The sequence below is a fragment of the Nonomuraea sp. NPDC047897 genome, assembly GCF_043204415.1.
Taxonomy (GTDB): domain Bacteria; phylum Actinomycetota; class Actinomycetes; order Streptosporangiales; family Streptosporangiaceae; genus Nonomuraea.
The window spans coordinates 1-55131 of sequence record NZ_JBIDCC010000014.1; the positions used below are offsets into that span (position 1 = coordinate 1).

Consider the following 55131-nt stretch of genomic DNA (forward strand, 5'->3'; position numbering starts at 1 on the left):
CCGAAATGACGGGGTTGTGCATCATGCACTGGCTTTTAACACACTGTTGAGTTCTCAAGAAACGGACGCGTACTCCCCAGAACCTCAGGAAGGCGTTCATTTCGTTTTCCGTGCTCTTATTCTTTCAGCCCCTCCGGTTCGTGTCAAATTGACTCGATCCGGTCCGGAAGAAAGAAATCGGAGACGTCTTTCAAGTTACCAGCCTCCAGACGGTCCTGCGAACCGATCTTGGAGGTGCCGCCGAGCACAGCACAGCCACCTCAGTTGAGGAGAGATGGATTGTGCCGCACCGCGTCGGCTCCACAAGATTAGCAGCGCTCCCGACCACTCGGGACCCGTTCGCTCATCGCGAGGCCACGGTCGGATCACGGCCGCCCCCGAATCCCCCGCCATAGACTCCACACGTGAGCAGCATCAAGCCGCCAGTGGCGAAGAAGGTCCCGGCCGAGCGCACACACCACGGCGACACCGTGGTCGACGAATACGCCTGGCTCGCCGACAAGGAAGATCCCGACACGATCGCCTACCTGGAGGCGGAGAACGCGTTTCTCAAGGAGCACACCGCTCATCTCGCCGACCTGCGGGAGCAGGTGTTCCAGGAGATCAAGGGCCGCACCCAGGAGACCGACCTGTCGGTGCCGAGCCGCAAGGGGGCGTGGTGGTACTTCACCCGCACCGAGGAGGGCAAGCAGTACGCCGTCTCCTGCCGCGTGCCGGCCGACGGCGCCACCCCTCCGGAGATCACGCCCGGGGCCCGCCTCGACGGCGAGCAGGTCATCCTCGACGGCAACGAGCTGGCCGGCGACAGCCCGTTCTTCTCCGTCGGCGCCAGCTCGATCTCGCCCGACGGCCGGATGCTCGCCTACTCCACCGACTACTCGGGCGACGAGCGCTTCACCCTGCGCTTCAAGAACCTGGAGACCGGCGAGCCCCTCGACGACGAGATCGAGGGCATCTTCTACGGCGGCGCCTGGTCCGCCGACGGCTCGGCGTTCTTCTACACGCGCGTGGACGACGCGTGGCGCCCCTACCAGGTCTACCGGCACATCCTGGGCACCCGGGACGACGTGCTGGTGTACGAGGAGAGCGACGAGCGCTACTGGGTGGGCATCGGGCTCACCCGCAGCGAGCGCTACCTGGTGCTCGGCGCGGGCAGCAAGATCACCAGTGAGGTCCGCATCCTCGACGCGGGCGACCCGACCGGCGAGTTCAGGGTCGTGCGCCCGAGGAAGGTCGGGGTCGAGTACGGCGTCGAGGACGCGGGTGGCTTCCTCTACGTGCTGCACAACGAGAACGCCGAGAACTTCGAGCTGGCCACCGCCCCGCTCGACGACCCGGGCACGTGGACGCCGCTGATCGCCCACCGCGACGACACCAGGCTGCTGGAGATCGACGCGTTCGCCGGCCACGCCGTCGTCCACTTCCGGCGCGAGGGGCTGACCGGCATCCGCATCCTGCCGTACGCGCGGGCGGGCTCGGACGCGCCGGTCGAGACCGGTGACCGGCGGGAGCGGGTCGAGGCCGCCTGCGCCGGCGACTCCTACGAGATCGAGTTCCCCGAGCCGCTCTACGACGTCAGCCCGGCGGGCAACCCCGAGTTCGCCACCGAGCGGCTCCGGCTCAGCTACACCAGCATGATCACCCCGCCCAGCGTCTACGACTACGACCTGGCCACCCGCGAGCTGATCCTGCTCAAGCAGCGCCCGGTGCTCGGCGGCTACGACTCCGGCGACTACGAGCAGTTCCGCGAGTGGGCCACCGCCGAGGACGGCACACGGGTGCCGATCTCCCTGGTCAAGCGGAAGGACACCGCCACGCCCGCGCCGACCGTCCTGTACGGCTACGGCAGCTACGAGACCTCGATCGACCCGGGCTTCTCCGTGCCGCGGCTGTCGCTGCTCGACCGCGGTTTCGTCTTCGCCGTGGCGCACGTCAGGGGCGGCGGCGAGATGGGCCGGCACTGGTACGAGGCGGGCAAGCTCACCCGCAAGCGCAACACGTTCACCGACTTCGTCGCCGCGGCCGGGCACCTGAAGCGGGCCGGCTGGAGCGAGCGGGTCGTCGCCCGCGGCGGCTCGGCGGGCGGGCTGCTGATGGGCGCGGTCGCCAACCTCGCGCCGCAGGAGTTCGCGGGCGTGGTGGCCGAGGTGCCGTTCGTCGACGCGCTCAACACGATCCTCGACCCGTCGCTGCCGCTGACGGTGATCGAGTGGGACGAGTGGGGCGACCCGCTGCACGACGCCGCCGTCTACGCGTACATGAAGGGCTACTCGCCGTACGAGAACGTGGACGGCCGGCCGTACCCGCCGATCCTGGCGATCACCAGCCTGAACGACACGCGTGTGCTCTACCACGAGCCGGCCAAGTGGATCGCCCGGCTGCGGGCCACGGCAAAGGGCGGCCCGTTCCTGCTCAAGACCGAGATGGGGGCGGGGCACGGCGGGCGCAGCGGGCGCTACGACGCCTGGCGCGAGGAGGCGTTCGCGCTGTCGTGGATCATCGAGAAGGGACGCGGGGCATGACCTACCAGCCTGACGGCGGCCGCTACGAGCGTCAGCCGTACAACCGGAGCGGGCGCAGCGGCCTTCGGCTGCCGGCCGTGTCGCTGGGGCTGTGGCACAACTTCGGCGACAACCGGCCGGTGGGCAACTCCCGCGCCATCCTGCGCCGGGCGTTCGACCTGGGTGTCACGCACTTCGACCTGGCCAACAACTACGGCGTGCCGTACGGTTCGGCCGAGTGCACCTTCGGCCGGATCTTCCGCGAGGACTTCGCCCCCTACCGGGACGAGCTGGTCGTCTCCACCAAGGCCGGCTACGACATGTGGCCCGGCCCGTACGGTGAGTGGGGGTCGCGCAAGTACCTCCTGGCCAGCCTCGACCAGTCGCTGGAGCGGATGGGGCTGGAGTACGTCGACGTGTTCTACAGCCACCGGTTCGACCCGGACACGCCGCTGGAGGAGACGATGGGCGCGCTGGACCGGGCGGTGCGCTCGGGCAAGGCGCTGTACGCGGGCGTCTCCAACTACACGCCCGAGCAGACGGCCCAGGCGGCACGGATCATGCGGGAGCTCGGCACGCCGCTGCTCATCCACCAGCCGTCCTACTCGATGATCAACCGGTGGATCGAGGGCGGCCTGCTCGACACCCTGGAGGAGGCGGGCATGGGGTGCATCGTCTACTCCCCGCTCGCCCAGGGGCTGTTGACCGACCGCTACCTCGACGGGGTGCCGGCCGACTCGCGGGCGGCGACGAGCAGGTTCCTGAGCTCCGAGCAGATCGACGTCGAGCTGGCCCGCGACCTCTCCGAGGTGGCGCGGGGCCGGGGCCAGACGCTGGCGCAGATGGCGCTGCTGTGGACGCTGCGCGATCCGCGGGTCACCAGCGTGCTGATCGGCGCGAGCAGCGTCAGGCAGTTGGAGGACAACGTGGCCTGCGTGGACGGCCCGGCGTTCACCGAGGACGAGCTGGAGGCGATCGACAAGATCACCGCGCGCCACGCCTCGTGACGGCTACAGGGCCTCGTGCCGCTGCAGATAGGCGAACGAGGCCCAGCCGGGCAGCACCGGCAGCCAGAACGTGAGCAGCCGGTAGAGCAGCACGGCGGACGCGGCCACCTCGGGCGTCAGCCCGGCGACGGTGAGCCCCAGCGTCAGCGACGCCTCGACCGCGCCCAGCCCGCCGGGCGTGGGCGCGGCCGAGCCGATGGCGTTGGCCGTCAGGTAGACGACGGCGACGGTGGTGAAGCCCATCGTCCCGCCGAAGGCGCCCACGCAGGCGTCGAGGCAGACGATGAACGTCAGGGTGATCATCAGGGTCCCGACGCACGACTCGAACATCTTGGCCGGCGACTGGAGCACGTCGAGCAGCCGCGGCAGCACGTTCGAGAACAGCCTCCGCATCCGCTCGGTGACCAGCCGGCGCAGCGGCGGCACGCCCAGCAGGATGACGACCAGCACGGCGACGGCCAGCAGGGCCACGCCGAGCCCGCGCGACGGCGTGAACGAGTTGGCCGTGTTGGTGCCGGTGATGTAGGCGAACAGCAGCAGCAGCGCGATGTGGAAGACCAGCATGACGAGCTGCGAGGCGCCCACGCTGGCCATCGCCGACGCCGGAGAGATGCCGCGTTTTTGCAGGTAGCGGGTGTTGATGGCGACTCCGCCGACCGCCGCGGGCGCCACGAGCTTGACGAACGAGGCCGCGAACTGCACGAGCACGGTGCGCCACAGCGGCAGCGGCTCAGGCACGAAGCCGCGCAGCATCAGCGCGGCCGCCACGAAGCTGACGAACGAGGCGAGCAGTGCCAGCCCGGACCAGGCCCAGTTGGCCGTGGTCACCACCTGCACGATGTTGACCCGGCTGAGCTGCGACAGCAGGAAGTAGGCGGCCAGCGCGCTGGCGATGATCGTGACGAGGGTGCGCGGCCGGAACCGCTCCAGCCGGATCTCCTCGGCCTTGCTCTGCGGCGTGAGCGCGACGATCTGCTCGCGCAGCGCGCCGAGCAGGCCCTTGTCCTTGGCGAGCGCGGCGCGGGTCTCGCGGGTGAGCGCGATGCGTTGCAGCAGGGGCAGCGCGGCGGCCAGCGCGTCGGGGCCCATGACGGCGGTCGCGGTGCGCACGGACCGTTCGGCGCCGACCCGCAGGGCGAGGTAGGTGAGGAGCTGGGCGACGTCCAGCCGGAGCAGCAGGTCGCCGGCGGCGATCTCGCCGCTGCGGGCGTCGGTCAGCACCACGCGGCCGGCCGGGTCGAGGTGGATGCCCTCGCCGGTGAGCCGCCGGTGCGCGAGCCGCTGGATCTGCAGCAGCGAGATCTGCTCCCAGATCTGGGCGAGCGTGTCGTCGGTGATCTCCTCGTCGGGCACGTCGTCGAGCGGGCGGGTGTCGAGGTGCTCGTAGGCGAGCAGGGCGGCCTCGGTGCCGATCTCGCTGGTGCCGAGCAGCCGCGGGGTGCTCGCGCCGGCCGCCTGGGCGGCGTACGCCATGAGGGCCTCGCGTTCCAGCTCGGCCCGCAGCGACCTGATGGCCTTGCGCCGGGTCTCGGAGTTGAGGCGGAAGCGGCGCCACAGCCGGTACGGCAGTCCGGCCACCTGGCGGTCGCGGTCGAGGACGGTGACGTCGAGGCGGGTGCCGTCCTTGAGCCCGACGGCGTAGCGGCGGCTGCCCTGGTGGTCGTCTTCGATGCGGCGGGCCGAGACGGGCGAGAACGACAGCTTGCGCAGGGCGGCGAGGACCGCGTGGCCGGGGGGCCGGGTGTTGGGGCTGCCGACGCCGTACAGGGTGCCGTAGCCGATGGCCATGCCGATGAGCACGGTGACCATGCCGCCGACGAGGGTGATCTGGTAGCCGGTGAAGAAGGCCAGGACGTAGAGCCCGATCACGCCCCACATCAGGGCGCGCCAGGTGGGGCGCCGGGAGATGCGGACGGCGGTGGAGTAGGCGATGACGGAGGTCAGCAGCGTGTTGAGCGGCTCGATGTCGCGGTTGCCGGTCAGCAGCAGGCGCAGGTCCTCGGGGGCGGCCGTGACGGTCCACTGCCCGATGAGGAAGGCCACGACCATGCCGAGGATGGCGGCGACCAGGCCCTCGGCGACGCGCAGCCCGTCGCGGTGGAAGACGCGCTCCACTGCGAAGGCGGCGGGCACGACGAGCAGCGCGGCGCCGCCGAGGAACGTCGCGACGCGGCTCAGCAGCTCGGGCAGCCGGGTCGCGCCCTCGGTGACGTCCTTCTCCAGGCCGTTGAGCGTCTGCTTGGCGACCAGGGCCAGCACGAGCACCCCGGCGATCGCGAGCAGGGTCGCGAGGAAGCGCAGCAGGTCGGAGGGGCGGCGCAACCGCTGGGGAAGCAGCGGCTCGACGACGTAGACATCGCGTTCGGCGCGTGCTTCCGCCTCGGGCGGATCCCGCTCCACGAGATCGTCCGCGTCGTCACGTTCGCTGATTTCGGCCACCGACAGTGATTCTGCACCTTTCCGGCCGGTCCGTACGATCTTTGGCCTCCCTTGCCCCTGCCGGGGCCGCCACGTCGCGACGCAGGCTACACGGTGGGCCTCCTGCCCTTCACCTTCGATTTCTACCGTGTGCCGGGCCCGCACGCGCCGCAGCGGCGTGGACGAGTTTCCGGGGCGTCGATGGCCGCGGGGACGCTGAACATAGGCTGTGCCCCATGTCGGGTGAACTGAGGGTTTTGGGAGCCTGTCCGCTGGACTGCCCGGACGGCTGCTCGTGGGTCGTGACGGTCGAGGACGGCAAGGCCGTGAAGCTGCGCGGCAACCCGGACCATCCCTACACCAGAGGCGCGCTCTGCGTGAAGGTCAACCGCTACCTGGAGCACACCCGGGCGCCGGACCGCATCCTGCATCCGCTGCGCCGTACCGGCCCGAAGGGGTCGGGGCGGTTCGAGCGGATCGGCTGGGAGGAGGCGCTCGACGAGATCTCGGCACGGTTGCGCGGCATCGTCGAGGAGCACGGCGGGGAGGCGATCTGGCCGTACCAGGGCACCGGCTCGCTGGGCTACCTGCAGGGCTGCGAGGGGGTGGCGGGCCGGCGGTTCTGGAACGTGCTGGGGGCGTCCAAGCACTGGCTGAACATCTGCTCGGCGGCGGGCAACACGGGGCTGAGCCTGACGAACGGCACCCCGGGCGGCATGGACACGGAGAACTTCGCGCTGTCCCGGCTGATCCTGTTGTGGGGCACGAACCCGCTGACCAGCGGCCACCACCTGTGGAAGTTCGTGCAGGAGGCGCGGGCCGGCGGCGCCCACGTGGTGGCCATCGACCCGATCCGGACGAGGACCGCCGACCAGGCCGACGAGCACCTGGCGATCAGGCCGGGCACGGACGCGGCGCTCGCGCTGGGGCTGCTCAACGTGGTGCTGGCGGAGGGGGCGCAGGACGAGGAGTTCCTGGCGGAGCACACGCAGGGCTGGGAGAGGTTCCGCGAGGAGATCCTGCGCTACCCGGTCGAGCGGGTCGCCGAGATCACCGGCATCCCGGCGGCCGACGTCCACAGGCTGGGGATGCGGCTGGCGCACACCCGCCCGACGGCGATCCGGGCGACGATGGGCATCCAGCGGCACGAGGGCGGCGGCACCGCGATGCGGACGATCGCCGCGATCCCCGGCGTGACGGGCGACTGGCGCCACCCGGGCGGCGGCGTGGCCTACTCCACCAGCGGCCACGTGCATGTGAACATCGACACCCGCGACGACCTGCTGGCCGAGCCGGTGCGGACGCTGACGATGACGCGCCTCGCCTCGGAGCTGGACTCGGTGAAGTGCCTGTGGGTGTACGGGGCCAACCCGGTCGGCTCGACCTCCGACACGGGCACGATCCGGCGCAAGCTGGCCCGCGAGGACCTGTTCACGGTGGTCATGGAGCACTTCCCGACCGACACGGTGGACTACGCCGACATCGTGCTGCCGGCGACCATGCAGACGGAGCACGCCGACCTGCACGCCGGGTACGGGCACCTGTACCTGCACTGGAACGAGCCCGCCGTGGAGCCGCCCGGCGAGTGCCTGTCCACGACGGAGACGTTCCGCCGCCTGGCCCGGCACATGGGGCTCACCGAGCCGTCGCTGTACGACTCGGACCTGGAGCTGGCCGAGCAACTGCTGACGAGCGGGCACCCGTCGCTGGAGGGCGTCACGCTGGACCGGCTGCGCAAGGAGGGCTGGGTGCGGCTGAACTACCCGCGGCCGTTCGCCCCGTTCGCCGAGGGCTTCCCGACGCCGTCGGGGCGGCTGCGCTTCCCGCCGCCTGGCAGGGCGTACGTGCCGCCCCGGTCCGTGAGGGAGGCCGGCCGGTCCCCGTACCCGTTGACGCTGATCACGCCGGCGTCGCACGTGTTCCTCAACACCACGTTCGGCAACAACCCGGAGCTGCGGCGCCGGGCGAAGGAGCCGGTGGTGCTGGTGCATCCGGCGGACGCCGCCGAGCGGGGGCTGGAGAGCGGGCAGCGGGTGCGGGTGCACAACGCCGGCGGGGAGTTCCTGGCCGACGTCGAGGTGAGCGACCGGGTGGCGCGCGGGGTGGTGGCCTCGCCGAAGGGGCGCTGGCCCAAGCTGAGCCCCGGCGGCGCGAACCCGAACGCGGTCGTCGAGGAGCGTGACGCCGACCTCGGGCGGGGTGCGGTCTATCACGACAACCTGGTCGAGCTCAGCCCGTGTGCCGGTCCATGAACGGGTGCGGGTGGCTGATCGGTCAGCTCAGCGAGAGCTTGTACCCCTCGTGGGAGGCGGCGAAGCCGAGCGAGTCGTAGAAGCGGTGCGCGTCGGTGCGCGACTTGTCGGAGGTGAGCTGCACCATCGCGCAGCCGCGGGCGCGGGCCCGGTCGACGGCCCACTGGATCATGCGGCGGCCGAGGCCCCGGCCCCGGGCGGAGGCGGCGACCCGGACGGCCTCGATCTGGCAGCGCTCGGCGCCGAGCCTGGACAGGCCGGCCAGGTAGGTGAGCTGCATGGTGCCGACGACCTCGCCGTCGTGATCGGCGACGATCAGCTCGTCGTGCGGGTCGGCGTCGATGCGGGCGAACGCAGCGAGGTAGCGCGCATCGCCCGGGTCTCCCTCACGCCGGGCGCCGAGCGGGTCGTCGGCCAGCAGGGTGACGATCGCGGGCACGTCCGCGGCCGTGGCCTGCCGGAAGGTGATGATGTCTGACATGGGCGGCATCATGCCAGAAACCGGCTTGACGCCTTCGCCGGTGTCGCGGTTGGCTGGCGGCCATGATTGAGATCCATGCGGTGACGATCGACGCCGCCGACCCGTACGCGCTGGCGAGCTGGTGGAGCCGGGCCACCGGCCTGCCGTTGGGTGACGACGACCAGCCGGGCGACGAGGAGGTGATGCTGCGCACCAAGCAGGATCCGTACGTGCTGTTCATCCGTGTCCCGGAGGGCAAGACGGTCAAGAACCGCGTCCACCTCGACGTCAACGGCACCGAGGGGCGCACGCGCGACCAGGAGGTGGAGCGGCTCGTCGAGCTCGGGGCGACCGTGTTCGACGACCGGCGCCAGGCCGACGGCACCGGATGGGTGGTCATGCGCGACCCGGAGGGCAACGAGTTCTGCGTCTGCCGCAGCCGGGCCGAGCGGGAGGGCACGGCCTGACGCCTAGGAACGGGCTCGGCCCTTCATCGTGAGGGTCAGGATGCCGGCGATGAGATAGACCAGCGCGCCGTGCCAGAGCGAGTGGAAGGCCGAGCCGAACACGCCCTCCTGGTCGAGGACGAGCTGCACGGGGTAGTCGAGCACGGCGGCGATGCCGGCCGGGAGCAGCGCGAACTTCCACGGGTGGCGCAGCGCCCACTGGCGTGCCTGGCGGGTGACCCGGTCGCCGTCGTTGGGCTTGGCCACCGCGCCGATGGCGGCGATCAGCGCGAAGAGGCTGATGCCGAGCCCGAGCGCCCACACCAGGTCGGCGTCGCCCGGCAGGATCACACCCATGCCGTAGCTGGCCGCCGTGACCACGCCACCACCGACGGCGGCGGCCTTCCACGGGGCGCCGCGCAGCGCGGCGCCGGACAGCGAGACTTCGTCGCGTCGGCTGATTTCGTTCATGGGTCCAGGCTGCCTCGCGGAGCACCCTGGCCACATCGGGGATTACCCCTGAATAGTCCCTTACGGGGGTCACTCCCACCAGAGGGTGACCCAGCGGTCCCTGGGCAGCGGCCACATCCCGAGTTCGAGGGCGGTCTCGCCGACCTCCTCGGCCCGGGCGGGGTCGAGGCAGAGGCGGCGGCACGCGCTGGCCGCCAGCTCCTCCAGGGAGGCGAACCTGTCCAGCGGCGCCTCCCGCTCCTCCACGCGCACGTCGTAGCCGAGGGCCGCGGCCAGGGCGACGCAGTCCTCGGCGACGGGCCGCGCGGGGCGGTCCACGCCGTGGAAGTGCTGCCACAGCGGGGTCATCCAGCTCATGGGGTGGCGGTGGGTCAGCTCGATGACCACCCGGCCGTCGGTGCGCTCGTCGAGGGCGCCGAGGAAGGCGGCCAGGTCGGGCACGTTGTAGACGACGTGGCCGGCGACGGCGGCGTCGGCCCGCGGCACCTGCGCGGCCACGTCCGGCCAGCGGCCCTCGACCGCCGTGCAGGCGACGCCCAGTTTGTCGGCGCGCAGGCCCAGCTCGGCCAGCATGCCGGGTGAGGTGTCGACGGCGTACAGCTCGCCGATGCGCTCGTGCAGGGGCAGCGACGAGGCTCCGGTGCCCGAGCCGACGTCGAGCAGCCTGCCGCCGCCGGGCAGCGCCTCGGCCAGCCGGGTCATCGTGGGCCCGTCGTCCGGTTCGGCGAGTGCCCTGTCGGTGCGCGTGGCGAAGCGGACCGGCGAGTGACCCCAGGGGTCGGCCGGCGCGGCGGCCATGATCTTTTCCGGGATGGCCCAGGACTCGAGGCGCTCTCGCCAGCGGCGGGCGAGTTCTTCGGCATCCATGGAGATGAGCATGCCACGCATATCGGTGGTTACCCGCGGGTAGCATTCCTAGTAAGGTTACTAGCGAGTAGATAACGACCTCGGGTCAAGGAGATCAGCACCCATGGGCCACTACAAGAGCAACCTGCGTGACCTGGAGTTCAACCTCTTCGAGGTGTTCGGACGGCGAGAGATCCTCGGCACCGGGCCGTACGCGGACGTGGACGAGGACGTCGCCCGCGGACTGCTTGAAGAGGTCAACAGGCTGGCCACCGGAGTCCTTGCCGAGTCGTTCGAGGAAGGCGACCGCAACCCGCCCGTCTTCGACCCGGAGACGAACACGGTGACCATGCCCGCCGGGTTCAAGAAGTCGTACCAGGCGGTCGTCGACGGCGGCTGGACGCACCTCGACCTGCCCACCGAGCTGGGCGGCCCCGGCATCCCGCGCAGCCTGGCCTGGGCCACGGCCGAGATGATCCTGGGCGCCAACCCGGCCGCCTACATGTACGGGGCCGGACCGAACTTCGCCTACACCCTGTGGCTGCTCGGGACCCCCGAGCAGAAGCGCTTCGCCGAGCTCGCCATGGAACGCAACTGGGGCGCCACCATGGTGCTCACCGAACCCGACGCCGGCTCCGACGTCGGCGCCGGCCGCGCCAAGGCGGTCAGGCAGCCCGACGGCACCTGGCACATCGAAGGCGTCAAGCGCTTCATCACCAGCGCCGAGCACGACATGACCGAGAACATCTTCCACCTCGTGCTCGCCCGCCCAGAGGGCCACGGCCCCGGCACCAAGGGCCTGTCGATGTTCCTGGTGCCCAAGTACCAGGTGGACCTGGAGACCGGCGCGCTCGGCGAGCGCAACGGCGTCTACGTCACCAACGTCGAGAAGAAGATGGGCCTCAAGGTCTCCACCACCTGCGAGCTCACCTTCGGCGACCGGCATCCGGCCGTCGGCACCCTGGTCGGCGAGGTGCACGAGGGCATCAAGCAGATGTTCATGGTCATCGAGCACGCCCGGATGATGGTCGGCACCAAGGCCATCGCCACGCTCTCCACCGGCTACCTGAACGCCCTGGAGTACGCCAGGTCCCGCAAGCAGGGCGCCGACCTGACCCGGATGGCCGACAAGTCCGCCCCCCGCGTCACCATCACCCACCACCCCGACGTGCGGCGCGAGCTCATGCTGCAGAAGGCGTACGCCGAGGGCATGCGGGCGCTCGTCCTGTACACCGCGACGTTCCAGGACGCCGTCCAGATGAACCCGGACGACGCCCACGCGCACGCGATGAACGACCTGCTGCTGCCCGTGGTCAAGGGCGTCGGCTCCGAGCGGTCGTACGAGCTGCTGGCCCGCTCGCTGCAGACGCTGGGCGGCTCGGGCTACCTGCAGGAGTACCCGATCGAGCAGTACATCCGCGACGCGAAGATCGACTCCCTGTACGAGGGCACCACCGCGATCCAGGGCCTGGACCTGTTCTTCCGCAAGATCCTGCGCAACCAGGGCGCCGCGATCGGCTCGCTGCTGGCCGAGGTGAACGCCTTCGCCGCCTCCGAGGCCGGCAACGGCCGGCTCAAGGAGGAGCGCAAGCTGCTCGCCGAGGCCGCCGCCGACATCAAGGCCATGGGCGACACCATGGCCGGGTGGGCGCTCGGCTCGCTGGAGAAGCCGGAGGAGGTCTACAAGGTCGGCCTGAACACCACCAGGTTCCTGCTGGCCCTCGGCGACCTGGTGATCGGCTGGCTGCTGCTGCGCCAGGCCGAGATCGCCCTGGCGCGGCTGGCCGAGCGCGAGGACCCGTTCTACCGTGGCAAGATCGCCGCCGCCTCGTTCTTCGCGACGACCGTGCTGCCCCGCCTGGCCGCCGAGCGCCGCGTGCTCACCGGCACCGGCCTCGACCTGATGGAGCTGCCGGAGGAGGCGTTCTGACCCTCCCGCCACGCCGGTGAACGCCCGCTCCACGAGCCCGGAGCGGGCGTTCGCCTCCCCCTCTGGGCGGCGCTCCGGAGGCGTGCGGGTGTGATCGCCGTTACCCGGGTATGACCGTGGGCGTACCTGGTCTTTTCCCCACGGAGGTCGGCATGGGTGTCGGGGTCAGCATCTTCTTCCTCACGCTCGGCGCCATCCTGAGGTTCGCGATCGAGCCCGACGTGTTCGGCGACGCCGTCCACATGGACGTGATCGGCCTGATCTTCATGATCGTCGGAGGGGCGGGGATCGTGCTCAGCCTCGTGCTGGCCCCGCGACGCGGTCACACCTCCGAGGACCGGCTGATGCGCCGCGAGAACCGGCCGCCGCAGATCTGACGGAAGAGTCGCCCGGCTGGACGGACGAGCGTCTACAGGCTGAGCTGGGCGGCGGCGCGGGAGGCCAGGATCGGCTTGATGCGCTCGGCGATCACCGCCTGGTGCAGGGGGTGGTCGCGGTAGGTGACGAAGTCGTCCAGGCTGTCGAAGTCGGCCACCACCGCGAAGTCGTGGCTGCCCGGGGTGATGCCCGCGTCGGGGCCGACCGTGTAGGAGCGGAGCTGCGGGATGGCGTCGGGCAGCTTGCGCAGCTCGGTCACCACCGCCTCCTTCTGCTCGTCGGTGGCGTCCTCGGTCCAGGTGAACAGCACGACATGGCGAATCATGCGGCCACCCTACCGGCGCGCCGCTCCCCGTACGGGGGTCCGGGGAGCGGCGGCGTGGTCAGCTCCAGGCGAGCATGCGCAGCGGGTCCTCCAGCATGTCGCCCACGTCGCGCAGGAAGAGCGAGCCCAGCTCGCCGTCCACGATCCGGTGGTCGAACGAGAGCGCCAGCGTCGTCACCTTGCGGACGGCCAGCTCGCCGCCCACCACCCACGGCATGTCCCTGATCTGGCCGAAGGCGAGGATGGCCGCCTCGCCCGGGTTGAGGATGGGAGTGCCGGTGTCGACGCCGAACACACCCACGTTGGTGATCGTGAACGTGCCGCCCGCCATCTCGGCCGGCTGCGTGCGTCCGGCTCTGGCGGTCTCGGCGAGCTGTCCGAGCCGCCTGGCCAGCTCGGGCAGCGGCAGCTCGTGGGCGCCCTTGATGTTGGGCACCACGAGGCCGCGCGGGGTCGCGGCGGCGATGCCCAGGTTCACGTAGTGCTTGACCACGATCTCCTGGGCCGCCTCGTCCCACGAGGAGTTGATCATCGGGTGCCGGCGGGCGGCGACCAGCACGGCCTTGGCCACCAGGAGCAGCGGCGACACCTTGACCTCGGCGAAGTCGGGCAGCGCGCGCAGCCGCCGGACCGCCTCCATGGTCTCGGTGACGTCCACCTGGAGGAACTCGGTGACGTGCGGCGCGGTGAACGCGCTGGCCACCATGGCCTGCGCGGTCATCTTGCGTACGCCCTTGACCGGGACGCGTTCCTCGCCGCCCCGCCGGACCGGCGCCTCGGCCTCCGTCGCCCGCGGCGGCTGCGCGGCGGCGTGGACGTCGTCGCGGGTGATCGAGCCCTGCGGACCGGTGCCGGTCAGCGTGGTGAGGTCCACGCCGAGGTCCTTGGCCAGCTTGCGCACGGGCGGCTTGGCGAGCACCGCGACCCGCGCGGCGGTCGCCGGCGCGTCGGCCTCCACCCGTGCCGGGTTCGCGACCGGCGTGGCCGGGATCGGCCGAGGAGCCGGACCGGTCGCGTCGGGGCGGCCCGCGTGGCCGGGCTTGCGGGCGCGCCGCTTGGTGGCGCCCGTCTTGACGCCGTAGCCGACCAGCACCGCCTGGCGCTCCTCGCGGGGGGCCGGGCCTCCGTGCACGCCGGGCTCCACCGCGCCCTCGGCCGGCGGGCTCGGGACCATGTCGTCGGCCAGGGCCGCGCCCCGGCCGGGGACGGCGCCGGCCGGGCCCTCAGCACCGGACACGGCGCCGGGCGCGCCGGACGTACGGGGGGCCGCGGCGGGCGCCGCGCCTTCCTCGGCGGTGTCGACGGCGATGATCGGCACGCCGACGTCGACGGTCTCGCCCTCGCCGGCCATCAGCCCGGCGACGACGCCGTCCCACGGGATGGGCAGCTCGACGATGGACTTGGCGGTCTCGATCTCGACCACGATCTGGTTGACCTTGACCGGATCGCCGTCCTTGACGTGCCAGCGGACGATCTCCGCCTCGGTCAGCCCTTCGCCGACGTCGGGGAGCTTGAACTCACGTCGCATGGAACCGGGTCCCCTCTCAGTAGCCGAAGGCGCGGTCGACGGCGTCGAGCACCCGGTCCAGGTCGGGCAGGTAGTGATCCTCCAGCTTCGACGGGGGGTACGGGGTGGAGAAGCCGCCGACCCGCAGCACCGGCGACTCCAGGTGGTAGAAGCACTGCTCGGTGATCCGCGCGGCCAGCTCGGCGCCGAAGCCGCTGTTGACGGGAGCCTCGTGCACCACCACGACCCGGCCCGTGCGGCGGGCGGACTCCATGACGAGCGGCGCGTCGAGCGGGTTGAGCGAGCGCAGGTCGATGACCTCCAGGGAGCGCCCGTCGTCCTCGGCGGCCGTCGCGGCCTCCAGGCAGGTCTTGACCATGGGGCCGTAGGCGAGCAGCGTGGCGTCGGTGCCCGGCCGCACCACCTTGCCCTGGTCGAGGGGCGCCCACCAGTCGTCGGCGCCGGTGTCGACGTCGGCCTTCTCCCAGTAGCGGCGCTTCGGCTCGAAGAAGATCACCGGGTCGTCGCTCCGGATGGCCTGCTGGATCATCGCGTAGGCGTCGGCCGGGTTGGAGCAGGCCACCACGCGCAGGCCGGCGGTGTGGGTGAAGTAGGCCTCCGGCGACTCGCTGTGGTGCTCGACCGCGCCGATGCCGCCGCCGCAGGGGATGCGGACGACCACGGGAAGCTTGATCGCGCCCAGCGAGCGCATCGGCATCTTGGCGAGCTGGGTGATGATCTGGTCGGCGGCCGGGAAGACGAAGCCGTCGAACTGGATCTCGCACACCGGCCGGTAGCCGCGCAGCGCCAGGCCGATCGCGGTGCCGATGATGCCGGACTCGGCGAGCGGGGTGTCGATGACCCGGTCCTCGCCGAAGTCCTTCTGCAGGCCGTCGGTGACGCGGAAGACGCCGCCGAGCTTGCCGACGTCCTCGCCCATGATGAGGACCTTGGGGTCGTCCTCCATGGCCTTGCGCATGCCCTCGTTGAGCGCCTTGGACAGGCTCAGAACCGTCATCGCTGCTCGAAGCCCTCCAGGTAGGCGGCGAACTGGGCTCGCTCCTCGTCGATCAGGGGGTGCTGCTCGGTGTAGACGTGGTCGAAGATGTCGAGCGGCTCGGGGTCGGGCATGGCCAGGCAGCGCCTGCGCAGGTCGGCGCCGAGCTGGTCGGCCTCGGCCTCGACGGACTCGATGAACGCCTGGTCGGCCAGCTCGTTCTTGAACAGGTAGGACTTGACCCGCTCGATGGGGTCCTTGAGCTTCCACGCCTCCAGCTCGCCGGCGACCCGGTAGCGGGTCGGGTCGTCGGTGGTGGTGTGGGCGCCCATCCGGTAGGTGAACGCCTCGATCAGGGTGGGGCCCTGGCCCTCGCGGGCGTTCTTGAGCGCCTGCCGGGTGACCGCGAGGCAGGCGAAGACGTCGTTGCCGTCGACCCGGATGCCGGGGAAACCGAAGCCGGAGGCGCGGCGGTAGAGCGGGATGCGGGTCTGCTTCTCCAGCGGCTCGGAGATCGCCCACTGGTTGTTCTGGCAGAAGAACACGATCGGGGCGTTGAACACGCTGGCCCAGATGAACGACTCGTTGACGTCGCCCTGGGAGGTGGCGCCGTCGCCGAAGTAGGCGATCGCGGCGGAGCTCGCGTCGTCGCGCTGGATGCCCATGGCGTAGCCGACGGCGTGCAGGGTCTGGCTGCCGATGACGATCGTGTAGAGGTGGAAGTTGTGTTCCTGGGGGTCCCAGCCGCCGTGGTTGACGCCGCGGAACAGGCCGAGGAGCTTGACCGGGTCCACGTCGCGGCACCAGGCCACGCCGTGCTCGCGGTAGGTGGGGAAGGCCATGTCGGCGTCGGTCAGCGCGCGGCCGGAGCCGATCTGCGCCGCCTCCTGACCGAGGAGCGACGCCCAGATGCCGAGCTCGCCCTGTCGTTGCAGGGCCACGGCCTCCAGGTCGATGCGCCGGACGAGGACCAGGTCGCGGTAGAGGGACCTGACCTCCTCCGGCTTGAGGTCGATGTCGTAGTCGGGGTGCTCGACCCGTTCTCCTTCGGGGGTGAGCAGCTGGACGAGCTCTGGGGGTGCTTCGGCACCACGAGAGGCGTCGACGGTCACGTGCCACTCCTGTGCGGTCAGGGCCGGGGCGGATGGGGTTGCCATCTCAGGCCGGCCTTTTGGGCGTCGGACCATGTGATGGTGGTTCGTACGCGTTTGGGGACATCGTGGCAGACGTCACAGCCCTCCGCGCAAGCCCCATGTCCACCCCGTTCCCGTTGTGCCGACCGCCACACGCACCGGTAGGCTGGCTTTCCCGACCCCGCCCCGACCTGGCTCGATCCAGGCCGCACCCAGGAGGAACCCCGTGGCCCGCGTCATCGTGGACGTCATGCTGAAGCCCGAGATTCTCGATCCGCAGGGCCAGGCGATCGCCCGCGCGCTGCCCCGGCTGGGCTTCTCCGGGGTCTCCGCGGTGCGGCAGGGCAAGCGGTTCGAGATCGAGCTCGACGGGCCGGCCGACGAGGCCGCCATTTCGGACGTCCGAAAGATGGCCGAGACGCTTCTGGCGAACACGGTGATCGAGGACTACACCGTCCGGGTTGAGGACTAGATCACCGCTTTCGGCCCCCAAGATTCCGCTACGTGGCTTAACACCGGGTTCCGGCGCGCCCTAACCCCACGTGGGGGCCAACAGTAAATAACAACAACGTGATTTTGCGGTTAGCCCCGATTTCACGGGGAAACCTACTCCAGGTGACATTCCGGAGCCCGGAGGAGTCCGGTGGACATTGAGTTCTCGTTGGCGCTGCCCCGAGACGCCATCGGCATACCGATGGTCAGGCGAGTGCTCGGCGATGCGATGCGGTCGCTCAACGTGAGCGAGACCTGCATCTCCGACATGCTGCTCGCCGTCTCCGAGGCGTGCTCCAACGCGGTGCGGCACGGGGGGCCCGCCAACCGCTACGAGGTGTCGGCGTCGATCGGCTACGGCCGGTGCGACGTGCGCGTGGCCGACAGCGGAGGTGGGCTGCCGTCGATGCCGCTGCACTTCCCGCCCCCCGACACCGAGAACGGCCGCGGCCTGCTGATCATGCGGTCGGTGGTCGACGAGATCTCCTTCGGCATCTCCCCCGGTCGTGGCACCACGGTCCACCTGCGCAAGCAGCTCGCCTGGGACGACGAGGCCGACGCCCGGCCCCGCCAGCTCGCCGCCGTCTGACCCGCCGCCCGAGCCGCCCGGCGGCCTGTAGGGTGCGCCCGGCGAGGTGCATCCAGCCGCACCCGATAACCTGGGAGCACCGCCCCCGTCCACCCCGAGGCGACGGTGGCGTGCGCATCCTCGAAGGGGACGACTGTCATGAGCGCTGCCCGTGTGGGCATTGTCACGTTTCCAGGCACACTCGACGACCAGGACGCCGCCCGAGCCGTGCATCTCGTGGGCGCCGAGCCGGTCCCGCTGTGGCACGCCGACCACGACCTCAAGGGGGTCGACGCGGTCTTCCTGCCGGGCGGTTTCTCCTACGGCGACTATCTCCGGTGCGGCGCCATCTCGCGGTTCGCGCCGCTGATGGAGGAGCTCATCCCGGCCGCCCGGGCGGGCCTGCCCGTGCTGGGCACCTGCAACGGGTTCCAGATCCTGTGCGAGGCGCACCTGCTGCCCGGCGCCCTGACCCGCAACGCCTCCCTCCACTACGTCTGCCGTGACCAGCGGGTCCGCATCGAGCAGGCCAGCACGGCCTGGACCTCGTCGTTCACGCCGGGCCAGGAGATCACCCTGCCGGTCAAGCACGGCGAGGGCCGCTACGTGGCCTCCACCGAGACGCTGGCCGAGCTGGAGGCCGACGGCCGCGTGGTGGTGCGCTACGTCGACGGCAACCCCAACGGCTCCATGAACGACATCGCGGGCATCCGCAACGAGGCGGGCAACGTGGTCGGCCTCATGCCGCACCCCGAGCACGCCGTCGAGGAACTGGTCGGCGCCCCGAGCACCGACGGCCGCGGCTTCTTCACCTCCATACTCCAGAAGCTGGTGAACGCATGAGCACCGACTCCGTCAAGCGGGCCGAAAGCACTCCCGACGAGCCGATGCCCTTCGCCGAGCTGGGGATGAAGCTGGACGAGTACGACCGGGTCAAGGAGATCCTCGGCCGCCGTCCCACCGGTTCCGAGCTGGCCATCTACAGCGTCATGTGGTCCGAGCACTGCTCGTACAAGTCGTCCAAGGTGCACCTGCGGCAGTTCGCCACCAAGGCCCCCGCGTCCGAGGCGCTGCTCGTCGGCATGGGCGAGAACGCCGGCGTGGTGGACATCGGCGACGGCTGGGCCGCCACGTTCAAGATCGAGTCGCACAACCACCCGTCCTACGTCGAGCCGCACCAGGGCGCCGCCACCGGCGTCGGCGGCATCGTGCGCGACATCATGTCGATGGGCGCCCGCCCGATCGCGGTGATGGACTCGCTGCGCTTCGGCGCGGCCGACGCCGTGGACACCCGGCGGGTGCTGCCGGGCGTGGTCGAGGGCATCAGCCACTACGGCAACTGCCTCGGCCTGCCCAACATCGGCGGCGAGGTCGTCTTCGACCCCTGCTACATCGGCAACCCGCTGGTCAACGCGCTCTGCGTGGGCCTGCTGCGCAAGGACCAGATCAAGCTCGCCACGGCGCCCGGCCCCGGCAACAAGGTGGTGCTGTTCGGCGCCTCCACCGGCCCCGACGGCATCGGCGGCGCGTCGGTGCTGGCCAGCGCCACCTTCGAGGACGAGTCGCAGGCCAAGCGGCCCGCCGTGCAGGTGGGCGACCCGTTCATGGAGAAGCTGCTCATCGAGTGCTGCCTGGAGCTGTACGCGGCCGACGTGGTCGTCGGCATCCAGGACCTCGGCGCGGCCGGCGTCTCCTGCGCGACCACCGAGCTGGCCGCCAAGGGCACCGGCGGCATGCAGGTCGACCTCAACCTGGTGCCGCTCCGCGACCCCTCGCTCAGGCCCGAGGAGATCCTCATGAGCGAGTCGCAGGAGCGGATGATGGCGGTCGTCCGCCCCGGCGACATCCCGGCGTTCATGGCGATCTGCCAGAAGTGGGACGTCCCGGCCACCGTCATCGGCGAAGTCACCGACACCGGTCGGCTCGTGATGACGTGGGACGGCGAGGTGATCGTCGACATCCCGCCGGGCACCGCCGCCGACGACGGCCCCGTCTACGAGCGCCCCTACCGCGAGCCGGCCGGGCAGGCCGCGCTCAACGCCGACACCCCCGACCGGCTGGAGCGGCCCGACGACCTGCGCGCCACGCTGCTGCGGCTGCTCGGCTCGCCCAACCTCGCCTCCCGCGAGTGGGTGACCTCCCAGTACGACCGCTACGTCCGCTCCAACACGGTGCTGGCGCAGCCGGCCGACGCGGGGATGCTGCGCGTCTCCGAGGCGATGGCCGGAGCCGAGGCGACGACCCGCGGCATCGCGCTGGCCACCGACGGCAACGGCCGCTACGCCAAGCTCGACCCGTACGCGGGGGCGCAGCTCGCGCTGGCCGAGGCGTACCGCAACGTCGCCGTGACCGGTGCGCAGCCGCTGGCCGTGACCAACTGCCTCAACTTCGGCTCCCCCGAGGACCCGGAGGTCATGTGGCAGTTCGCCGAGGCGGTGCGCGGCCTGGCCGACGCCTGCCGGACCCTCGGCGTGCCGGTCACCGGCGGCAACGTGTCCTTCTACAACCAGACCGGCTCCACCGCCGTCAACCCCACCCCGGTCGTGGGCGTGCTCGGCGTGATCGACGACGTCGCCAGGCGCGTCGGCTCCGGCTTCACCGCCGAGGGGCTGCGGGTCGCGCTGCTCGGCGAGACCCGGGACGAGTTCGGCGGCTCGGAGTGGGCGCACGTCGCCCACGGCCACCTCGGCGGCCTGCCGCCCGTGGCCGACCTGGAGGCCGAGCAGGCCCTCGCGGCCGTCATGGTGGAGGCCGCCAGGCGCGGGCTCGTCGACGGCTCCCACGACCTGTCCGACGGCGGCCTGGGGATCGCGCTGGCCGAGGCGTGCCTGGCCCGCGGCGTCGGCGCCACGGTGACGGTCACCGGCGACCCGTTCACCGCCCTGTTCAGCGAGTCGACGGCCAGAGCGCTCGTAGCGGTCCGGCCGGAGGCGTTCGAGGAGTTCGCCGCGCTGTGCGCCGAGCACGACGTGCCCTGCTACGGGCTCGGCATGACGGGCGGCACGTCGCTCGTCGTGGAGGGCGTGCTGGAGGTGCCGGTCGCCGACCTGCGCGACAAGCACGCGGCCACGCTGCCCGCCCTGTTCGGCTGACGGTTCCGCACGGAAGGGCCGGCACGGGAGGTCCGTGCCGGCCCGTCCGCGTACGCTCAGGACTTCTTGAGGCAGACCACGTAGACGGTGCCGCCGCCGCCACCGTTCTGGCCGAGGGTCTCCTGGGTGTCGGTCTCCTTGGCGTCGGCGCCCTTGAGGTCGGCGCCGCTGTGGCCGTAGCCGCCCTTGGCGACGGAGACCGTCCAGCTCGACGGGCCGCCGGGCATGCTGGAGGCGACGGTCACGTTCTTGCCGACGGTGAAGCCGCCGCCGGTCGCGAGGTCGCCCTGATTGCAGGACGCGGTGCCCGAGCCGTGGCCGCCGATGGAGCCGGACTTGGTGTAGGTCGTGTAGGTCCCGCCGTCCTTACCGTCCTTCCCGTCCTTCCCGTCCCTGCCTGGACGGCCGTCCTTGCCGTCCTCGCCGTTCCGGCCGTTCTTGCCGGGCAGGCCGTCCTTGCCGGGCAGGCCGTCCTTGCCGGGCAGGCCGTCCTTGCCGGGCAGGCCGTCCTTGCCGTTGACACCGTCCTTGCCGGGCAGGCCGTCCTTGCCGTTCTTGCCGGGCAGACCCTGCGGGCCCTGGGGGCCGGCGTCGCCCTTGGGGCCCTGCGGGCCGGTGGCGCCCCTCTCGCCGCTGTTGATCGTCGTGGTGGCGGTGCCGCCGCCGATCACCATCCGGATCTCCGTCGTCCGGCACTTCGTCGTCGTGTTGACGATGCGGGCGTACCGGGACTTCTTGTGCACGCAGGCGACGACTTCGCCCGCCGATGACGCGGTGGCGACGCCACCGACGGCAAGGAGCGAGAAGGCGAGTGCCCCGACGGTGGCGAGGGTGAGCGTGCGCCCACCGCGAACCTTGACAGCCACGGCTTTCCTTTCAGCGACGTGTGATGCTCATGTTGAGCAAGAGGTTCACGCTTCAACCGTTCCGCCGGTGCACAGCAACTACATAACGTGTTGATTACGACACAAAATGTGACAGGGACGACTGACATTACTTGACGGGTCAAGACATCCGCGGTGCGTAAAAGGACGCGGTGAGCGGGCGATGGCGCCGTGGATAATCAGGATCGTGCCGACGGAAAGCCCCTACCTCCCGCCCGCCACGCAGCCGGTCCGGGGAGTCGTCTGGGCCCTCCATCTCGTGCTGCCCATGCTCGGGCTCTGGCTGCTGCTGGCCGAGCCCGACCTGAACCTGGAGTGGCACCACAACCCCAGCCACTTCTGGATGATCCTCGCCGTGGCCGGTGTCAACGTGGTGCTCGGCATGCTGATCAGCGAGGCGTCGCGCCGGAGGCAGGACGCCCGGCTGTTCCTCGTGTCGATGGTGTTCCTGGCCAGCGCCGGGTTCTTCTTCATGCACGGGCTCGCGACGCCGACGATCATCCTGCCCACCGGATCGCTGGGGTTCGACCTGGGCCAGCAGGTCGGGCTCACGATCGCGTCAGGGTTCGCGTTCGCCTCGGCGCTGCCGCTGGGTGAGCGGGCGGCGCGGGCCGTGCTGTCCGCCCAGCACGCCATCCGGGGCGTCCTGCTCGGGTTCATGATCCTGTGGGGGTCGGGCTCCCTGCACGACGGGCTGACGCCGCTCAGCGAGCCGCCGCTGGGCGATTTCCACACGTGGGTCGCCTGGGCGGCGGTGCCGGGTCTGGCGCTGTACGTCGCGGCGACGGTGATGATGTTCCGGCTGCACCGCAGCCGGCCCTCGGCCATGCTGGTCAGCCTGCTCACCGCGTACGCGCTGCTCGCCGAGACCATGGTGGCCGGGATGTCGCAGCTCAACTGGCACCTGACGTGGTGGCTGTGGCACGTGTTGCTGACGTTCGCGTTCGGGTTCGTCGCCTACAGCGCCTACCTGCAGTTCAGGCGCGAGGGGTCCAGCGCGGGCCTGTTCGACTCGGTGACGCTGGCGGCGACCGTGGCGCGCATCCGGCAGCAGTACGACGAGGCGCTGGAGGAGCTGGTCGAGCACGTACGGCGGGGCGAGCCGATGGCGGCGACCCGGCTGTCGGGCAAGTTCCGGCTGAACGAGGGTCAGGCGGCGGTCCTCGACCGGGCCGGCCGGGCGCTGGCCGACGAGCGGGAGCTGACGGAGCGCCTGGGCGCGCTGGTGGCCGTGAGCGCCCACACCAGGGTCGGCCTGCCGGAGACCGAGCTGCTGGCCGGCGCGCTGGAGCGGGTGCGCCAGGCGTTCGGCGACGTGCGGATCGGCCTGGTGTCGGAGGGCGTGACCCACATCGGATCGCGCGCGTACGCCTTCGACGGCGACCAGCCCGTCCGGCGCGGCGACCTGCTGGCCTTCCCGCTGACCGTGAAGGGCCGCCTGGCCGGGGCGCTGGAGGTGCCGGTCGGCCGCACCTCGCAGGACGAGGCGCTGGCCGCCACCCTGGCCGGGCAGCTCTCGCTGTCGCTGGAGAACGCCCGCCTCTACCAGGAGCTCGACACCCTCTTCCGGCAGTACATGTCGCCCGACGTGGCCCAGGCGCTGCTCGCCGACCCCTCACAGGCGGCCCTCGGCGGCCGGCTGCAGGAGCTGACCGCGCTCTTCGCCGACCTGAAGGGATTCACGTCGTTCTCCGAGCAGGTGACGCCCGGCGAGATCGTCGAGATGCTCAACCGCTACCACACGGCCGCCGTGCCGTGCATCCTCGACAACGGCGGCACGATCGTGCAGTTCGTCGGCGACGCGCTGCTGGCCCTGTTCAACGCCCCGGCCATGCAGCCCGACCACGCCGCGGCCGCCTGCCGGGCGGCGCTGGCCATGCAGCGGGCCGCCGCCGAGATCGCCGAGGAGGCGGCGTGGCAGCGGGCGGGCGACGTGGAGTGGCCGATGTTCCGGGTGGGGGTCAACACCGGGCCGGCGCTCGTGGGCAACATCGGCAGCCCCCGGCTGCGCGGCTTCAACGCCATGGGCGACTGTGTGAACGTGGCCGCCAGGCTCCAGGCGCTGGCCGAGCCCGGCACCGTCGTGATCGGCGAGACGACGCTCAAGCAGCTCGGCCGCGGTGCCGAGGCCACCTCCCTGGGCAGGCTGACCCTGAAGGGCAAGGAGGAGCAGGTCTCCGCGTACGTCCTGACGGAGCTGCCGTAACACGGTTGCGGCCGTTTGTGACGTGAAAGGCGGCCCGCCGTGCGGTCATAATCAGGCCCATGAACCCTGAGGCCGGCGAGTTCCTCTCCATGCTCACCTCCGACGAGGCCGACGCGCTGCGCGCCGCGGGCCGGCCGCGCCGGTGGGAGCGGGGCGCGACCGTGATGTCGGAGGGCGACACCTCCGACTGGGTGCTCGTGCTGACCGAGGGCCGGGTCAAGGTCTCCTCGCACACGAGCGGCGGCACCGAGGTGGTGCTGGCCGTGCGGGGTCCGGGCGGCCTGATCGGCGAGATGTCGTCCATCGACGGCTCCCCCCGGTCGGCGACCGTGACGGCCCTGGAGCCCGTCGCGGGCGTGGTGATCCGCGACTTCGCCGCGTTCCTGCAGACGCACGGGCGCGTCGCGGTGCTGCTCATGCGGATGGTCACCGAGCGGCTGCGCGACTCCGACCGCAAGCGCATCGAGTACGGCGCGTTCGACACCACCGGCCGGGTGGCGACCCGGCTGCTGGAGCTGGCCGACCGCTACGGCGAGCAGACCAACGGCGGGGTGCGGGTGGCGCTGCCGCTCTCCCAGGACGAGCTGGCCGGCTGGACCGGCGCCTCGCGCGAGGCGGTGAGCAAGGCGCTGCGGAGCCTGCGTGACCGGGGCCTCATCGAGACCGGGCGGCGCCGCGTGGTGATCCACGATGTGGAGGGGCTGCGCAAGCGGGCCCGCTGACGTCGTGCCCGCCCGTGAGGACGACGCCGCGCATCGGGCCCGGCTCCGGTACGCCTGGCGGGTGTGCTCGGTCACCAGCTTGGGGCTGGTCCTCATCGGGGTCGCGGGCAGCACGCTGAACGTTGCGCTGCCCTCGGTCGTGCGGCATTTCTCGGCCGGTCCGTTCGAGTCGGGCTGGATCCTGCTGTCGTTCCTGCTGGTGAACACCGCGAGCCTGGTGTTCTTCGGCCGCGTCGCCGACCTGGTCGGGCGGCGGGAGGTCTACCTGGCGGGCTTCGCGCTGTTCACCGTGGCGTCGCTGCTGGCCGGGCTGTCGCCGGACGTGTGGTTCCTGGTGGCGATGCGGGTCGTGCAGGCGGTCGGGGCGGCGATGATCCTGGCCAACGGCACGGTGATCATCGCTGACGCGTTCCCGCCGGAGCGGCTCAGCCAGGGGATGGGCGTCTACATCGGCACGCTGTCCGTGGCGCAGCTCGCCGGGCCGACCCTGGGCGGCCTGATCGCCGAGACCGCCGGCTGGCAGTGGATCTTCTGGGTGAACGTGCCCGCCGGCGTGGTGGCGCTGGGGTGGGGAGCCGTGACGTTGCGTAGGGTGCCCCCCGGACCGAAACAGCCGCTGGACGCGCTGGGCAACGCGCTGGTGTTCGCGGCGCTGTCGGCGCTGCTGCTGGCGCTGTCGGAGGCGGGCTCGCGCGGGCCGTCGAGCCCGATGGCGGTGGCCGGGGCGGCCGTGTTCGCGGCGCTGGTGCCGGTCGTGGTGCTGGTGGAGCGGCGGGCCGCCCACCCGGTGCTGGACGGGCGGCTGTTCGGTGGGCGGATGCTGGCCTTCGCCAACCTGGCGTCGTTCTGCAACGCGCTCGCCCGCGCGTCGCTCATCCTGGTCGTCGCACTGTACTTCCAGGCGGCGCGGGGCGTGGACGCCTTCACGGCCGGGCTGAGCGTGCTGCCGGTGCCGGTGGGCATGGCCCTGGCCTCGCCGGTGGCTGGGGCGTTGGGGAGGCGGGTGCCGGCGTACGCGCTGTCGGTGGGCGGCTCGCTGCTGAGCACGGCCGGGCTGGGCGTGCTGGTGCTGTCCACCGGGGCCGGCACGCCGTACGGGGTGGTGGGCGCGGGACTCTTCCTGGCCGGCTGCGGCAGCGGCGCGTTCCTCACCGGCAACACCACGCAGGTCATGCAGGGGTTACCCGCCGGAGGGCTGGGGGTGGTGAACGGGTTCCGGCTGATGGTGATGAACGTGGGCGTGGTGCTCAGCGTCGGCGTGTCGCTGAGCGTGCTGGCGGGCTCGGTCGGGCCCGAGCTGGGCGCCCAGGTGTACGCGGGGACGCTGTCCACGCTGTCGCCGGTGGCCGTGGACCAGCTCATGGACGGCTTCCGGCGGACGTACGCGGTGCTGTCCGCGGTGGCGTTGAGCGGGGCCGTGCTCGCCGCCCTGGCCCGGCCGGACCGGAGGTGATGTATCACAAAGCGTGTTACAGCTGGTGTATGGGAACTCTCAACGTTCGTACCGATGAGGCGATGGAGACTGCCCTGCGCGCCTTGGCGGGAGACACGCGAAGCCGTTCCGAGGCCGTCCGCTACGCCCTGCTGCGCACGTACAGGGAAATGCTGCTCGAGCAGGCCGCAGCCGACGCCGAACGCTTGCGGAACGACCCCGATGACCAGGCCGAGATGCTGGCGATCCAGCGGTACATGGGTGTAGCGGAGTGATGTTCCGGGGTGCGATCTGGCACGAAGTCGCGCATCCTCACCGACCAGATCTACTCCGTGTCCGCCTCACGGCTCGGCGACTGCAAGGGCGCGCTCGAAGCGCACGAGGCCGCTGACCTCGACAGGGCGTTGCTGCTGAAGCTGGGCCTCATCTGAGGGCGTCGGCGAGGCGGGCCCGCGGCGCAGGCCGAGGAGGTTGGGCCGGAAGGCCATGATCGGACCCTAGCGTCTGGCGGCGAGGGCTTCTATGCCGCTGAGCACCAGGTCGACGCCGAAGGAGTCGTAGAGGGCGGGGTCCATGGAGCCGGCCATGGGGCCTGCCATCGCGACGAGGTTGGGGTAGGCGTCGGCGGACAGTGACTCCAGGCCGAGCCGCTTCCTTCGGACGATCTCGTCGATCTCGGCCGGGGTGCGGCCGGCGTCGAAGTGCATCGGGGCGTCGGCGATGGCGACCGCGCTCTGCAGGAGGTACTTGGAGATCATGCAGCTCTCCTCGACGCTGAACCCGGCCGCGCGGCACAGCCCGAGCGCCTGGTCCCACACGGCGAGGAAGCCGGGCACCTCGCTCTGGTCGACCTGTTCCAGCACCTGTCGGGCGCACGGGTGCCCGCGCAGGACCCGGATCAGCCCTTCGACCAGGTCGCGCAGCCGCCGCTCCCAGGACCGGTCGTCGGCGGGCGCGGGCGCGAACCCGGCTACGAGGTGGTCGGCCATGCCGACGAGCAGCCGGTCCTTGTTCTTGAAGTGCCAGTAGAGGGCCATCGGTGTCACGTCGAGGTCGGCCGCGAGCCGCCTGATCGTCACGGCGTCGAGCCCTTCGGCGTCGCCGATCTCCAGGGCTCGCTCGACGATCGCCCGCGCGGTCAGCTTTCCCATCACGGTTGACAACTATACGCCGTACAAGTTCAACTGTACGACGTACAAGTACGCCGTACAGGAGGGGCCGATGGACCGGAGACGGCAGGCGTTGGGCGCGGTGACGCTCGGCAGCTTCATGACCTATCTGGACAACAATGTGGCAAACGTCGCCCTGCCGACGATCCAGCGGGAACTGGGTCTGACGATCTCCGGGCTGGAGTGGATCGTGAGCGCCTACATCCTGGTGTTCGCGGGCCTCATGCTGGCCGGCGGCCGGCTGGCCGACGTGCTCGGCGCCAGGCGGGTGTTCCTGGCGGGCCTGCTGGTCTTCACCGTCTCCTCGCTGGCCGCGGGGCTCGCGATGGACGGGACCGCGCTCGTGGCCGCGCGGGCCGTGCAGGGGGTGGGGGCGGCGCTGCTCACACCCACGGCGCTCGCCCTCATCACCCAGCTCTTCCCCGACCCGGCCGAGCGCGGCAGGGCCGTGGGGATCTGGGGCGCGACGGGGGCGCTGTCCATGGCGCTCGGCCCGGTGACCGGCGGGTTCATCAGCGAACACCTGCACTGGGGCTGGATCTACCTGATCAACGTGCCGCTCGGCGCCGTCGCGATGGGCCTGGCCCTCTGGGCGGTCCGCCCGGCCCCGGTCCGCGCCCGGCACAGCCTCGACCTGCCCGGTCTGGTCACCTCGGCGACCGCGCTGTCCGCCCTGACGTACGCGCTCATCGAGGGCGGGGCGGCCGGGTGGACCTCACCGGGGATCCTCGCCGCGTTCGGGATCGCGCTGCTGGCCGCCGTCGCGTTCGTGCTGGCCGAGACGCGGGCCGCCGAGCCGATGATCGACCTGTCGCTGTTCCGGTCGCGGACGTTCACCGGCGGCCTGGTGACGAGCGGGATCTGGTCGTTCGGGGTGTTCGGCATCTACTTCTTCAGCGCCCTGTGGCTGCAGAACGTGCTCGCCTTCTCCCCCGTCGAGGCCGGGGCGGCGTTCGTGCCGATGGCGGTGCTCATGGCCGTCGTCGCCGTGCTGTCGCAGCGCGTCACCCGGCTGCTCGGCCTCGCCGTGACGGTGGCGGCCGGGATGGCTCTCATGGGGATCGCGATCCTCATGCTGGCCGGGGTCGGCGCGGACGGCGGCTACGGTGACGTGCTGCCGTGGTTCCTGTCGTACGGGCTGGGGGCCGGGTTGCTGGTGCCGCTGACCGCCGCGATGCTGAGCGGGATGCCCGCGGGCCGTTCGGGGGTCGCCTCCGGCGTGCTGAACGTCTCCCGCGAGGTGTTCGGCCTGCTCGGCATCACGGTCCTCGGCGCGTTGCTGACCTCGCGGCAGGCGGGCAGCGGCCTGGCGCCGCTGCCCGCCTTCCTCGACGCCTACCAGTTCACGCTCGTGGTCGCCGCGGTGATCGTGCTGGCCGGCATCCCGGTCGGCCTGTACGCCCTGCGCCGGCCCCGCACTCCCGGCCGGCCGGCGCCTCAGGCGGCCGGGACGGCCGTCGGCTCGGCGAACTGAGTGGTGTGGAGCTCCTCGTAGCGGCCGCCCGCCGCGAGCAGCTCGGCGTGCGTGCCCCGCTCCACCACGCGGCCGTCCTCGATGACCAGGATGAGGTCGGCCGCCCGGATCGTGGACAGCCGGTGGGCGATCACCACGGCCGTGCGGCCCGCCAGCGCCTCGCCCAGCGCCTCCTGCACGGCCGCCTCGGAGGTGGAGTCGAGCGCGGCCGTGGCCTCGTCCAGGATGACCACCTGCGGCCTGGCCAGCAGCAGGCGGGCGATCGTGAGCCGCTGCCGCTCGCCGCCGGACAGCCGGTAGCCGCGCTCCCCCACCACCGTGTCGAGCCCGTCGGGCAGCGACTCGATCAGCGTGGCGAGGCGGGCTCTGCGCAGCGCGTCCCACACCTCCTCCTCGCTCGCCTCGGGCCGGGCGAACAGCAGGTTGGCCCGGATCGTCTCGTGGAAGAGGTGCCCGTCCTGGGTGACCATGCCGAGCGTCGCGCGGATCGAGTCGGCGCTCAGGTCGCGCACGTCCACCCCGCCGATCCGGACGGCTCCCGAGTCGACGTCGTACAGGCGGGGCAGGAGCTGGGCGATCGTGGACTTGCCCGCTCCCGAGGAGCCCACCAGGGCGACCATCTGCCCCGGTTCGGCCCGGAACGACACCCCGTGCAGCACTTCCTCGCCGCCGCGGGCGTCGAGGGCGGCCACCTCCTCCAGCGAGGCCAGGGAGACCTTGTCGGCCGCGGGGTAGGCGAAGCGCACGTCGTCGAACTCGACCGCGACCGGTCCCTCCGGCACCCGTACCGCGTCCGGCCTGTCCTGGATGAGCGGCTTGAGGTCGAGCACCTCAAAGACCCGCTCGAAGCTGACCAGCGCGCTCATCACGTCCACCCGGGCGCTGGCCAGCGCGGTCAGCGGCGAGTAGAGGCGGGTGAGCAGCAGCGCCAGCGCCACCACCGAGCCGGGTTCCAGCTCGCCGCGCAGCGCGTAGAAGCCGCCGAGGCCGTAGACGAGCGCGAGCGCGAGCGCCGACACCAGCGTCAGCGCGGTGACGAAGGCGAACTGCGACATCGCGGTGCGCACGCCGATGTCGCGGACCCGCCGCGCCCGCGCGGCGAACTCCGCCGACTCGTGCGCGGGCCGGCCGAACAGCTTGACCAGCGTCGCGCCGGGCGCGGAGAACCGCTCGGTCATCTGGGTGCTCATGGCGGCGTTGTGGTCGGCGGCCTCGCGCCGCAGCCGGGCGATGCGCACGCCCATGCGCCGCGCCGGCAGCACGAACACCGGCAGCAGCGCCAGCGCCAGCAGCGTGATCTGCCACGAGATGCCGATCATCACGGTGAGCGCCAGCACCAGCGTCACGACGTTGCCGGCCACGCTGGACAGGGTGTCGGTGAACGCCCGCTGGGCCCCGATCACGTCGTTGTTCAGCCGGCTGACCAGCGCGCCCGTGCGGGTGCGGGTGAAGAAGGCGACCGGCATGCGCTGCACGTGGTCGAACACCGCGGTGCGCAGGTCGAGGATCAACCCCTCGCCGAGCCCCGCCGACAGCCACCGCTCCAGCAGCCCCAGTCCCGCCTCGGCGACCGCCAGGCCGGCGATCACGACGGCCAGGCCGACGACCACCCCGAGTTCCTCGCCCTTGCCGATGGCGTCCAGCACCTGGCCGGCCAGCACGGGCGGCGCCACGGCCAGGGCCGCCATCACCACGCTGAGCAGCAGGTACACCGCGATGCGGCGGCGGTAGGGCCGGGCGAATCCCCAGACACGGCGGAGCGTCGCCCTGGACACAGGACGACGCTCGCGCTGGTTGTTCAGTGAGTAAAGCTGGTGCCAGGCGGTCACTTCCATGCTCATGGCATGGAGCCTAGAACCTCAACTTTAGTTCAGGTCAACTGCCGATCCGGCGGCCCTCGGCGTGCCACACGACCGCCACGGCCGGGCGGGGCTGGCCCTCGCCGCCCTCGGGCCAGCGGCTCGCCGGGTTGTCCGGGGTCGCGCCGTCCACCTCGCCCGGGTGCTGCACCGCGACGAAGACGCTGCGCTGATCCTCCGTCACCATCGGACCACAGGTCTCGGCCCCCACCGGCACCGACAGGAACTGGCGCAGGTAACCGCGCTCCCTGCCGCGCACGGGCATCACGAACAGTCCGTCGTTGGCGCCGAGCGCGTTGCCGTCCGTGGAGATCCACAGGTTGCCGTCACGGTCGAAGGCCAGGTTGTCCGGGCAGGAGATCGGCGAGACCTTCGACTTGTCGAAGCCGGCGAAGTACGTCGAGGCGTCCTTCGGGTCGCCGCAGACCAGCGGCAGCGACCAGGCGAACGTCAGCTCCGTCGGGTCGCCGCGCCGCTCGACCAGCTCCAGGACGTGGCCGTGCTTGTTGGAGGCGCGCGGGTTGGCCTCGTCCACCTGCGCGGCCGTCCGGTTGGAGTTGTTGGTCAGCGCGATGTAGACGCCGCCGGTGACCGGGTTGCGCTCCACGTCCTCCGGCCGGTCCATCTTGGTCGCGCCGACCTTGTCCGCCGCCGAGCGGGTGTAGACGAGCACCTCGGCAGCGGTCATCCCCTCCACGTACGACCTGGTGCCGCTGACCAGCGGAATCCACTCGCCCGAGCCGTCGAACGCCCCGTCGGAGGGCAGCTTGCCCGAGCCGTCCAGCTCCGCCGCCGGGCTGTCGCCGGTGAACTTCGCCACGTACAGGGTGCCCTCGTCCAGCAGCCGGCGGTTGTGCCGGTCGTTGCCCGGCCGGTAGCGATCCTTCGAGACGAACTTGTAGACGTACTCGAACCGCGAGTCGTCGCCCATGTAGACCACGAGGCGGCCGTCACGGGACACCGTCGTCGTGGCGGCCTCGTGCTTGAACCGGCCGAGCGCCGTGCGCTTCACCGGCGTCGAGTCGGGGTCGAACGGGTCGATCTCCACGATCCACCCGAACCGGTTGGCCTCGTTCGGGTGCCTGGCCAGGTCGAACCGCTCCTCCACCCGGTCGAACCGGCGGCTGCTCGACGAGGCGCCGGACGGGATCGTGTAGCGGGCGACGTACGGCCGCTGCGCCGCGGGCACCTTGTCGCCGTTGACGAAGTACTGGTCGAAGTTCTCCTCGGCCGTCAGCACCGTGCCCCACGGGGTGGTGCCGCCCGCGCAGTTGTTCAGCATGCCGACCGGCCTGGTGCCGGCCGGGTCGGCGGCCGTCTTCAACAGGTCGCTGCCCGCGGCCGGGCCGGTGAACCGCATCGGCGTGTGCACGGTGACGCGCCGGTTGTAGCGCCGCCGACCGCTGGTGACCAGCTTCCACTCGCCGGTCCCCTTCACCCGCTCCACCTCGACGACCGAGCCGCCGTGGGCCGCCATCGCGATCCTTATCTGCTCCTCGGTCGCGGTGCCGCCGCCCTGGTAGCCGCGGAACATCAGGGCCTCGGTGGTGTACTCGTGGTTCACCCACAGCAGGCCGCGGTCGCGACCCATCGGGAACAGCGTCACGTAGTCGCAGTTGTAGCCGAACTGCTTGGCCTGCGCCTCGGCGCTCTGATTGGCGAAGTCGAACTCCGGCGCGCCCGGCAGCACCGGGTCGCCCCAGCGCACCACCACGGAGCTGGTGTAGCCGTCGGGCACGCGCAGCGCGTCGTCGGTGTTCGGCGGAACGGGCGTGAAGCGCAGGTCCGAGCGGCCGCCGCCGCGCAGCGCCGCCTCCTCGGGCCCGGCCGGGTCCGCCACCGCGGGGGCCGCCCCGACCGCGCCGGCCACGCCGGTACCCGCCACGAGGGCGCCCAGGGCGCCGGCGCGCAGCACGCCGCGCCGGGACATGGCCTGGGCGACGACGTCGCCGAAGTAGGGGTTGCCGCTGTCGTTGCCGGCCTCGTGCGCGCAGGCGTTGCCGCAGCGGAACTGGCAGGTCATCGCCGATCGGCCTGACTTGTGCGTGGTGAGCAGCGGAAGAAGCCGGTTCTGCACGGGGACTCCAAAGGTGGTGCGCGGTGTTTCGGCCGAGACGCTACGAGGACCGCGGTAACCCCCGGTGAACGACGCCCTCCGGCGCGGTGAACCCTTCGCGCCGGAGGAGAATGGGCGGGTGCCACCACGCAGACCCGACCCCGAGAAGCTGAGGGCCGCGCTGGACGCCCAGCTCGTCGCCCTGGACGAGCCGCCCTTCGACGGCCCGGCCACCGCGCTGGCCGGAGCCCTCGTGGCCGCCGTGCTCGCCGCCTACGACCGGGGCCGCGCCCCCGAGCGGGACGCCGCCCGGCAGGCCGTCCGCCACCTGCTCGACCGGCTGACGGCCGCCGCCCCCGGCCGGACGGTCGAGGTGCGCGTGCCACCGTACGCGGCCGTCCAGGCCGTCGAGGGCCCGCGCCACACGCGCGGCACCCCGCCGAACGTCGTGGAGATGGACCCGCGCACCTGGATCGAGCTGGCCGTGGGCCGCCTCACCTGGCAGCAGGCCGTGGGCGAAGGCGCGGTCACGGCGAGCGGCGCCCGCGCCGACCTGTCCGCCCACCTGCCGCTCGACCGGCCCGGCCGGCCCGGCTAGCTGGGCGGGCGCACCCAGGGGAAGCGCTGCTGGAAGCACCGGTCGGCCAGCTCCGGAGGCAGCCCCGCGCACTCCTGGACCACGTTCCAGAACCACACGGCCACGATCGCGAACAGCGCCAGGGCCAGCACGCTGATCACGATGCCGGCGATGGCGCGGCCCTTGCCGACGCCCTTGCTGAGCGCGACACCGCCGAACACGATCGACAGGATCGCCGTCAGCAGGCCGGTGAAACAGACGAAGACGAGAAACGGGCTGGCCACGCCGAGCACCAGCGACGCGGTCGCCAGGCCGCTGCCGGGTTTGGTCTGAGGGCCCGGCCGGTACGGGGTGGGCGGCGGGTAGCCGGTGCCGTACGCGCCGCCTCCGCCGTACGCGCCGCTCGGGCCGCTCGGGCTGCCCGTGCCGTACGGGCCGCTCGGGCTGCTCGGGCCGCTCGGGGTGCCGGTGCCGTACGGGCCGCTGTCGCCGTACGCGCCTGCGCCGCCGTACGGCGCGGGGCCCGGGCCGCCGCCGGGCGGGCCGCCGTACGGGCTGGACGGCGTCGTGCCGGGCACCGGCGCGCCCTGCTCCCGCGGCTGCTCGTACGGCTGCGTGCGCGGCCCCTCGGACGGCTGCTCGGCCTGCTCGCCCTGTCCGGGCTGCCCGGGCTGCTCAGCGAGCTGTTCGGCGGGCTGTTCGGGTGTCTCGTAACGGGACGGCGCCGTCGCGGCCGAGGCCGGGCCGCCCGGCTGCGGCGGGGCGGTCTCCTCCCAGCCCGGGTACGCGGGCGTGCCGCCCGGCGCGAGGGGCGGCTGCGTCACCTCCGCGGCCCGCTCGGAGTCCCCCGGCCCGGCGTCACGCGGCCCGGGACCGGCGGGACGTTCGAAGACGGCCGTGCTCTCGGCGTCGGCGCTGTCGGGCGCGGACGGCCCGCCGGAGCCCAGGTAGTCGTCGGACTCGTCCTCGCGCCAGGCGCGGTTCGGGTCCCCGGGTGTGGTCACGTATGCGTCTCCCCGACTGAGGTCAGATGCCGGATACCTCACCCTTACGCGGAACGCACCAGCGCAACCGCACGACACGGCAAAGGCCCGGCCATCCTTGGGGCCGCATGCGGCCAAGTGGCCGACCTCGCAGGTCGTGCGACCCGCACCCGGGTGTGCGAGCAGCAGAGCGGCCGACCTAGACTGAAGCACGTGCTGAAGGGCGACGGCCGGCTCGGCCATGACCTGGACCCCGACGATCGAGCGCCACGCGACGCATGCGGCGTCTTCGGCGTCTGGGCTCCGGGCGAGGAAGTTTCCAAACTCACCTACTACGGGCTGTACGCGTTGCAGCACCGCGGCCAGGAGTCCGCGGGCATCGCGGTCAGCGAGGGCAGCCGCATCCTCGTCTACAAGGACATGGGCCTGGTGGCCCAGGTCTTCGACGAGTCGGTGCTCGGCACCCTGCGTGGGCACCTGGCGATCGGTCACTGCCGCTACTCCACCACCGGCTCCAGCGTGTGGGAGAACGCTCAGCCCACGCTGAGCTCCACCGAGGGCGGCGGGCTCGCGCTGGCCCACAACGGCAACCTGATCAACACCGCCGAGCTGGCCGAGCGGCTGGCCCCGGGGGCCACCCGCGCGACCACCGACACCGAGGTGCTGACCACGCTGCTGGCGCAGGACCGCGACCGCTCCGTCGAGGACGCGGCGGCCGAGCTGCTGCCGCAGGTCAAGGGCGCCTACTCGCTGGTGTTCATGGACGAGACGACGCTCTACGCGGCGCGCGACCCGCAGGGCATCCGCCCGCTGGTGCTGGGCCGGCTGGAGCGAGGCTGGGTCGTCGCCTCCGAGACGGCGGCGCTCGACATCGTGGGCGCCACGTTCGTCCGCGAGATCGAGCCCGGCGAGCTGCTCACCATCGACGAGAACGGGGTCCGCTCGCGCCGCTTCGCGCTGGCCGAGCCCAAGGGCTGCCTGTTCGAATACGTCTACCTCGCCCGTCCCGACACCACGATCGCCGGGCGCGGCGTCCAGGTGACCCGCGTCGAGGTCGGCCGGGTGCTGGCCCGCGAGCATCCCGTCGAGGCCGACCTGGTCATCCCGACGCCCGAGTCGGGCACTCCGGCCGCCGTCGGCTACGCCGAGGAGAGCGGCATCCCCTACGGCCAGGGCCTGGTGAAGAACTCCTACGTCGGGCGGACGTTCATCCAGCCCTCGCAGACGATCCGCCAGCTCGGCATCCGGCTCAAGCTCAACCCGCTGCGCGAGGTGGTGCAGGGCAAGCGCCTGGTCGTGGTGGACGACTCGATCGTGCGCGGCAACACCCAGCGCGCGATCGTCAAGATGCTGCGCGAGGCCGGGGCGCGCGAGGTGCACGTGCGCATCTCCTCCCCGCCCGTCGCCTGGCCGTGCTTCTACGGCATCGACTTCGCGACCCGGGCCGAGCTGATCGCGGGCTCGCTCACGGTCGAGGAGATCCGCGCCTCGCTGGGCGCCGACAGCCTCGGCTACATCTCGCTCGAAGGGCTGACCAAGGCCACGACCATCCCGGCGTCGCGGCTGTGCATGGCCTGCTTCGACGGCTCCTACCCCATCCCGATCGACCAGGACAGCGTCGGCAAGTACGTGTTGGAGAGCAAGGCGTGACAAGCTACGAGGCCGCCGGTGTCGACATCGAGGCCGGCGAGCGCGCTGTCGCGCTGATGAAGGACAAGGTGGCCCGCTCCCGCAGGCCCGAGGTCGTGGACGACGCCAGCGGGTTCGCCGGCCTGTTCGACGCCTCGGCGCTGCTGCGCTACCGGCGGCCGCTGCTGGCCACCTCCACCGACGGCGTCGGCACCAAGGTCATGCTGGCCCAGCAGTACGGCAAGCACGACACGATCGGCATCGACCTGGTCGGCATGGTCCTCGACGACCTGGTGGTCTGCGGGGCCGAGCCGCTGTTCATGACCGACTACATCGCCTGCGGCAAGGTGGTGCCGGAGCGGGTCGCCGAGATCGTCGGCGGCATCGCCGAGGGCTGCCGCCTGGCGGGCGCGGCGCTGGTGGGCGGCGAGACGGCCGAGCACCCGGGCGCGATGGGCCCCGACGAGTACGACCTGGCCGGCGCCGGCACCGGCGTGGTGGAGGCGTCGGCCATGCTCGGCCCGTCCAGGGTGCGGGCCGGTGACGTGGTGCTGGGGCTGGCCTCCTCCGGGGTGCACTCCAACGGCTACTCGCTGGTGCGCCACGTGCTGCGCGAGGCGGGGCTGTCGCTCGACGCCGACCTGCCGGAGCTGGACCGGCCGCTGGGCGAGGAGCTGCTGGAGCCGACCCGGATCTACGCGCTCGACTGCCTGGCCCTGGCCCGCGAGGTCGAGGTGCGCGCCTACGCGCACATCACCGGCGGCGGCATCGAGGGCAACCTGTCGCGTTCGCTGCCCGCCGACCTCGACGCCCTGCTCGACCGGTCGTCGTGGACGCCGCCGGCCGTGTTCGAGGTGCTGGCGGGGCACGGCCGCATCGGGCAGCGTGACATGGACCGCACGTTCAACCTCGGGGTGGGCATGGCGGCGGTCGTCGCCCCGTCGGCCGCCGACGCGGCGATGCGGTTCCTCGTGGAGCGGGGGCTGCCGGCCTGGGTGCTCGGCGAGATCGTCCCCGGCTCCGGCCAGGCCCGCTACCGCTGACCCGCCCCCGCGCCGCCCGCTGTCGACTCGGTGTCGACTCCCGTGCCGTCCTCCTCGTGCCCGCGGGTGTGGTCAACGCCACACGGGCGGGCCCGGGGGTCCGGGCGTGGCGTCGCCGGGCGGTTCGGGCCGGTGAGCACGACGAAAGCCCCACGGGCTGGTCGCCCGTGGGGCCCGACGCGGTGGACGCGCACCCTGCGTGACGGACACGCCAGGTGATCGACTGCGTCAACCAGGAGAGTTGCTAGCGACGCCCGGCCGAGCGGTCGTCGTCGTCGCCGTAGTCGTCGGCGTAATCGGCATAGCGATCAGCCAACTCGTCATTGAGGTCGTCGGCGTCGTCACTGCGGCTGGGGTCTCCGACCCCGAGTTCGTCGCGAAGACGGTCAAGATCTGTGCCACCGCTGTTGTACTTCAGCTGGCGAGCAACCTTGACCTGCTTGGCCTTTGCTCGGCCGCGCCCCATTGGCTCGACCCCCTCGTGTGGGGTCGTCCCCGACCCCTCGTCGCTAACGCACCACACGCCGACCCCGCCTGACTACGGGCGTCAGCCTATCGTTCGCCTATTACCGTACCTGTTTTGTGCCCAGCTCGGTACGTCGTATGGGCGTGGGGCGTCAGTGGCCCAGCCAAATGGCCCTAATCCGCCCGACTTCCGACATTCTGCGCTCGGCTAGCCTATCGGCTGCGACGGCCGGGGGGACGCCCTCCTCCCCGGCGATCTCGAAAATCTTCAGCGTGGTGTCGTAGATCAGCGCCGCCTTTGCCCTGGCACGCTCCATGTCGAAGCCCCGGATCTCGTCGGCCACCTGGATCACACCACCGGAGTTGACCACGTAGTCGGGGGCGTAGAGGATGCCGCGCTCGGCGAGCTGCTTCTCCACTCCGGGGTGGGCGAGCTGGTTGTTGGCCGCGCCGCAGACGACCTTGGCGCGCAGCCTGGCCACGGTGTCGTCGTCGAGCGCGCCGCCCAGCGCGCAGGGGGCGAAGACGTCGATGTCGGCGTCGGTCAGCGCCTCGGCGTCGGCCACCACCTCGACCTCGGGCCGGCGCTGCCGCACCCGCTCGACGGCCTGCTCGCTGACGTCGCAGATCACCACCTCGGCGCCGTCCTCGCGCAGCAGCTCCACCAGCCGGTGGCCGACCTTGCCGACGCCCTCGACGCCGATCCGCCTGCCGTGCAGCGACGGGGTGCCCCAGACCCGCTCGGCCGAGGCGCGCATGCCCTGGAAGACGCCGAAGGCCGTCAGGATGGAGGAGTCGCCGGCGCCGCCCTGGGCGAGCGTGCGGCCGGTGACGTGGCGCGACTCCCGGGCCACGACGTCCATGTCCTCGCTGTAGGTGCCGACGTCGCAGGCGGTGATGTAGCGCCCGCCGAGCGACTCGATGAACCTGCCGTAGGCGCGCAGCAGCGCCTCGCTCTTGTCGCGTGACGGGTCACCGATGATGACGGCCTTGCCGCCGCCGTGGTCGAGACCGGCCAGCGCGTTCTTGTAGGCCATGCCGCGCGAGAGGTTGAGCACGTCGGTCAGGGCCGCCTGCTCGCTCTCGTACGGATAGAACCTGGTGCCCCCGAGCGCGGGGCCGAGCGCGGTGTTGTGGATGGCGATGATGGCACGCAGGCCGCTGTGCGCGTCGGCGCAGAAGACGACCTGCTCGTGCGCGTCCTTGTGAGACGGGTCGAAGACGTCGGTCACGGTAGTGACTCCCTGTCCGGTCCGCCGCACCTTCGCGGCGGAGATCCCTTCCAGGGTAGTGGGCACGACGGTGCGAGCCGATTGTCTTCATGACACGATGCCTCCGTGCTGCCCTATGCCGCGTACCTCCGCGTCTACGAGCCGTTGACCGCCTTCCCCGAGTCCCAGCAGAAGGTGTGGGCCGACTACGCCGACTCGCGCGACCGGCCGCGCCGCGCCAACGCGCTCAACCACGAGCACGGCGAGTCCGTACGGCGCCTGCTCGGCACGCCCCCTCAGCCGGTGCCCGCCCAGGAGAGCCCCAACGCCTATCTGCGGCGCGTCGAGGACCGCCTCTACGTCTGCCCCTGGCAGACGCGCCTGCGTTCCTGGCTGGCCTTCTCACGGCTGCGTGGCAGCACTCCCGCGAAGCTGATGGATCACCTGGTCCCCCAGGCGATCGCCGAGCAGACCGCCGACGACTTCGACCGCTACAAGCGCGGCGGCGGCTCCTCGGCGCTGCGCACCCACATCCGCACCACGGCCTGGCACGTGCCGCCGTCGTGGTTCGTGCCGTTCGACGGCAACGAGCGGTGGCTGGTGCTCGGCTCGGCGGTCCCCGGGCAGGACGTGACCACCGCCACGGGGCGCAACCTCATCTACGTGACCTCCATGGCGCAGGCCAGGCGGCGGGCGGCGCGGGCCCTGCAGGTGCTGCGGCGGCACCTGGGCGACGTGGCCGCCAATCTCGACGTGGAGGACGTGGCCCGCTGGCTGGAGGAGTTCCACCCGCACTCACTGGTCGAGCTCGACTACGGCGGCCTGGTGCACCTCATGGACGACGACGCGCTGCAGGCGGACCAGTCGGTCGCGGAGCTGTCGGCCGCCCTCACCGGCCTGGACACGGGTCAAGAAGAGCTTGCCTTCGCCATGTACCAGCGTGTCGTCCTGCGCTGGAAGTCAATGCAACTCCTGGAATCTGCCAACTGAGCCCCAATAAAACCGTCTGACCTGCATGAGTAGGTCATGAGTAGCGGCTGCTCGCTTCTGCGAACTGAGCAGTTTGCCGTTTTCACTGCGATACCACGAAACGTGTCGCTAGAATCACCGAGCGTGACATCGCCATGGGGGCGGGCAGTTGGGTCAAAGAAGGGCTCGCCAATCGCTCAGCGTGGCGGTATGGTCACTTCGGGTGATGCCGCATATGGCCAGGAAAAGCCGCACGTTCGGGGCCATAGGGGGACATCCGTGACACGCGCAAAGGCAGTCACAGGATCGCTAAGCCGGTCCACACGGAGGAGAGGCCGCACAAATGTCAGCTCGTACACCCGAGGCCGAGCCACTGCTCACGCCCGCCGAGGTCGCGACCATGTTCAGGGTCGACCCCAAGACCGTCACCCGGTGGGCCAAGGCGGGGAAGTTGACGTCGATTCGCACCCTGGGGGGCCACCGGCGTTACCGGGAGACCGAGGTCCGGGCTCTGCTCGCGGGGATTCCGCAGCAGCGCTCTGAGTAGTGCCGGGGTTCGTCACGGACCTCAGGGGGGTTGAACGGTGGGCCACGCCGGCGGCATGGTCCACCTTCTGTGACGACGACCGTCGCGTCCGGAAGCTGGCGCCGCCCGCCCGGCGCCATCCTTCCCTTCCCCTAAGCCGGCCGCTCCCCCAGCACCTCCAGGAGCCGGCCGACGTCACCGTCATAGCGGGCGGCCGCGCCCAGGAGCGCGACCAACTGGTCGACGAGCATCCTCTCCAGAGTCGGCCGCTCGATGTCACGGTGGTCGAGCCAGTCGAGGCCCGCGGTCTCGACCGAGGCGATCCACGCGCGCATGGTGGCGCGCAGCACCGGGCTCGGCCGCTCCAGGCCCAGTTGCTTCTGGATGCGGCGCGACAGGCGCTGGCGCACCCCGTCGACGATCTCGCCCACCTCGCCCGCCCGGTTGGCCGGCCCGCCGCGCAGCAGCGCCGCGAACCCCGCCGCGTGCTCCTCCACGAAGTCGAAGTAGCGGGTGAGCCCCGACGCGACCTCCTGCAGCGGGCTCCCGCCGAGCTGCGGACGCAGCCGCGACTCGAGCTGGTCGGCCGCGCTGCGCAGCGCCGCCACGTAGAGCTCCTGCTTGCCGCCGAAGTAGTGGTAGACCAGCGCCCGTGAGGCGCCCGCCGCCGTGGCGACGTCGTCGATCGAGACGTCCTCGGCGTCGCGCCTGCTGAACAGCTCCAGGGCCGCCGCCATGAGCTCCTCGCGGCGGCGATCGACAGTGAGCCTGCGCCGCGCCGGACGCGCCCGCTCGGCTGGCTTCCCGGGTGTCACACCTGCACAGTAACCGAGCGCCCGGCTCCCGGCGGACATGTGACCTCTCCGTCAATAACAGGCTTCCCTAACCCCAAGCCGTACCCTGTGGCGAACTCGATCGTTTGGTGAGACAAGGTGCCCATCTACGCATCGCGGGGGAGACCCATGTCAGGACCACCCGTCGAGTCTTCAACCATGACCGACCTCCGGGACCTACCACGGCCCCGGCCAACGATCCGCAACGTCGCCGAGCGGGCCGGCGTCTCCAAATCGCTGGTGTCGCTGGTGCTGCGCGGCTCGCCGCACGTCAGCGAGCACCGGCGCCAAGCCGTCCTCCAGGCCGCCCGCGAGCTCGGCTACCGGCCGAACGCGGTGGCGCGCAGCCTGGTCGAAGGCCGTACCCATCTCGTCGGCGCGCTGGTCGCCGACCTGCACAACCCGTTCTACGCCGAGTTCCTGGACGGCCTGCAGGAAAGCCTGCACGGCGACGGGCTGCGCATGCTCATCGGCAACAGCCAGTGGGACCCGGCGTTCGAGGACGAGGCCGTGACCGCGTTCCTGGAGCTCCGGGTGGACGGGCTGGTCCTGTTAGGGATCGCCCCGACCAGCGAGACCCTGATGGAGGCGACCTCCTACACGCCCACCGTCGTCGTCGGGGAACGCGACATCGAGCTCGGCGGCGTCGACATCGTGGTGGACGACGACCGGCACGGCGCCCGCCTGGCCGTCGACCACCTCGTCGAGCTGGGGCACCGCAGGATCGCGCACATCGAGGGCGCACTGCCCTCGCGCTGCGAGGGCTACCTCGTGGCGATGCGCAGGCACGCGCTCGCGCCGTACATCATGGTCGAGGCGGCCGAGGCGACCGAGGAGGGCGGCCGGACGGCGGCGCTGGCGCTGCTGACCCGCGACCCCCGGCCCACGGCGATCTTCGCGGGCAACGACGTCGTCGCGGTCGGCGTGCTCCTCGCCGCCGAGGAGCTGGGGCTGCGGGTGCCGGAGGACCTGTCGGTGGCCGGCTACGACAACACCCATCTGGCGGCCTCCCGCCACATCGCGCTCACCTCCGTGGACCAGTCGCGCCGCGCCATGGGGCGGTCGGCGGCTTCCCTGCTCAGCGACCGGATCGGCGATCCCGTGAAGGCCGCTCGGCTGCGCGAGGTGGCCCCCGAGCTGATCGTACGGCGGAGCACCGGCCCCGCCGCCTGACCGCCCGCGGCGCGCTCGGCACCGGGCACCAGGCGCGCCCAAGAGCGGTCCAAGGCTCGGTCAACCCGCCCGGCCGGCCCCGTCCCGGGAGGTTTACTCGTCAGGGTCATGTCACGAACTGATCCAGGGGGACAGTCATGCGTGATCCAGAACTGGTGTCCTGCGCCCAGCGCGCGGCGGCCGAACTCGAACGCGCGTGGGCCCAGTGGCGCTCGGGCCGGGGCCGCGCGGCCGACACCGGGGCCGAGTCCGTGGCCAGCTACGTCGCCCATTCCCTCGACCACCCGTGGGGCCGGCCCCGCGTCGTGCTCGGCCTCGACGCCGAGGACGCGCGGGAGCTGGCCGCCCTGCTCCAGCGGCAGGAGGTCGGCGAACACGTCTGGTGACCGCCTGCCTTGACGTACGGTGGAGGCCATGCGTGCTTTCCCAGCCACCGTTCTCGCCGCGTGCGGCCTGATCGCCACCGCCTGCGGCGGCGCGGCCGGCGGCACCTCCACCGGCACCTCCACCGGCGCCTCCACCGGCGCCTCCACAGGCGCCTCCACAGGCGCCGTCACGGCAGGTCAGGCCGCCCAGGAGCCGCGGGCCGCGGGCGCCTCGGCCGCCGCGCCGGGAGCGACCGCCGAGACCGGCACCACGCCGGCGGCGGCCAAGGCCGCCGCCGCGCCGCTGTCCGGCAAGGTCGTCGTCATCGACCCCGGCCACAACGGCGGCAACCACCGCAACCCCAAGGCCGTCAACCGCAAGGTCAACGTGCTGACCCAGTGGAAGGCGTGCGACACGACGGGCACCTCCACCGACTCCGGCTACTCCGAGGCGGCCTTCACCTGGGACGTGTCCACCCGGCTCGCTAAGATCCTCAAGAGCCGGGGCGCCAAGGTCGAGCTGACGCGCTCCGACAACGACGGCGTGGGCCCGTGCATCACCGAGCGGGCCGCCATCGGCAACAAGGCCAAGGCCGACGCGGCGATCTCGGTGCACGCCGACGGGTCCGGCCCGGCCGACCACGGCTTCCACGTCATCATGCCCAAGAAGATCAACGGCCCGGTCGACCCGGTCGTCGGCGACTCGCGCGAGCTGGGGCTGGCCGTACGCGCGGCCTTCAAGAAGGGCACCGGCCTGCCCTACTCCACCTACATCGGCAGCCAGGCGCTCAGCTTCCGCAGCGACCTGGGCGGGCTCAACCTCTCGACCGTGCCGAAGATCTTCATCGAGTGCGGCAACATGCGCAACGCCGCCGAGGCGGCGAAGTTCCGTGACCCGGCGTTCCGGCAGCGGATCGCACTGGCGCTGGCGAACGGGATGCAGCACTATCTGCAAGCATGATCCCGCGTCCGCGCATCCTCCGTCACCTGTCCGGCTCCTATGAGCTGACCTCCGGTGCCGTCGTGTCCGGCCCCGCCGACCTGGCCGACGCCGTACGGGCCGCGCTTCCCGGCCTCGACCTGCGGCCGGGCGACTCAGGAGCGATCGAGCTGCGGCTCGACCCCGCGCTCGGGCCCGAGGCGTACCGGCTGGTCGTGGGGTCGCGCGGGGTGGAGATCACAGCGGGCGACCGGGCCGGGGCGTTCTACGCCGGCCAGTCGCTGCACCAGCTCCTGCCCGACGCGTCCTACCGCTTCTCGACGGGCGCCGCGTGGCGTGTCCCGGGTGTGCGGGTGGAGGACGCGCCGCGCTTCTCCTGGCGCGGCCTGCACGTGGACGTGGCCCGTCACTTCTTCCCGAAGCGGGAGATCCTGCGGCTGATCGACGTGATGGCGGTGCACAAGCTCAACCGGCTCCACCTGCACCTGGCCGACGACCAGGGGTGGCGGGTGGAGAGCCGCGCCTATCCGCTGCTGCACGAGGTGGCCTCGCACCGGCCGCGGACCGCCGTCCACCACTACGGCGAGCCCGAGGCGTACGACGACGTGCCGCACGGCGGCCACTACACGCTGGCCGACCTGGCCGAGCTGGGCGCCTACGCGCGCTCCCGCGAGGTCGTGATCGTGCCGGAGATCGACGTGCCGGGCCACGCCTCCGCCATCCTGGCCGCCTACCCGGAGCTGGGGCCCACCGGCGAGCGCCACGCGGTGCTCGACCGCTGGGGCATCTCCTCGGCGATCCTGTCGCCGCTGCCGGCCACGGTGGAGTTCCTGACCACGGTCTTCGACGAGGTGATCGGCGCGCTCGGCGAGGTCCCCTACGTCCACATCGGCGGCGACGAGGTCGTGCTCGACCACTGGGCGGCCTCGCCGGAGATCGACGCCTACCGGGAGTCGCTCGGGCTGGCCTCGACGGGGCCGCTGCACGCGTGGTTCCTGCGGCGGCTGGCCGACGTGCTGGCCGAGCGGGGCGCGCGGGCCGTGGTGTGGGACGAGGCGTTCGTCAGCGGCGAGCTGCGGCCGGACACCGTGGTGATGCCGTGGCGGGGCATGGAGGTGGGCCGCCGGGCCGCCGCCGCCGGGCACGACGTGGTGGCGACGCCGGTGTTCCCGCTCTATTTCGACTACGCCGAGGCGGCCACGGCGGACGAGCCGATGGCGATCGGTGAGGCGATCACGGTCGCCGACGTGGCGGCCTTCGACCCGGCTCCGGACAGTTGGCCCGTGGAGTCGCGGGCGCGGGTGCTGGGGGCGCAGGCGCAGTTGTGGACCGAGCGGATCCCCGACGGGCGGACGCTCGACTACCGCACCTGGCCGCGGGCCTGCGCGCTGGCCGAGGTGGCCTGGTCGGGCGGGACGGGCGAGGACTTCGCCGGACGGCTCGGGACGCATCTGGGCCGGCTCGACGCGCTGGGCGTCGAATACCGGCCGCTCGACGGGCCCCGGCCGTGGCAGCGCCGCCGCCCGCACCGGCCGGGCGTCATCCGGGCGCCCGACGTCATGGAACGGCTCGACCGGCTCACCCACGACGCCGAGTCCACCCGTCCCAGCGTGTGACCCGCTGCCGGCAGGCCGTCAGGAGCCGGGCGGGCGGTCGTTGAGCACGCGCTGGAAAAGCCGGTGGTCGCGCCACTCCCCCGCGATGGCGAGGTAGCGCGGGGCGACGCCGATGGGTTGGAAGCCGGCCTTCACCAGCACCCGCTGGGAGGCGGCGTTGTCGAGCAGCGTGCCCGCTTCGACGCGGTGCAGGCCCAGCCGCTCGTCGGCCTCCCGGCACGCCTGCAGCGTCGCACGGGTGGCCAGGCCCCGGCCGGTGTAGCCGGCGTCCATCCAGTAACCGAGGTTGCCGCTGCGGAAGGGGCCGTACACGATGTTGGACAGGTTGAGGCAGCCGACGACGCGGTCGCCGTCGGCGAGCACCCACGGCATCAGCCGCCCTTCCGCGTGCTGTTCGAGCTGGAGCAGCACCCGCTCGGTCTGGCCGGTGAGGGTGAAGAACTCCTCGGGCCGGCGCGGCTCCCAGCGGCGCAGGTGCTCGCGGTTGCGCGCGTAGGCGTCGGTGAGCGCCTGCGCGTCGCCCTCGGCGACCAGTCGCATGACGACGCCGCCGCCGAGCGGCACGCTCACCGCGCGCTCCGGGTGTCGGGCGCCGTACGGCCGATGACCTCGGTGATGGAGGCGAATCCGTGGCGGCGGACGCGCCGCGCGAGCTGCCGGTGGATGCGGGACGCCCACAGCGGCCCGCCGTAGATCCAGCCGGTGTAGCCCTGCACGAGGGTGGCGCCCGCGAGCAGCCGCTCCCAGACGTCGTCGACGTCCTCGACGCCGCCCACCGAGACGAGCGCCAGCCGGTCGCCCACCCGGGCGCGCAGCCGGCGCAGCACCTCCAGGGAGCGCCCCTTGAGCGGCCGGCCGGACAGGCCGCCGGTCTCGCCCTCGTGCCGGATCGTGGTGTTGGTCGCGATGATGCCGTCGAGACCCAGCTCCAACGCCAGGTCGGCGACGGCGTCCACGTCCTCGTCGGCGAGGTCGGGGGCGATCTTGACCAGCAGCGGGGTGCGGCGGGGAGTGCCGTCGGCGACGTCCTTCACGGCGGCGAGCAGCGGGCGCAGTTTGGAGACCGCCTGCAGGTCGCGCAGGCCGGGCGTGTTGGGCGAGCTGACGTTCACGACCAGGTAGTCGGCCAGCGGCGCGAGCTCCTTGGCCGCGGCGACGTAGTCGGCGACGGCCTCCTGCTCGGGCACCACCTTCGTCTTGCCGATGTTGACCCCGACCACGACGGGCACGCCGCGGGTGCGGCGCAGCCGGCGGGCGGCCGCGGCGGCCCCGGCGTTGTTGAAGCCCATCCGGTTGATCACGGCCCGCTGTCGCACCAGCCTGAACAGCCGGGGCCTGGGGTTGCCCGGCTGCCCGTGCGCGGTGATGGTGCCGACCTCGACGTGGCCGAACCCGAGCGCCGCCACGCCCTCGGCGCAGGCGGCGTCCTTGTCGAACCCGGCGGCCAGGCCCAGCGGGCCGGGGAAGTGCACCCCGAACGCGGTCAGCCGCAGGGCCGGGTCGTGCGGCGCGAGCGACCGGTGCAGCAACCGCTTGACCAGCGGCAGCGCCGACAGCAGGGCGAGGGCCCGGACGGTGAGATGGTGCACGGTCTCGGCGTCGAAACGCCGCAAGACCTGCGTGAACACGAGGCGATACATCACGCGTCAGGCTACCAAGCCGGCGTCGTGGGCGATGATCGCGGCCTGGACGCGGTTGCGCACGTCGAGCCGCGTGAGGATGGCGCTGACGTACGCCTTCACCGTCCCCTCCACCAGGTGCAGCTCGCGGGCGATCTCCGCGTTGGACATCCCGGCGCCGACCAGGGCGAGGACCTCGCGTTCGCGGTCGGTCAGCACCCGGACGCGCTCGCGCGCCGCGCTGCCCTTCGTCATGCGGCTGCCGGCGAGGTGGGTGATGACGCGCTGGGCGACCTTGGGCGACAGGTACGCGGCCCCGCCCGCCACGGCGTGGATGCCGGCGATCAGTTCGCGCGGGTCTCCCGACTTGAGGAGGAACCCGCCGGCGCCCACGTCGATGGCCCGCGCGATGTAGTCGTCCTCGCCGAACGTGGTGAGCATGACCACGGCGGTGCCCGGGGCGACCCGCCGGATCTCGGCCGCCGCGCCGAGCCCGTCGAGCTTCGGCATGCGGATGTCGAGCAGCGCCACGTCCGGGTGGTGGCTGAGAACCAGGTCCACCGCCGCCCGGCCGTCGCCTGCCTCCGCCACCACCTCGAAGGACGGGTCGGCGGCGAGGATGGCCCGGATTCCGGCACGGATCATGGCTTCGTCGTCGGCCAGGAGAATACGGATCACGACCCCTATAGTGGCCCATATGGCTCAGGTGAAGGTGTACGGCCGCCGCGACGTGTGGGCGGACCGCCGGCGCGAGGTGTCGGATCTGCTGCACGGCTGCCTCGTCGAGGCGTGGGGACTGCCTGAGGACAAGCGGTTCCACCGGTTCCTGCTGCTGGACGCGGACGACCTCGTCTGCCCCCAGCGCGGCGACGGCTACCTGATCATCGAGGTGGTCTGCTTCACGGGCCGGAGCGACGAGGCCAAGCGGGCGCTCATCCGGGCGGTCTACGACCGGCTGCCGTTCCCGCCGGAGGACATCGAGATCACGATCATCGAGATGCCCCGGGTCAACTGGGGCATCCGCGGCGTGCCGGCCGACGAGCTGGCCCTGCCGTACACGGTGGAGGTCTAGCGCCGAGTTCTTACGGCTCGCGAACGTGATGGCGCCGTCCCTTCTTGCGCGCCGGGCCGGTGACTAGCGTCGACGACGTGAAGGTGATGGTCACCGGCTCGGCCGGTTTCATCGGGAGTCACGTCGCCGAGGCGCTGGCGCAGGCGGGGCACGAGGTCGTCCCGTTCGACCTGCGCGCCGGCGCCGACGTGCGGGACGGGGCCGCTCTGGACCGGTCGCTGCCGGGCGTGGACCTGGTCGCGCACCAGGCGGCGAAGGTGGGGCTCGGCGTGGACGTGTCCGACCTCCCGGCGTACGCGGCCGTCAACGTGCACGGCACCGCCGTCCTGCTGGCCGCGATGGCCCGGCACGGGGTGGGCCGGCTGGTGCTGGCGTCGTCGATGGTGGTCTACGGCGAGGGTGCCTACGACTGCGCGGAGCACGGCCGGGTGCGGCCCGGTCCACGCGCCCGCGAGGACCTCGACCGCGGCCGGTTCGACCCGGTCTGCCCGGTGTGCGGCGCGCCGGTGAGCCACGCCGTCATCGGGGAGGACGCGCCGCCGGACCCGCGCAACGCCTACGCGACCACCAAGCTCGCCCAGGAACACCTCGCCGCGAACTGGGCCAGGGAGACGGGCGGGACCGCGGTGGCGCTGCGCTACCACAACGTCTACGGGCCGCGGATGCCGCGTGACACCCCGTACGCCGGGGTGGCGGCGATCTTCCGGTCGGCGCTGGCTGCGGGACGGGCGCCGCGGGTGTTCGAGGACGGCGGCCAGCTGCGCGACTTCGTGCACGTCCGCGACGTGGCCGGGGCCAACCTCGCGGCGGCCGGCGCCACCTTGCCGCCGGGCCGGCTGCGGGCCTACAACATCGCCAGCGGGACGCCGCACAGCGTCGGCGAGATGGCCGCCGCCCTCGCCGACGCGCGCGGCGGGCCGCGGCCCGTGGTCACCGGCGAATACCGGCTGGGCGACGTCCGGCACGTCGTCGCCGCGCCCGGCCGGGCCCGCGCCGAGCTCGGCTTTCGCGCCGCCGTCGGGTTCGAGGCGGGCATGACGGAGTTCGCCGCCGCGCCGCTGGGGGCGTCATGAGCGTCGAGGTGATCCTGCCCTGCCTGGACGAGCGGGAGGCGCTGCCATGGGTGCTCGGGCGGATGCCGCCCGGCTACCGGCCGATCGTCGTCGACAACGGGTCCACCGACGGCTCGGCCGCGCTCGCCGCCGAGCTGGGCGCGCACGTGGTGGCGGAGCCGCGCCGGGGGTTCGGCGCCGCGTGCCACGCCGGGCTGCTGGCCGCGACGGCGGACGTGGTGTGCTTCATGGACGCCGACGCCTCGCTCGACCCCCGCCTGCTGCCCGAGGTGGCCGGCCCCGTGCTGTCGGGGCGGGCCGACCTGGTGCTCGGCCGGCGGATGCTCCAGCCGGGCGCGTCATGGCCGCCCCACGCCCGGCTCGGCAACGCCGTGCTGGCCAGGAGCCTGCGCCGCCGCACCGGCGTCCCGCTGCGCGACCTCGGCCCCATGCGGGCCTGCTCGCGGGTCGATCTGGTCGCGCTCGGCCTGACCGACCGCCGGTTCGGCTACCCGCTGGAGATGGTGCTGCGCGCGGCGCGGGCCGACTGGCGGATCAACGAGGTGGACGTGGCCTACCTGAGCCGGCACGGGCGGTCCAAGGTCACCGGCACGGTGCGCGGCACGCTGCGGGCCGTCGCCGACATGCGGGGGGTCATGCGGGACCTGGCTCGGTGACCTCCCCGTCCGGGACGCGGCGCCCGGGGAGGCGGACCACCCAGCAGGCCGCCACCGCCAGCGCCGCCGCCGCGTAGGCCGCGGTGGCCGGGCCGGAGAGGTAGGCGACCGCTCCCGCCGCCGCCACACCGAGCCACTCCCACCTCCCGTCCATGGCGGCCAGCGCGACCACGAGCAGCGCGTACCAGGAGTATCCCGGGGTGAACAGCAGCAGCAGGGAGCCCGTGACCAGCAGGGCTCCGCCCCAGGGCCGGCCCGGATCGCCGCGGCGCAGCACGTGCAGGACGGCCAGGGCCAGCAGGAGGATCGCGGCGAACGGGGCCCACGCGTCGGGCAGGAACAGCCGCAGGAGCCCGTACCGGTCGCGTGCCGAGGGCTCGTCGTACCCCTCCTCGGCGACGTACCCGAACAGGTAGCCCACGACGGACTCCCGCGAGGCCAGCAGGTAGGGCAGGTAGGCCAGCGCGACGACCAGCGCGGCGGGCCCCACGACGGCGAGCACGCGCCGCCAGCGCACCCCGTTCTTCAGCACGCCCGAGAGCGCGCCGGGCAACGCGATCGCCGGCAGCAGCTTGGCCGCCGCCGCCGCGCCGAGCAGCGCCCCCCGTCCGCGATCGGTGCGGCAGGCCAGCGCCAGCACCACCAGCAGCACGCCCAGCACGTCGACGTGCGCGTTGTTCACCGCCTCGACCGGCACGGCCGGGCACCACGCCCAGGCCGCGGCCGCCCGGATGCCCGCCCACCGGCACAGGGCGAGCAGGACCGCGACCGACAGCAGCGCGCCCGCGAGCTGGAGCGGCTTGTGCCGCGAGCCACCGGGTGACAACCAGTGCACCAGCAAGAAGTAGCCCTCGGCGAGCGGCGGATAGATCGTGTGCACGGCGGGCCGGTTGATCCGGGTGCATCCGCCCTCCGGCAGGCGTGACAGACCGGGCGTCGCGCAGTCGGCGGGGAAGAGCCAGTCGTCCCGCAGGGGGGCGAGCGCCGGGTCGGCGGGCGGGTGGTCGTAGGGAGAGAGGCCGGTCGCCTGCACGCGGCCGTCCCACGCGTAGCGGTAGGAGTCGGTGCTCGTCGCGGGCGGGGCGACCAGGCCGGTGGCGGTCACGGCGACGCCTCCGGCGACGACGAGGACGGCCAGCTCCCGTCGCGGCAGCCGGCGGCTCAGCCACAGCGCGGCGGCGAACAGCGCCCAGCAGGCCAGGTACCAGCCCAGCAGGCCGGGCGGGCCCAGCGACATCCTGACGAGGACGGCGACCAGGACAAGGAGGATCACTCCTGCGGGCACCGTGGTCCTGCTCATGCACCGGAGCCTGCCACCGGCCGCCCGTCCCGTGACCCCTGCGGCGCGTCCCGTCCGCACTCCGTAAGAACTGGCCGGGCCCGTAACGACCTCGTAAGACCCGGGCGGGGCCGGCGGCCCTACGGTCGGACCATGGAGATCGCCCTGGAGGCGGCATGACGCAGATCGTGACCATCGCCAAGGAGCCGGTGGCCGGCCGGGTCAAGACCCGGCTGACGCCGCCGTTCCGCCCCGCCGAGGCCGCGTTCCTGGCCGAGGCGGCGATCGTGGACACGCTGCGGGCCGTCACCGCCACCCCGGCCGCGCAGCGGGTACTCGCGCTGGACGGGCTGCCGGGGCGCTGGCTGCCCGCCGACATGGTGGTGATCCCCCAGCGCGGTTCAGGCCTGGACGAGCGCCTGGCCGCGGCCTTCGCCGACGCCCACCGGCTCCGCCCCGGGCCGGTGGTGCTCATCGGCATGGACACCCCTCAGGTGACGCCCGGCCTGCTCCTGCGCGCCGTCGAGGAGCTCGACCGCGGCGACGCCGTGTACGGCCCGGCGGCCGACGGCGGCTTCTGGCTGCTCGGACTGCGCCGGCCCGACCCCGCGCTGCTGCTGGGCGTGCCCATGTCCCGCCCTGACACCGGGCGGGAGCAACTCCGGCGGCTGGCGGGGGCCGGGCTGAGCGTGCGGCACCTGCCGGAGCTGACGGACGTGGACACCGCGGCCGACGCCCACCGGGTGGCCGCCGAGGCGCCGGGGTCCCGCTTCGCCGCGGCGCTGCGCGCGGTGACCCGGGTCCCGGCGGAGGCGGCCCTGCGGTGATCGGAGAGCTCTACGCCGACGCCCTCACCGGCACGCCCGTCGAGATCGAGCACGTCGACGGCTCCCGCGCCGTCCTGGAGGCGGCCCGGTGGACGCGCCCCATCGACGGCGACGAGGCCCTGCTTCGCCGGTGCGTCGGCGCCACGCTGGACATCGGCTCCGGTCCCGGCCGACTCACCGTCGCGCTGAACCGGCGGGGCGTCCCGGCGCTGGGCATCGACATCACCCCGCACGCGGTGCGACTGACCCGCGAGGCTGGCGGCTTCGCTCTGCTGCGCAGCGTCTTCGACGAGGTCCCGGGGAGCGGGCGGTGGGAGACGGCGCTGCTCGCCGACGGCAACATCGGCATCGGCGGGCACCCGGGTGCGCTGCTGCGCAGGGTCAGGGAGCTGGTACGGCCGGGCGGCGAGGTCGTCGCCGAGGTGGAGCGACCGGGCGTGACCAGCCGGGTGGACCGGGTGCGGTTGCGCCGAGGCGGGGCCGTGGGCGACTGGTTCGCCTGGGCGGTGGTGTCGGCCGAAGACGTCGCGCGGGTCGCCCGGCCTGCGGGGTTCGGCGTGGCCGGTCTCTGGGAGGAGTCGGGCCGCTGGTTCGCCGCCCTGCGCTGACGTCGTGCCGGGAGCCGCGCCGGGAGCCGCGCCGGGTGCGCGCCGTACGGGTCAGCCCAGGGTGCCGATGACGACGGCGCCCGCGCCGGCGGCCAGAGCCAGCGGGACGGCCCACCACTTCGGGGCGGGCCCGGCGCGCAGCACCCTGACCCCGCACGGCACGAGCGCGACGCACAGGCCGGCGGTGGCCACGACCGACATGGGGCCGGTCCCCTTGAGCACCCCGATCGGCAGCGCCGCGGCCAGCCCGAGCGCGACGGCGGGCACCGCGCCCATGACCCCGGCCCGCCAGAGGCCGGCGGCGAGCACGATCCACCCCGCGAACGTCGCGAGGTTCAGCGGCTGGAAGACGTGGAAGGCCCCGTAGGAGCCGGACACGGCCGCCTCGGCCGGCGCGAGCCCCTGCACGTCCACGAGCTGGAACGCCAGGTGCGAGACGCCCGCGTGGAACGCCCGGGCGAACAGGCCGAGCAGCACCATCGCCCCGCCCCACCGCACGAGCCGGGAGTCCGGCGCCCGGCGCACCAGGGCGAGCACGCCCGGCCACAGGAGCGCGCAGCCGGCGGCGAAGCACCCGTAGGAGGCGCTCATCAGGCCGGGCTCGGCGGCGAAGGCGGCGAGCTGGCCGGGGAAGAAGTCGTCGTGGCCGGCGCGCAGCAGCACACCGGCGAGCAGCAGGACGGGCGCGAGCGTCAGGCTGACGCCCTCGGCCCAGCGTCCGGGGAAGTGGGTCATGCTCCGATCCAACCGGGCCGGGCCGGCCGGGGCACTGGGGTGGGGGCGAGGGTCAGGGGTGGAGCTGGGTGGACGGTATGGTCCGACTCATGAGCACTCACTATGACGTCGTCGTTCTCGGTGCGGGGCCGGGGGGCTACACGGCAGCGGTCCGGTCGGCCCAGCTCGGTCTGCGCGCCGCGGTCGTCGAGGAGAAATACTGGGGTGGCGTCTGCCTGAACGTGGGCTGCATCCCGTCCAAGGCGCTGCTGCGCAACGCCGAGCTGGCCCACATCTTCCACAAGGAGGCCAAGACCTTCGGCATCAGCGGCGAGGTCTCCTTCGACTACGGCGCCGCGTTCACGCGCAGCCGTAAGGTGGCGGACGGCCGGGTCAAGGGCGTGCACTACCTGATGAAGAAGAACGGCATCACGGAGTACGACGGCCGGGGCACGTTCCTCGACGCCAACACGCTTCAGGTCAACGGCGAGACCATCACCTTCGACCACTGCATCATCGCCACGGGCGCCACCACCAGGCTGATCCCGGGCACGACGCTGTCGGAGCGGGTGGTGACCTATGAGGAGCAGATCATGACCGATCAGCTCCCCGGCAGCATCATCATCGCGGGCGCGGGCGCCATCGGCGTGGAGTTCGCGTACGTCATGCACAACTACGGCGTCAAGGTGACCATCGTCGAGTTCCTGGACCGGGTGGTGCCGCTGGAGGACGCGGAGGTGTCGGCGGAGCTGGCCAAGCGCTACAAGCGGCTCGGCATCGACATCATGACCTCGACCCGGGTCGACGCCATCGACGACACCGGCTCCTCGGTCAAGGTGACCGTCACCCGTGACGGGCAGCAGCAGGTGCTCGAGGCCGACAAGGTCATGCAGGCGATCGGCTTCCAGCCGCGGGTCGACGGCTACGGCCTGGAGAAGACGGGCGTGGCCCTCACCGACCGGGGGGCCATCGCGGTCGACGGCCGGTGCCGGACGAACGTGCCGCACATCTTCGCCATCGGCGACGTCACGGCCAAGCTCATGCTGGCCCATGCCGCCGAGTCCATGGGCGTCATCGCGGCCGAGACCATCGGCGACGCCGAGACCATGGAGCTCGACTACGTGATGATCCCGCGGGCGACCTACTGCCAGCCGCAGGTGGCGAGCTTCGGCTACACCGAGGCGCAGGCCCGCGACCTGGGCTACGACGTGAAGGTGGCCAAGTTCCCCTTCACGGCCAACGGCAAGGCGCACGGCCTGGGTGACGCCAACGGCTTCGTCAAGATCGTGAGTGACGGGAAGTACGGCGAGCTGCTCGGCGCCCACCTCATCGGCCCCGAGGTGACGGAGCTGCTGCCCGAGCTGACCCTGGCCCAGCAGTGGGACCTGACCGTGCACGAGGTGGCGCGCAACGTCCACGCCCACCCCACGCTCGGCGAGGCGGTCAAGGAGGCCATCCACGGCCTGGCCGGCCACATGATCAACATGTGACGACCGGCGCGGATGATCGGTACGGCGTGGCCGTACCGATCACGGGCCGGCTCAGGAGAGGTGGATCCCCACGGCGGCCAGCACGAGAGCGGCGGTGGACGAGAGGGAACGCAGGTGGTTCCACGGCATCCAGCGCCGGGTGTAGCCGGCCCAGTCGACGTCGCCCGCTTCGAGGGCGTTGTTGAGCGGCACGTTGACCGCGGCCGTCGGCAGGAAGGTGCCGAGGAGGTAGACCACCGCCGCGGCGACGAAAACCACCCCGGCGGTGGTGTCGCCGTCGCCCATGAGCAGCAGCACGCCGGTGGCCAGTGAGGCGACCGGCGCGAGCAGGTAGGCCGTCAGGAACCACGGGTTCAGGATCTTGATGTTGATGCCGCGCATGGCGGCGGTCGCCTGGGCCGGGCCGGCGGCGTCGAGGCCCCACATGACGGCCGCCGAGAAGGCGAAGAACAACCCTGCCATGAGGCCGTTCAGAAGCACGGCGAGGATGGGGAGAACGGGGAGCATGCCCCGATGATCGCAGGCGGCCGCCGGTCGCGCATGACGTGGGGCGACCGTAGGTGGGCACGCTGCGTGACGGCGTGCCGGGCCTGATGGCCGTACGCCGGACCGATGGAGGGCGAGGCGTGGGGGCCGGATACCACCCCGGCCCCGCCACCGCCCGGCTTAGAAGCTCCGCGAAGAGTCGTCTGCGCCGGTCTGACAATACCGTCTGCTCTGGTGTGATCGCGCACAGTAATCAAAAAGTGATTCCAGAAAACTTCTCGGATTCCGCCTGGCGTCAATGATGCGCTCTGCCCGGATCAAGGCAGTAGAGTGCCGACATCGACAGTCCGTA

General features: G+C 72.2%; 53 protein-coding genes. 31 read left to right on the top strand and 22 right to left on the bottom strand.

Annotated features, from left to right (window positions below; all coding sequences use genetic code 11):
- Positions 1-404: 404 nt before the first annotated feature.
- Positions 405-2522, top strand: a complete 2118-nt coding sequence (locus ACGF0J_RS28530; RefSeq protein ID WP_393150526.1) for a S9 family peptidase — start codon at positions 405-407, stop codon at positions 2520-2522.
- A complete protein-coding gene (gene mgrA / locus ACGF0J_RS28535; RefSeq protein WP_393150528.1) occupies positions 2519-3508 on the top strand; it encodes an L-glyceraldehyde 3-phosphate reductase in 990 nt (329 codons plus the stop codon). Before ACGF0J_RS28530 ends, mgrA begins: the two co-directional genes overlap by 4 nt.
- Before the next feature lie 3 nt (positions 3509-3511).
- Here mgrA and ACGF0J_RS28540 read toward each other — a convergent pair whose 3' ends face one another.
- On the bottom strand, positions 3512-5947 hold the full coding sequence (locus ACGF0J_RS28540; RefSeq protein WP_393150530.1) for a YbhN family protein: 2436 nt from the start codon (positions 5945-5947) through the stop codon (positions 3512-3514).
- Positions 5948-6162: 215 nt separating this feature from the next.
- Here ACGF0J_RS28540 and ACGF0J_RS28545 point away from each other — a divergent pair, with 215 nt between their 5' ends.
- Positions 6163-8178: a molybdopterin-dependent oxidoreductase gene (locus tag ACGF0J_RS28545; RefSeq protein ID WP_393150532.1), complete on the top strand. Its 2016-nt coding sequence runs from the start codon at positions 6163-6165 to the stop codon at positions 8176-8178.
- Between the two features lie 22 nt (positions 8179-8200).
- Here ACGF0J_RS28545 and ACGF0J_RS28550 read toward each other — a convergent pair whose 3' ends face one another.
- Positions 8201-8659, bottom strand: a complete 459-nt coding sequence (locus ACGF0J_RS28550; protein ID WP_393150534.1) for a GNAT family N-acetyltransferase — start codon at positions 8657-8659, stop codon at positions 8201-8203.
- 62 nt (positions 8660-8721) lie between these two features.
- On the opposite strand from ACGF0J_RS28550, the gene ACGF0J_RS28555 reads away from it, so the two are divergent.
- Positions 8722-9105, top strand: coding sequence for a VOC family protein (locus ACGF0J_RS28555; protein ID WP_393150536.1), 384 nt, complete (start codon positions 8722-8724; stop codon positions 9103-9105).
- Between the two features lie 3 nt (positions 9106-9108).
- Here the strand turns inward: ACGF0J_RS28555 and ACGF0J_RS28560 are convergent, their stop codons facing one another.
- Together ACGF0J_RS28560 and ACGF0J_RS28565 are read right to left on the bottom strand one after the other, a co-directional pair.
- Positions 9109-9555: a hypothetical protein gene (locus ACGF0J_RS28560; RefSeq protein WP_393150538.1), complete on the bottom strand. Its 447-nt coding sequence runs from the start codon at positions 9553-9555 to the stop codon at positions 9109-9111.
- A gap of 69 nt (positions 9556-9624) precedes the next feature.
- Entirely contained in the window at positions 9625-10422 is a 798-nt protein-coding gene (locus ACGF0J_RS28565; RefSeq protein WP_393150540.1) for a class I SAM-dependent methyltransferase, read from the bottom strand.
- 103 nt (positions 10423-10525) lie between these two features.
- On the opposite strand from ACGF0J_RS28565, the gene ACGF0J_RS28570 reads away from it, so the two are divergent.
- Positions 10526-12331, top strand: coding sequence for an acyl-CoA dehydrogenase (locus ACGF0J_RS28570; protein WP_393150542.1), 1806 nt, complete (start codon positions 10526-10528; stop codon positions 12329-12331).
- Positions 12332-12483: 152 nt separating this feature from the next.
- Positions 12484-12708 carry a hypothetical protein gene (locus ACGF0J_RS28575; RefSeq protein WP_393150544.1) on the top strand — a complete coding sequence of 75 codons (225 nt, stop codon included), beginning with the start codon at positions 12484-12486 and terminating at the stop codon, positions 12706-12708.
- A 32-nt stretch (positions 12709-12740) separates the two neighbouring features.
- On the opposite strand, the gene ACGF0J_RS28580 is transcribed toward ACGF0J_RS28575, so the two are convergent.
- The 4 genes from ACGF0J_RS28580 to pdhA are packed head-to-tail and all read right to left on the bottom strand — an operon-like array spanning position 12741 to position 16650.
- Positions 12741-13034 (bottom strand): Dabb family protein, encoded by a 294-nt coding sequence (locus ACGF0J_RS28580; RefSeq protein ID WP_393150546.1) that lies wholly within the window; start codon positions 13032-13034, stop codon positions 12741-12743.
- 58 nt (positions 13035-13092) lie between these two features.
- A complete protein-coding gene (locus ACGF0J_RS28585; RefSeq protein WP_393150548.1) occupies positions 13093-14562 on the bottom strand; it encodes a dihydrolipoamide acetyltransferase family protein in 1470 nt (489 codons plus the stop codon).
- 16 nt (positions 14563-14578) lie between these two features.
- Positions 14579-15559 carry an alpha-ketoacid dehydrogenase subunit beta gene (locus ACGF0J_RS28590; protein WP_393150550.1) on the bottom strand — a complete coding sequence of 327 codons (981 nt, stop codon included), beginning with the start codon at positions 15557-15559 and terminating at the stop codon, positions 14579-14581.
- Positions 15556-16650, bottom strand: a complete 1095-nt coding sequence (gene pdhA, locus ACGF0J_RS28595) for a pyruvate dehydrogenase (acetyl-transferring) E1 component subunit alpha (RefSeq protein WP_393150552.1) — start codon at positions 16648-16650, stop codon at positions 15556-15558. Before pdhA ends, ACGF0J_RS28590 begins: the two co-directional genes overlap by 4 nt.
- 247 nt (positions 16651-16897) lie before the next feature.
- On the opposite strand from pdhA, the gene purS reads away from it, so the two are divergent.
- From purS to purL, 4 genes are all read left to right on the top strand, one after another.
- Positions 16898-17143 (top strand): phosphoribosylformylglycinamidine synthase subunit PurS, encoded by a 246-nt coding sequence (gene purS, locus ACGF0J_RS28600; protein ID WP_393150554.1) that lies wholly within the window; start codon positions 16898-16900, stop codon positions 17141-17143.
- Positions 17144-17314: 171 nt separating this feature from the next.
- A complete protein-coding gene (locus tag ACGF0J_RS28605) occupies positions 17315-17752 on the top strand; it encodes an ATP-binding protein (RefSeq protein ID WP_393150556.1) in 438 nt (145 codons plus the stop codon).
- 138 nt (positions 17753-17890) lie between these two features.
- Positions 17891-18574: a phosphoribosylformylglycinamidine synthase subunit PurQ gene (gene purQ, locus ACGF0J_RS28610; protein ID WP_393150558.1), complete on the top strand. Its 684-nt coding sequence runs from the start codon at positions 17891-17893 to the stop codon at positions 18572-18574.
- Entirely contained in the window at positions 18571-20823 is a 2253-nt protein-coding gene (purL, locus tag ACGF0J_RS28615) for a phosphoribosylformylglycinamidine synthase subunit PurL (protein WP_393150560.1), read from the top strand. The genes purQ and purL overlap by 4 nt, the downstream gene beginning before the upstream one ends.
- A gap of 56 nt (positions 20824-20879) precedes the next feature.
- Here purL and ACGF0J_RS28620 read toward each other — a convergent pair whose 3' ends face one another.
- A complete protein-coding gene (locus ACGF0J_RS28620) occupies positions 20880-21689 on the bottom strand; it encodes a hypothetical protein (protein ID WP_393150562.1) in 810 nt (269 codons plus the stop codon).
- 205 nt (positions 21690-21894) lie between these two features.
- On the opposite strand from ACGF0J_RS28620, the gene ACGF0J_RS28625 reads away from it, so the two are divergent.
- From ACGF0J_RS28625 to ACGF0J_RS28645, 5 genes are all read left to right on the top strand, one after another.
- Complete coding sequence (locus ACGF0J_RS28625) at positions 21895-23913, top strand: adenylate/guanylate cyclase domain-containing protein (protein ID WP_393150564.1); 2019 nt, start codon at positions 21895-21897, stop codon at positions 23911-23913.
- 59 nt (positions 23914-23972) lie between these two features.
- Positions 23973-24635 carry a Crp/Fnr family transcriptional regulator gene (locus ACGF0J_RS28630; protein ID WP_393150566.1) on the top strand — a complete coding sequence of 221 codons (663 nt, stop codon included), beginning with the start codon at positions 23973-23975 and terminating at the stop codon, positions 24633-24635.
- Positions 24636-24639: 4 nt separating this feature from the next.
- Positions 24640-26088 carry an MFS transporter gene (locus ACGF0J_RS28635; RefSeq protein WP_393150568.1) on the top strand — a complete coding sequence of 483 codons (1449 nt, stop codon included), beginning with the start codon at positions 24640-24642 and terminating at the stop codon, positions 26086-26088.
- A 62-nt stretch (positions 26089-26150) separates the two neighbouring features.
- Positions 26151-26342, top strand: coding sequence for a hypothetical protein (locus ACGF0J_RS28640; RefSeq protein ID WP_393150570.1), 192 nt, complete (start codon positions 26151-26153; stop codon positions 26340-26342).
- Between the two features lie 9 nt (positions 26343-26351).
- On the top strand, positions 26352-26498 hold the full coding sequence (locus ACGF0J_RS28645; RefSeq protein ID WP_393150572.1) for a type II toxin-antitoxin system PemK/MazF family toxin: 147 nt from the start codon (positions 26352-26354) through the stop codon (positions 26496-26498).
- A gap of 66 nt (positions 26499-26564) precedes the next feature.
- On the opposite strand, the gene ACGF0J_RS28650 is transcribed toward ACGF0J_RS28645, so the two are convergent.
- Complete coding sequence (locus ACGF0J_RS28650; protein ID WP_393150994.1) at positions 26565-27218, bottom strand: TetR/AcrR family transcriptional regulator; 654 nt, start codon at positions 27216-27218, stop codon at positions 26565-26567.
- Positions 27219-27288: 70 nt separating this feature from the next.
- Between ACGF0J_RS28650 and ACGF0J_RS28655 the strand changes: the two genes are divergently transcribed.
- Complete coding sequence (locus ACGF0J_RS28655; protein WP_393150574.1) at positions 27289-28710, top strand: DHA2 family efflux MFS transporter permease subunit; 1422 nt, start codon at positions 27289-27291, stop codon at positions 28708-28710.
- On the opposite strand, the gene ACGF0J_RS28660 is transcribed toward ACGF0J_RS28655, so the two are convergent.
- Together ACGF0J_RS28660 and ACGF0J_RS28665 are read right to left on the bottom strand one after the other, a co-directional pair.
- Entirely contained in the window at positions 28674-30551 is a 1878-nt protein-coding gene (locus ACGF0J_RS28660; protein ID WP_393150576.1) for an ABC transporter ATP-binding protein, read from the bottom strand. The two genes, ACGF0J_RS28655 and ACGF0J_RS28660, sit on opposite strands and share 37 nt — an antisense overlap.
- A 34-nt stretch (positions 30552-30585) precedes the next feature.
- A complete protein-coding gene (locus ACGF0J_RS28665; protein ID WP_393150996.1) occupies positions 30586-32592 on the bottom strand; it encodes a PhoX family protein in 2007 nt (668 codons plus the stop codon).
- 172 nt (positions 32593-32764) lie between these two features.
- Between ACGF0J_RS28665 and ACGF0J_RS28670 the strand changes: the two genes are divergently transcribed.
- Positions 32765-33223: a sterol carrier family protein gene (locus tag ACGF0J_RS28670; RefSeq protein WP_393150578.1), complete on the top strand. Its 459-nt coding sequence runs from the start codon at positions 32765-32767 to the stop codon at positions 33221-33223.
- Here ACGF0J_RS28670 and ACGF0J_RS28675 read toward each other — a convergent pair.
- On the bottom strand, positions 33220-34206 hold the full coding sequence (locus ACGF0J_RS28675) for a hypothetical protein (protein WP_393150580.1): 987 nt from the start codon (positions 34204-34206) through the stop codon (positions 33220-33222). The genes ACGF0J_RS28670 and ACGF0J_RS28675 overlap by 4 nt on opposite strands.
- Before the next feature lie 192 nt (positions 34207-34398).
- Here ACGF0J_RS28675 and purF point away from each other — a divergent pair, with 192 nt between their 5' ends.
- Both purF and purM read left to right on the top strand, forming a co-directional pair.
- On the top strand, positions 34399-35835 hold the full coding sequence (purF, locus tag ACGF0J_RS28680) for an amidophosphoribosyltransferase (protein ID WP_393150582.1): 1437 nt from the start codon (positions 34399-34401) through the stop codon (positions 35833-35835).
- Entirely contained in the window at positions 35832-36857 is a 1026-nt protein-coding gene (purM, locus tag ACGF0J_RS28685) for a phosphoribosylformylglycinamidine cyclo-ligase (protein ID WP_393150584.1), read from the top strand. The genes purF and purM overlap by 4 nt, the downstream gene beginning before the upstream one ends.
- Before the next feature lie 244 nt (positions 36858-37101).
- On the opposite strand, the gene ACGF0J_RS28690 is transcribed toward purM, so the two are convergent.
- Together ACGF0J_RS28690 and ACGF0J_RS28695 are read right to left on the bottom strand one after the other, a co-directional pair.
- Positions 37102-37323: a DUF3073 domain-containing protein gene (locus ACGF0J_RS28690; protein WP_393150586.1), complete on the bottom strand. Its 222-nt coding sequence runs from the start codon at positions 37321-37323 to the stop codon at positions 37102-37104.
- Positions 37324-37474: 151 nt separating this feature from the next.
- Entirely contained in the window at positions 37475-38554 is a 1080-nt protein-coding gene (locus tag ACGF0J_RS28695; RefSeq protein WP_393150588.1) for a Leu/Phe/Val dehydrogenase, read from the bottom strand.
- A 105-nt stretch (positions 38555-38659) separates the two neighbouring features.
- On the opposite strand from ACGF0J_RS28695, the gene ACGF0J_RS28700 reads away from it, so the two are divergent.
- Together ACGF0J_RS28700 and bldC are read left to right on the top strand one after the other, a co-directional pair.
- Positions 38660-39523 carry a hypothetical protein gene (locus ACGF0J_RS28700; RefSeq protein WP_393150590.1) on the top strand — a complete coding sequence of 288 codons (864 nt, stop codon included), beginning with the start codon at positions 38660-38662 and terminating at the stop codon, positions 39521-39523.
- 322 nt (positions 39524-39845) lie between these two features.
- Entirely contained in the window at positions 39846-40049 is a 204-nt protein-coding gene (gene bldC / locus ACGF0J_RS28705) for a developmental transcriptional regulator BldC (protein WP_013133571.1), read from the top strand.
- 131 nt (positions 40050-40180) lie between these two features.
- On the opposite strand, the gene ACGF0J_RS28710 is transcribed toward bldC, so the two are convergent.
- Positions 40181-40843, bottom strand: coding sequence for a TetR/AcrR family transcriptional regulator (locus ACGF0J_RS28710; protein ID WP_393150592.1), 663 nt, complete (start codon positions 40841-40843; stop codon positions 40181-40183).
- A gap of 177 nt (positions 40844-41020) precedes the next feature.
- On the opposite strand from ACGF0J_RS28710, the gene ACGF0J_RS28715 reads away from it, so the two are divergent.
- The 4 genes from ACGF0J_RS28715 to ACGF0J_RS28730 all read left to right on the top strand — a co-directional run bounded on the left by ACGF0J_RS28715 (position 41021) and on the right by ACGF0J_RS28730 (position 44955).
- A complete protein-coding gene (locus tag ACGF0J_RS28715) occupies positions 41021-42034 on the top strand; it encodes a LacI family DNA-binding transcriptional regulator (RefSeq protein ID WP_393150594.1) in 1014 nt (337 codons plus the stop codon).
- A gap of 137 nt (positions 42035-42171) precedes the next feature.
- Complete coding sequence (locus ACGF0J_RS28720) at positions 42172-42420, top strand: hypothetical protein (RefSeq protein WP_393150596.1); 249 nt, start codon at positions 42172-42174, stop codon at positions 42418-42420.
- Positions 42421-42448: 28 nt separating this feature from the next.
- Complete coding sequence (locus ACGF0J_RS28725; protein ID WP_393150598.1) at positions 42449-43360, top strand: N-acetylmuramoyl-L-alanine amidase; 912 nt, start codon at positions 42449-42451, stop codon at positions 43358-43360.
- On the top strand, positions 43357-44955 hold the full coding sequence (locus tag ACGF0J_RS28730) for a beta-N-acetylhexosaminidase (protein ID WP_393150600.1): 1599 nt from the start codon (positions 43357-43359) through the stop codon (positions 44953-44955). Before ACGF0J_RS28725 ends, ACGF0J_RS28730 begins: the two co-directional genes overlap by 4 nt.
- Before the next feature lie 18 nt (positions 44956-44973).
- Here the strand turns inward: ACGF0J_RS28730 and ACGF0J_RS28735 are convergent, their stop codons facing one another.
- The 3 genes from ACGF0J_RS28735 to ACGF0J_RS28745 are packed head-to-tail and all read right to left on the bottom strand — an operon-like array spanning position 44974 to position 47252.
- A complete protein-coding gene (locus ACGF0J_RS28735; protein ID WP_393150602.1) occupies positions 44974-45525 on the bottom strand; it encodes a GNAT family N-acetyltransferase in 552 nt (183 codons plus the stop codon).
- Positions 45522-46595, bottom strand: coding sequence for a quinone-dependent dihydroorotate dehydrogenase (locus ACGF0J_RS28740; RefSeq protein WP_393150604.1), 1074 nt, complete (start codon positions 46593-46595; stop codon positions 45522-45524). The genes ACGF0J_RS28735 and ACGF0J_RS28740 overlap by 4 nt, the downstream gene beginning before the upstream one ends.
- A 6-nt stretch (positions 46596-46601) precedes the next feature.
- Positions 46602-47252 carry a response regulator gene (locus ACGF0J_RS28745; RefSeq protein WP_393150606.1) on the bottom strand — a complete coding sequence of 217 codons (651 nt, stop codon included), beginning with the start codon at positions 47250-47252 and terminating at the stop codon, positions 46602-46604.
- 19 nt (positions 47253-47271) lie between these two features.
- On the opposite strand from ACGF0J_RS28745, the gene ACGF0J_RS28750 reads away from it, so the two are divergent.
- The 3 genes from ACGF0J_RS28750 to ACGF0J_RS28760 all read left to right on the top strand — a co-directional run bounded on the left by ACGF0J_RS28750 (position 47272) and on the right by ACGF0J_RS28760 (position 49375).
- Positions 47272-47646, top strand: a complete 375-nt coding sequence (locus ACGF0J_RS28750; protein WP_393150608.1) for a tautomerase family protein — start codon at positions 47272-47274, stop codon at positions 47644-47646.
- A 77-nt stretch (positions 47647-47723) separates the two neighbouring features.
- Entirely contained in the window at positions 47724-48719 is a 996-nt protein-coding gene (locus ACGF0J_RS28755; protein WP_393150610.1) for an NAD-dependent epimerase/dehydratase family protein, read from the top strand.
- The gene (locus ACGF0J_RS28760; protein ID WP_393150612.1) at positions 48716-49375 is read left to right on the top strand and encodes a glycosyltransferase family 2 protein; all 660 of its coding nucleotides are present in this window, start codon (positions 48716-48718) and stop codon (positions 49373-49375) included. Before ACGF0J_RS28755 ends, ACGF0J_RS28760 begins: the two co-directional genes overlap by 4 nt.
- Here the strand turns inward: ACGF0J_RS28760 and ACGF0J_RS28765 are convergent.
- A complete protein-coding gene (locus tag ACGF0J_RS28765; protein ID WP_393150614.1) occupies positions 49353-50675 on the bottom strand; it encodes a glycosyltransferase 87 family protein in 1323 nt (440 codons plus the stop codon). The genes ACGF0J_RS28760 and ACGF0J_RS28765 overlap by 23 nt on opposite strands.
- 155 nt (positions 50676-50830) lie before the next feature.
- Here ACGF0J_RS28765 and ACGF0J_RS28770 point away from each other — a divergent pair, with 155 nt between their 5' ends.
- Both ACGF0J_RS28770 and ACGF0J_RS28775 read left to right on the top strand, forming a co-directional pair.
- Positions 50831-51481 carry a TIGR04282 family arsenosugar biosynthesis glycosyltransferase gene (locus ACGF0J_RS28770; protein ID WP_393150616.1) on the top strand — a complete coding sequence of 217 codons (651 nt, stop codon included), beginning with the start codon at positions 50831-50833 and terminating at the stop codon, positions 51479-51481.
- Entirely contained in the window at positions 51478-52089 is a 612-nt protein-coding gene (locus ACGF0J_RS28775) for a class I SAM-dependent methyltransferase (protein ID WP_393150618.1), read from the top strand. The genes ACGF0J_RS28770 and ACGF0J_RS28775 overlap by 4 nt, the downstream gene beginning before the upstream one ends.
- 51 nt (positions 52090-52140) lie before the next feature.
- Here the strand turns inward: ACGF0J_RS28775 and ACGF0J_RS28780 are convergent, their stop codons facing one another.
- Positions 52141-52824, bottom strand: a complete 684-nt coding sequence (locus ACGF0J_RS28780) for a hypothetical protein (RefSeq protein WP_393150620.1) — start codon at positions 52822-52824, stop codon at positions 52141-52143.
- 89 nt (positions 52825-52913) lie between these two features.
- Between ACGF0J_RS28780 and lpdA the strand changes: the two genes are divergently transcribed.
- A complete protein-coding gene (lpdA, locus tag ACGF0J_RS28785) occupies positions 52914-54293 on the top strand; it encodes a dihydrolipoyl dehydrogenase (RefSeq protein ID WP_393150622.1) in 1380 nt (459 codons plus the stop codon).
- A 51-nt stretch (positions 54294-54344) separates the two neighbouring features.
- Here lpdA and ACGF0J_RS28790 read toward each other — a convergent pair whose 3' ends face one another.
- The gene (locus ACGF0J_RS28790; protein ID WP_393150624.1) at positions 54345-54800 is read right to left on the bottom strand and encodes a DUF1772 domain-containing protein; all 456 of its coding nucleotides are present in this window, start codon (positions 54798-54800) and stop codon (positions 54345-54347) included.
- Positions 54801-55131 lie beyond the last annotated feature (331 nt).

Bases quoted from the DNA above. Each gene is read 5' to 3' on its own strand.
- ACGF0J_RS28570 (WP_393150542.1), top strand. From the start codon at position 10,526: ATGGGCCACTACAAGAGCAACCTGCGTGACCTGGAGTTCAACCTCTTC.
- lpdA (WP_393150622.1), top strand. From the start codon at position 52,914: ATGAGCACTCACTATGACGTCGTCGTTCTCGGTGCGGGGCCGGGGGGC.
- ACGF0J_RS28750 (WP_393150608.1), top strand. From the start codon at position 47,272: ATGGCTCAGGTGAAGGTGTACGGCCGCCGCGACGTGTGGGCGGACCGC.
- ACGF0J_RS28740 (WP_393150604.1), bottom strand. From the start codon at position 46,595: ATGTATCGCCTCGTGTTCACGCAGGTCTTGCGGCGTTTCGACGCCGAG.
- ACGF0J_RS28560 (WP_393150538.1), bottom strand. From the start codon at position 9,555: ATGAACGAAATCAGCCGACGCGACGAAGTCTCGCTGTCCGGCGCCGCG.
- ACGF0J_RS28690 (WP_393150586.1), bottom strand. From the start codon at position 37,323: ATGGGGCGCGGCCGAGCAAAGGCCAAGCAGGTCAAGGTTGCTCGCCAG.
- purL (WP_393150560.1), top strand. From the start codon at position 18,571: ATGAGCACCGACTCCGTCAAGCGGGCCGAAAGCACTCCCGACGAGCCG.
- ACGF0J_RS28780 (WP_393150620.1), bottom strand. From the start codon at position 52,824: ATGACCCACTTCCCCGGACGCTGGGCCGAGGGCGTCAGCCTGACGCTC.
- ACGF0J_RS28550 (WP_393150534.1), bottom strand. From the start codon at position 8,659: ATGTCAGACATCATCACCTTCCGGCAGGCCACGGCCGCGGACGTGCCC.
- purQ (WP_393150558.1), top strand. From the start codon at position 17,891: ATGAGCGCTGCCCGTGTGGGCATTGTCACGTTTCCAGGCACACTCGAC.
- ACGF0J_RS28665 (WP_393150996.1), bottom strand. From the start codon at position 32,592: ATGACCTGCCAGTTCCGCTGCGGCAACGCCTGCGCGCACGAGGCCGGC.
- ACGF0J_RS28730 (WP_393150600.1), top strand. From the start codon at position 43,357: ATGATCCCGCGTCCGCGCATCCTCCGTCACCTGTCCGGCTCCTATGAG.
- ACGF0J_RS28660 (WP_393150576.1), bottom strand. From the start codon at position 30,551: ATGAGCATGGAAGTGACCGCCTGGCACCAGCTTTACTCACTGAACAAC.
- ACGF0J_RS28565 (WP_393150540.1), bottom strand. From the start codon at position 10,422: ATGGATGCCGAAGAACTCGCCCGCCGCTGGCGAGAGCGCCTCGAGTCC.
- ACGF0J_RS28715 (WP_393150594.1), top strand. From the start codon at position 41,021: ATGACCGACCTCCGGGACCTACCACGGCCCCGGCCAACGATCCGCAAC.
- ACGF0J_RS28760 (WP_393150612.1), top strand. From the start codon at position 48,716: ATGAGCGTCGAGGTGATCCTGCCCTGCCTGGACGAGCGGGAGGCGCTG.
- ACGF0J_RS28585 (WP_393150548.1), bottom strand. From the start codon at position 14,562: ATGCGACGTGAGTTCAAGCTCCCCGACGTCGGCGAAGGGCTGACCGAG.
- ACGF0J_RS28555 (WP_393150536.1), top strand. From the start codon at position 8,722: ATGATTGAGATCCATGCGGTGACGATCGACGCCGCCGACCCGTACGCG.
- ACGF0J_RS28640 (WP_393150570.1), top strand. From the start codon at position 26,151: ATGGAGACTGCCCTGCGCGCCTTGGCGGGAGACACGCGAAGCCGTTCC.
- ACGF0J_RS28575 (WP_393150544.1), top strand. From the start codon at position 12,484: ATGGGTGTCGGGGTCAGCATCTTCTTCCTCACGCTCGGCGCCATCCTG.
- ACGF0J_RS28790 (WP_393150624.1), bottom strand. From the start codon at position 54,800: ATGCTCCCCGTTCTCCCCATCCTCGCCGTGCTTCTGAACGGCCTCATG.
- ACGF0J_RS28765 (WP_393150614.1), bottom strand. From the start codon at position 50,675: ATGAGCAGGACCACGGTGCCCGCAGGAGTGATCCTCCTTGTCCTGGTC.
- ACGF0J_RS28720 (WP_393150596.1), top strand. From the start codon at position 42,172: ATGCGTGATCCAGAACTGGTGTCCTGCGCCCAGCGCGCGGCGGCCGAA.
- ACGF0J_RS28590 (WP_393150550.1), bottom strand. From the start codon at position 15,559: ATGACGGTTCTGAGCCTGTCCAAGGCGCTCAACGAGGGCATGCGCAAG.
- ACGF0J_RS28545 (WP_393150532.1), top strand. From the start codon at position 6,163: ATGTCGGGTGAACTGAGGGTTTTGGGAGCCTGTCCGCTGGACTGCCCG.
- ACGF0J_RS28655 (WP_393150574.1), top strand. From the start codon at position 27,289: ATGGACCGGAGACGGCAGGCGTTGGGCGCGGTGACGCTCGGCAGCTTC.
- ACGF0J_RS28770 (WP_393150616.1), top strand. From the start codon at position 50,831: ATGACGCAGATCGTGACCATCGCCAAGGAGCCGGTGGCCGGCCGGGTC.
- ACGF0J_RS28630 (WP_393150566.1), top strand. From the start codon at position 23,973: ATGAACCCTGAGGCCGGCGAGTTCCTCTCCATGCTCACCTCCGACGAG.
- mgrA (WP_393150528.1), top strand. From the start codon at position 2,519: ATGACCTACCAGCCTGACGGCGGCCGCTACGAGCGTCAGCCGTACAAC.
- ACGF0J_RS28650 (WP_393150994.1), bottom strand. From the start codon at position 27,218: ATGGGAAAGCTGACCGCGCGGGCGATCGTCGAGCGAGCCCTGGAGATC.
- ACGF0J_RS28725 (WP_393150598.1), top strand. From the start codon at position 42,449: ATGCGTGCTTTCCCAGCCACCGTTCTCGCCGCGTGCGGCCTGATCGCC.
- ACGF0J_RS28580 (WP_393150546.1), bottom strand. From the start codon at position 13,034: ATGATTCGCCATGTCGTGCTGTTCACCTGGACCGAGGACGCCACCGAC.
- bldC (WP_013133571.1), top strand. From the start codon at position 39,846: ATGTCAGCTCGTACACCCGAGGCCGAGCCACTGCTCACGCCCGCCGAG.